Origin of the sequence: Ochrobactrum sp. Marseille-Q0166, from assembly GCF_014397025.1 — a bacterium.
Lineage (GTDB): Bacteria > Pseudomonadota > Alphaproteobacteria > Rhizobiales > Rhizobiaceae > Brucella.
The window spans coordinates 1,367,713-1,422,796 of the sequence record NZ_JACJUO010000001.1; the positions used below are offsets into that span (position 1 = coordinate 1,367,713).

Genomic DNA, 55,084 nt, shown 5'->3' on the forward strand with positions numbered 1-55,084 from the left:
TCTGTCCGATTGAAACGCCGGAAGGACCGAATATCGGTCTGATCAACTCGCTCGCAACTTTTGCCCGCGTCAACAAATACGGCTTTATCGAAAGCCCGTATCGTAAAGTTGTCGATGGCAAGGTAACGAATGACGTTGTCTATCTGTCGGCTATGGAAGAAGCAAAGCACTCGGTTGCTCAGGCAAACGTGGAGCTGGACGAGCAGGGCGGTTTTGTTGACGAATTCGTCATCTGCCGTCACGCCGGCGAAGTTATGATGGCTCCGCGTGAAAACGTGGATCTGATGGACGTTTCGCCAAAGCAGCTCGTTTCGGTTGCAGCAGCGCTTATTCCGTTCCTTGAAAATGACGATGCGAACCGCGCTCTCATGGGCTCGAACATGCAGCGTCAGGCCGTTCCTCTCGTTCGTGCGGAAGCTCCGTTCGTTGGAACAGGTATGGAAGCCGTTGTTGCGCGTGATTCCGGTGCCGCTATTGCCGCTCGTCGCGGTGGTATCGTTGATCAGGTTGACGCAACGCGTATCGTTATCCGCGCTACCGAAGACCTCGACCCGTCGAAGTCTGGCGTTGATATCTATCGTTTGCAGAAGTTCCAGCGTTCGAACCAGTCGACCTGTATCAACCAGCGTCCGCTCGTACGCGTTGGCGATCCAATCGGTAAGGGCGATATCATTGCTGATGGTCCGTCGACCGATCTTGGTGATCTGGCTCTTGGTCGTAACGTGCTCGTCGCGTTCATGCCTTGGAACGGTTACAACTACGAAGATTCGATCCTTCTCTCCGAGAAGATCGTGTCTGAAGATGTGTTCACTTCGATCCACATCGAAGAATTCGAAGTTGCTGCTCGCGATACGAAGCTTGGACCTGAGGAAATCACCCGCGATATTCCGAATGTTTCGGAAGAAGCGCTGAAGAACCTCGACGAAGCCGGTATCGTTTACATTGGTGCCGAGGTGCATCCTGGCGACATTCTTGTCGGCAAGATCACACCAAAGGGCGAAAGCCCGATGACACCGGAAGAGAAGCTCCTGCGCGCCATCTTCGGCGAAAAGGCTTCCGACGTCCGTGATACTTCGATGCGTATGCCTCCGGGAACATACGGCACGATCGTTGAAGTTCGTGTATTCAACCGCCACGGCGTTGAAAAAGACGAACGTGCAATGGCGATCGAGCGCGAAGAGATCGAACGTCTCGCCAAGGACCGTGACGACGAACAGGCTATTCTTGACCGTAACGTTTACGGCCGTCTCGTTGATATGATCGATGGTAAGGTTGCAGCTGCTGGACCGAAGGGTTTCAAGAAGGGCACAACCATTACACGTGATCTCATCACGGAGTATCCGCGTTCGCAGTGGTGGCAGTTCGCTGTCGAAGACGAAAAGCAGCAGGGCGAACTCGAAGCTCTTCGCGGCCAGTACGACGAATCCAAGAAGCTCCTCGAAGCACGCTTCATGGATAAGGTCGAGAAGGTACAGCGTGGCGACGAGATGCCTCCGGGCGTCATGAAGATGGTTAAGGTCTTTGTTGCTGTGAAGCGCAAGATCCAGCCAGGCGACAAGATGGCTGGCCGTCACGGCAACAAGGGTGTGGTTTCCCGCATTCTGCCTGTCGAAGACATGCCATTCCTCGAAGACGGTACACATGCTGATATCGTGTTGAACCCGCTTGGTGTTCCAAGCCGTATGAATGTGGGCCAGATTCTGGAAACACATCTTGGCTGGGCATGCGCAGGCATGGGTAAGAAGATCGGTGAGCTGATAGACGTTTACCGCAAAACGGCGAATATACAGCCGCTGCGCGATACTCTGGAGCACATCTATCCGGACAACGACCGCAATGAGCCTGTGCGTTCGTATGATGACGAATCCGTCCTCATGCTGGCAAATCAGGTGAAGCGCGGCGTATCGATCGCAACGCCGGTATTCGACGGTGCGGTTGAAGCTGACATCAATGCGATGTTGACAGATGCAGGCCTCGCGACCTCGGGTCAGTCGACATTGTATGATGGACGTACGGGTGAGCCGTTCGATCGTCAGGTGACCATGGGCTATATTTACATGCTCAAGCTTCATCATCTGGTCGACGACAAGATCCACGCTCGTTCTATCGGACCTTACTCGCTTGTCACCCAGCAGCCGCTCGGTGGTAAGGCGCAGTTCGGTGGTCAGCGCTTCGGTGAAATGGAGGTCTGGGCTCTGGAAGCATACGGTGCAGCTTACACGCTGCAGGAAATGCTTACAGTCAAGTCCGACGACGTTGCAGGCCGTACCAAGGTCTACGAAGCCATCGTTCGTGGCGACGATACGTTCGAAGCTGGTATTCCGGAAAGCTTCAACGTTCTTGTCAAGGAAATGCGCTCGCTCGGCCTTAATGTCGAGTTGGATGACACACGCGACGAGCAGCCGGCACTTCCGGACGCGGCGGAATAAAAAACATCAAGGCGCGCCATGGTATTGCCGTGGCGCGCCCGTAAGGTGTTTCCAGTAAACGTGTAAAGCGGTTTGCGTTAGCGAAATGCCGAACGGAATGTGCAGTTAAAACTGCTTAATACCGCGATTTCTTTTCAAGATGGCAGGGATTTTTGGCCTGTCATTGACGACACACAGGGCGGCGGATCGCCCTCAAGGAGAACGGCATGAACCAAGAGGTCATGAATCTTTTCAATCCTCAGGCTCCGGCACAGACGTTCGATTCCATCAGAATCTCGATTGCCAGCCCTGAGAAGATTCTGTCCTGGTCATACGGCGAGATCAAAAAGCCGGAGACGATCAACTATCGTACGTTCAAGCCTGAACGCGATGGTCTCTTCTGCGCACGTATCTTTGGCCCGATCAAGGATTATGAATGCTTGTGCGGCAAGTACAAGCGTATGAAATACAAAGGCATTATCTGCGAAAAGTGCGGCGTGGAAGTTACACTGTCGCGCGTTCGTCGTGAGCGCATGGGCCATATTGAGCTCGCTGCACCTGTTGCCCATATCTGGTTCCTCAAATCGCTGCCATCGCGTATCGGCACGCTTTTGGACATGACGCTCAAGGATATTGAGCGCGTTCTGTATTTTGAGAACTACATTGTTACCGAACCAGGCTTGACCTCGCTGAAAGAACATCAGCTTCTTTCAGAAGAGGAATACATGATTGCCGTCGATGAATTCGGCGAAGATCAGTTCACAGCCCTTATTGGTGCGGAAGCTATCTTTGAACTTCTGGCCTCAATGGATCTTCCGAACATTGCCGCTGACTTGCGCGTTGATCTGGCGGAAACCACTTCGGAACTGAAGACCAAGAAACTTATGAAGCGCCTCAAGATCGTTGAGAACTTCATGGAATCTGGCAACCGTCCTGAGTGGATGATCATGAAGATCGTTCCGGTTATCCCGCCGGATCTGCGTCCTCTGGTTCCACTTGATGGCGGTCGTTTTGCTACGTCCGATCTCAACGACCTCTACCGTCGCGTGATCAACCGTAACAACCGTCTGAAGCGTCTCATTGAACTGCGCGCTCCTGGCATCATTATCCGTAACGAAAAGCGTATGCTGCAGGAAGCTGTTGACGCGCTGTTCGATAACGGCCGTCGTGGTCGCGTCATTACCGGTGCTAACAAGCGTCCGCTGAAGTCGCTCTCCGACATGCTCAAGGGTAAGCAGGGTCGTTTCCGTCAGAACCTTCTCGGTAAGCGCGTCGACTATTCGGGTCGTTCGGTTATCGTGACTGGTCCTGAGCTGAAGCTTCACCAGTGCGGCCTGCCAAAGAAGATGGCGCTCGAACTGTTCAAGCCATTCATCTACGCTCGTCTTGATGCCAAGGGTTATTCCTCGACCGTTAAGCAGGCGAAGAAGCTGGTTGAAAAAGAACGTCCGGAAGTCTGGGATATTCTTGACGAAGTGATCCGTGAGCATCCGGTTCTGTTGAACCGCGCGCCTACGCTGCACCGTCTTGGTATTCAGGCATTCGAACCTACGCTGATCGAAGGCAAGGCTATTCAGCTGCATCCGCTCGTTTGTACAGCGTTCAACGCTGACTTCGACGGTGACCAGATGGCTGTTCACGTTCCACTGTCGCTTGAAGCTCAGCTTGAAGCACGTGTGTTGATGATGTCGACCAACAACATCCTGCACCCAGCGAACGGCGCACCGATTATCGTTCCTTCACAGGATATGGTTCTGGGTCTCTACTATCTGTCGATCGTGGCAGACAAGGAGCCGGGCGAGGGCATGATGTTTGCCGATATGGGCGAACTTCAACATGCGCTTGAAAATAAGGTTGTCACCCTACACACCAAGATTAAAGGCCGTTTCAAGACGGTTGACGCGGAAGGTAAGCCTGTTTCGAAGGTTTACGACACCACACCTGGCCGCTTGATCATGGGTGAACTTCTGCCGAAGCATCCAAATGTCTCTTTTGACATCTGTAACCAGGAGATGACCAAGAAGAACATCTCCAAGATGATCGACCACGTCTACCGCCATTGCGGTCAGAAAGAGACGGTTATCTTCTGCGATCGTATCATGCAGCTCGGCTTTGCCCATGCATGCCGCGCAGGTATTTCCTTCGGTAAGGATGACATGGTCATTCCTGACTCGAAGGCAAAGATCGTTGCAGAAACCGAAGCCCTGACGACCGAATACGAACAGCAGTACAATGACGGCCTGATCACTCAGGGTGAAAAGTACAACAAGGTTGTGGATGCCTGGGGTAAGGCGACTGACAAGATCACCGAAGAGATGATGGCCCGTATTAAGGCTGTTGAATTCGATCCGGTGACTGGCCGTCAGAAGCAGATGAACTCGGTTTACATGATGTCGCATTCGGGTGCCCGTGGTTCGGTCAACCAGATGCGTCAGCTGGGCGGTATGCGTGGTCTTATGGCCAAGCCGTCGGGCGAAATCATTGAAACCCCGATCATTTCGAACTTCAAGGAAGGCCTGACCGTTAACGAATACTTCAACTCGACACACGGTGCCCGTAAGGGTCTTGCCGATACTGCGTTGAAGACCGCTAACTCGGGTTATTTGACACGCCGTCTCGTGGACGTTGCACAGGATGCGATTATTTCGGAAGTCGATTGCGGCGCCGAAATCGGTCTCACCATGCAGCCAATCGTTGATGCCGGTCAGATCGTTGCTCCAATCGGTCAGCGCGTTCTGGGTCGTACCGCTCTTGATCCGATCATCAATCCGGCAACCGGCGATGTTATCGTCGAAGCCGGTCGCATGATCGAAGAAAAGGACGTTGAAGTCATCGAGAAGGTCGGCATTCAGTCGATCCGTATTCGTTCGGCGCTGACCTGTCAGACGCGCAACGGCGTTTGCGCCAAGTGCTATGGTCGTGACCTTGCACGCGGTACACCGGTTAACCAGGGTGAAGCTGTTGGCGTTATTGCGGCACAGTCGATCGGTGAGCCTGGTACTCAGTTGACGATGCGTACCTTCCACTTGGGCGGTACTGCTCAGGTTGTTGATAGTTCGTATCTTGAAGCTTCGTATGAAGGCACTGTTAAGCTGCGCAACCGCAACGTGGTTCGTAACTCCGATGGCAACCTCGTTGTCATGGGCCGTAACATGGCGGTTTTGATCGTCGATGCTACAGGTAAGGAACGTGCCGTTCACCGTGTAACTTACGGTTCGCGTCTGTTCGTCGATGAAGGTGATACAGTCAAGCGCGGTCAGCGTATTGCGGAGTGGGATCCATACACCCGTCCTATCCTGACCGAAGTTGAAGGCTATATCGAATTTGAGGACCTCGTTGATGGTCTTTCGGTTTCGGAAACAGCCGACGAGTCGACCGGTATCACGAAGCGTGTAGTCATCGACTGGCGTTCCACACCACGTGGTGCGGATCTCAAGCCGGCTATGGTCATCAAGGACAAGAGCGGCAAGATCGCGAAGTTGTCGAAGGGTGGCGAAGCTCGCTTCCTCCTTTCGGTGGAAACGATCCTTTCGTTCGAGCCGGGTGCTCATGTGAATGCCGGTGACGTTATCGCACGTCTGCCAATGGAAAGTGCGAAGACCAAGGATATTACCGGTGGTCTGCCACGCGTTGCCGAACTGTTTGAAGCTCGTCGTCCAAAGGATCACGCCATCATCGCAGAGATCGATGGTACTGTCCGTTTTGGTCGCGATTACAAGAACAAGCGTCGCATCATCATTGAACCAAACGACGATACGATTGAGCCGGTTGAGTATCTGATCCCGAAGGGCAAGCCGTTCCATCTTCAGGACGGTGACGTTATCGAAAAGGGTGAATATATTCTCGACGGCAATCCTGCACCGCACGACATTCTGGCAATCAAGGGTGTGGAAGCACTTGCTTCTTATCTCGTCAACGAAATCCAGGAAGTCTATCGTCTGCAGGGCGTTCTCATCAACGACAAGCACATCGAAGTGATTGTTCGTCAGATGCTTCAGAAGATCGAGATCACGGAGTCGGGTGATACCGGTTACCTCGTTGGTGATCATGTGGATCGTATTGAGCTTGATGAAGTCAATGATCGCTTGATCGAAGAAGGTAAGAAGCCAGGTTCGGGTAATCCGGTTCTACTCGGTATCACCAAGGCTTCGCTTCAGACTCCTTCGTTCATCTCGGCGGCGTCATTCCAGGAAACCACACGCGTTCTCACCGAAGCCGCAGTTGCTGGCAAGATGGATACGCTGCAGGGTCTCAAGGAAAACGTCATCGTCGGCCGTCTTATCCCGGCTGGTACTGGTGGCATGACCAACCAGATCCGTCGTATCGCTACCGCCCGCGATGATTTGATCATTGACGAGCGTCGCAAGTCGACCGGTTCGTCGGAAGCAAATGCTATGCTCACAGATATGACCAACAACGCCGCCGAATAGGCGAGTGTTAAGCAATAGAAAAAGGCCGCCTTTCGAGGCGGCCTTTTTGTTTAGAAAGTCAAAAGAAAAGGGCGATCTAATACCGCCCTTCTTCCTTACGACTTAGCAGCCCGAACTACTCATCATCTTCATCGCCATCGAACTCAATCAATGCAACCTCTCCAGTGAGGGCGGTCTGCCAGGCGCTTTTGTGCGGCTCTTCTTCTGGTTCTTCGGTAATCGTACCCATCTCGACCAATTCGGCTTCGTGATAACCTTCTTCAGCCAAGATAGAGAGAACAGTCTGGACGAGATCTTCGTCTTCGTTTGACTTCAGAAGAATGTGGACCTCGATAGACTCCTCCTCGCCTTCGTTCCAGACGTCGGCGATGACCAGATGAACGATAGGCGAATCGTTCTCTGTGGATGTGGTCGTGGATGACATTGAGAATCCCTTAATATTGTGTTGCGTTTCGACTCGGATGTGTTTCAATAACGATTGTTGCCTTCAAGCGCTATGCTGCCACACAAAAATGACAGTTTTGCCACGAAATAATAGCGATATGTCGTCTCAATTGGCGCAACAACCTGTCGGGCGGCGATCAAAACGCGGTTTTGCGGCCTTTTGATTAAGAAACTTGGCCTCCCGCCCTTGACGAAACGCCCACAAACACGTATCAGCAGCCCATCTGAGCCGATGTGAGGCTGGCATTTTCGGAGCGACGCGCTCTGGAGTTCGCCTCAAACAGGGTTCGTTTTACGATCGAAATGCAACTTGCCGTTCGCATGAAGCCTACGCTTCCTCTGCTTTTGTTCGGGTTGGCCGCTGATGGAGTGGCTAGTCCCGAATTTGTGCATGAGCACTCCGGTGAAACGGCCCTTATTGGGCGCCGATACGAGATTTTTTATAGAGGAAGGTTCAATGCCTACCGTAAACCAGTTGATCCGCAAGCCGCGTACTGCGCCGGTAAAGCGTAATAAGGTTCCTGCTCTGCAGGCAAACCCACAGAAGCGCGGCGTTTGCACTCGCGTTTATACAACAACCCCTAAGAAGCCTAACTCGGCTCTTCGTAAGGTTGCCAAGATCCGCCTGACCAATGGCTTTGAAGTCATTGGATATATTCCTGGTGAAGGTCACAACCTTCAGGAGCACTCCGTGGTTATGATCCGCGGCGGTCGCGTCAAGGATTTGCCGGGTGTGCGTTATCACATCATCCGCGGTGTTCTTGATACCCAGGGTGTTAAGAACCGCAAGCAGCGTCGTTCGAAGTACGGTGCGAAGCGTCCGAAGTAAGAATTTTCCGGGGATACCGGCCGCCTGAATGGCGAGTTGAGCCCGATGTAATTGAAAGTTGAGACGAAATGTCCAGACGCCATAAAGCAGAGAAGCGTGAGATTAATCCGGATCCAAAGTTCGGCGATCTCGTTATCACGAAGTTCATGAATGCAGTTATGCTTCATGGCAAGAAGTCGGTTGCTGAAAGCATCGTTTACGGTGCGCTTGAAGCAATCGAAGCCAAGGCCAAGTCAGAGCCGGTCGCGCTGTTCCATCAGGCGCTCGACAATGTTGCTCCGCACGTTGAAGTCCGTTCGCGCCGCGTTGGTGGTGCAACCTATCAGGTTCCGGTCGATGTGCGTTCAGAACGCCGCCAGGCACTTGCCATTCGCTGGCTGATCAATGCAGCTCGTGGTCGCAATGAAACGACGATGATTGATCGTCTGTCCGGCGAACTGTTGGATGCGGCTAACAACCGTGGTTCCGCTGTTAAGAAGCGTGAAGACACGCACCGCATGGCAGAAGCCAACCGCGCGTTCTCGCATTACCGCTGGTAATTCTCGAACCCTATTCAAAGAGCAAAAACATGGCCCGCGAATATAAAATCGAAGACTACCGCAATTTCGGTATTATGGCTCACATCGACGCCGGCAAGACGACGATGACCGAGCGTATTCTGTTCTACACCGGTAAGAACCACAAGATCGGTGAAACCCATGATGGTGCGTCCACCATGGACTGGATGGAGCAGGAACAGGAACGCGGTATCACCATCACGTCCGCTGCTACGACCACGTTCTGGCAGGGTCAGGATGGCAAGAAGCGTCGCTTCAACATCATCGACACCCCGGGCCACGTTGACTTCACGATTGAAGTTGAGCGTTCGCTCCGCGTTCTCGATGGCGCAATCGCTCTTCTCGATGCGAATGCTGGTGTTGAGCCGCAGACTGAAACCGTTTGGCGTCAAGCTGAGAAGTACCACGTTCCACGTATGGTCTTCGTGAACAAGATGGACAAGATCGGTGCTGACTTCTACCGTTGCGTAGAAATGGTTGGTTCGCGCCTTGGTGCCGTCGCGCTTCCTATTCAGTTGCCGATCGGCGCTGAAAACGAGTTCGAGGGCGTTATCGATCTTATCGAAATGAAGGCTCTGACTTGGGATGGCACTATCGGCGCATCTGCGACTGTAGGTGAAATCCCTGCTGACCTTAAGGACAAGGCTGAAGAATACCGCGAAAAGCTTATCGAGCTGGCCGTGGAAATCGATGAAGCTGCAATGGAAGCTTACCTTGAAGGCAACATGCCTTCGAATGAACAGCTTCGTGCATTGATCCGCAAGGGTACGATCGACGTTAAGTTCCATCCTGTGCTTTGCGGTACAGCGTTTAAGAACCGCGGTATTCAGCCGCTTCTCGATGCTGTTGTGGAATTCCTTCCTGCTCCGACAGATGTTCCAGCAATCAAGGGCATCGACGTAAAGACGGAATCGGAAACCACTCGTGAATCTTCGGATGAAGCACCCCTTTCGATGCTTGCATTCAAGATCATGAACGATCCGTTTGTTGGCTCGCTGACTTTTGCTCGCATTTATTCGGGCAAGCTTACCAAGGGCATTTCGCTCGAAAATACCGTTAAGGGCAAGCGTGAGCGTATCGGCCGTATGCTGCAGATGCACTCCAACAGCCGTGAAGACATCGAAGAAGCTTTCGCAGGCGACATCGTTGCTCTGGCTGGCCTTAAGGAAACGACGACTGGCGATACGCTTTGCGATCCGCTGAAGCCTGTTATCCTTGAACGCATGGAATTCCCAGATCCGGTTATTGAAATTGCGATCGAACCAAAGACCAAAGCTGACCAGGAAAAGATGGGCATAGCGCTTAATCGTCTTGCAGCTGAAGATCCTTCGTTCCGCGTCAAGTCCGATGAAGAATCTGGCCAGACCATCATCGCAGGCATGGGCGAACTTCACCTTGATATTCTTGTTGATCGCATGAAGCGCGAGTTCAAGGTTGAAGCTAACGTCGGTGCTCCGCAGGTTGCTTACCGTGAATCGATCACCCGTCAGGCTGAAATCGACTACACGCACAAGAAGCAGTCTGGTGGTTCGGGTCAGTTCGCTCGTGTCAAGATTATCTTCGAACCGCATGAAGGTGATGATTTCATCTTCGAATCGAAGATCGTCGGCGGCGCAGTTCCGAAGGAATACATCCCGGGCGTTCAGAAGGGTATCGAAAGCGTCATGGGTGCAGGTCCACTGGCTGGCTTCCCGATGCTCGGTGTGAAGGCAACTTTGATCGACGGTGCATATCACGACGTTGACTCCTCGGTTCTCGCCTTCGAAATCGCGTCCCGTGCAGCTTTCCGTGAAGGTGCGCAGAAGGCTGGTGCACAGCTTCTCGAGCCAATCATGAAGGTTGAAGTGGTGACGCCTGAGGATTACGTCGGTGACGTTATCGGTGACCTGAATTCGCGTCGTGGCCAGATTTCTGGCACCGAAGCACGCGGTATCGCTACGGTCGTCAACGCAAATGTTCCACTGGCCAACATGTTTGGTTATGTGAACAACCTGCGTTCGATGTCTCAGGGCCGCGCCCAGTACACGATGCAGTTTGACCATTATGAGCCGGTCCCAACTGCAGTCGCACAGGAAATCCAGAAGAAGTTCGCGTAACCTACGGGTTACGCCAAATATTAAAAAGCCTGAGCAGGCTGTAATTTTAGGAGAGCTCAGATGGCAAAGAGCAAGTTTGAACGTAACAAACCACACGTTAACATTGGCACGATTGGTCACGTTGACCACGGCAAGACCTCGCTGACTGCAGCGATCACCAAGTTCTTCGGTGACTTCAAGGCCTATGACCAGATCGACGCTGCGCCTGAAGAAAAGGCTCGTGGTATCACCATTTCGACGTCGCACGTTGAATACGAAACTGCAAACCGTCACTACGCACACGTCGACTGCCCAGGTCACGCTGACTATGTCAAGAACATGATCACCGGTGCGGCACAGATGGACGGTGCGATCCTGGTTGTTTCGGCAGCTGATGGTCCAATGCCACAGACCCGTGAGCACATCCTGCTCGCTCGTCAGGTTGGTGTTCCTGCGATCGTCGTGTTTCTGAACAAGTGCGATCAGGTTGACGATGCTGAACTTCTCGAACTCGTAGAACTTGAAGTTCGTGAACTTCTCTCGAAGTACGACTTCCCAGGTGATGAAACCCCAATCATCAAGGGTTCGGCACTTGCAGCTCTCGAAGATTCCTCGAAGGAACTCGGTGAAGACGCAATCCGCAATCTGATGGCTGCTGTTGACGATTATATCCCAACCCCAGAACGTCCGATTGACCAGCCATTCCTGATGCCAATCGAAGACGTTTTCTCGATCTCGGGTCGCGGTACGGTTGTTACCGGTCGTGTTGAACGCGGTATCGTCAAGGTTGGCGAAGAAGTCGAAATCGTTGGCATCAAGCCTACCGGCAAGACGACTGTTACCGGCGTTGAAATGTTCCGCAAGCTGCTCGATCAGGGCCAGGCTGGCGATAACATCGGTGCACTGGTTCGCGGCATTGGTCGTGAAGACGTTGAGCGTGGTCAGGTTCTCTGCAAGCCAGGTTCGGTTAAGCCACACACCAAGTTCAAGGCAGAAGCATACATTCTGACGAAGGACGAAGGTGGTCGTCATACACCATTCTTCACCAACTACCGTCCACAGTTCTACTTCCGTACGACTGACGTGACCGGTGTTGTTACCCTGCCAGAAGGCACGGAAATGGTTATGCCTGGCGACAACGTTACGGTTGACGTTACGCTGATCGTACCGATCGCAATGGAAGAGAAGCTCCGCTTCGCTATCCGTGAAGGTGGCCGTACCGTTGGTGCAGGCATCGTCGCTTCGATCATCGAGTAATTAGATTTGTGCAGGAGCGTCTCTCCGGAGACGCTCCGCGTAACAAGGAACAGATCAAATGAACGGTCAAAACATCCGCATTCGCCTCAAGGCGTTTGATCATCGGATCCTTGACGCTTCGACGCGGGAAATCGTGTCGACTGCTAAGCGTACCGGTGCCAATGTGCGCGGACCGATCCCACTTCCAACGCGGATCGAAAAGTTCACAGTAAACCGCTCGCCGCACATCGATAAGAAAAGCCGCGAACAGTTCGAGATGCGCACGCACAAGCGTCTTCTCGATATCGTTGACCCAACCCCGCAGACTGTTGACGCGCTCATGAAGCTCGATTTGTCCGCCGGTGTTGATGTCGAGATCAAGCTTTAATCGGCTTGAGGACGGAAGGAACGAACCCGATGCGTTCAGGTGTTATTGCACAAAAGCTGGGCATGACCCGCGTCTATAACGACGCTGGCGAACATGTACCAGTGACAGTTCTCCGCATGGAAGACTGCCACGTGGTAGCTCAGCGTACAGTTGAAAAGAATGGTTACACGGCTGTTCAGCTTGGCGTTGGACTTGCCAAGGTAAAGAACACAACCAAGGCTCTGCGCGGTCATTTCGCGAAGGCTGAGGTTGAGCCTAAGGCGAAAGTTGCGGAATTCCGCGTTTCCCCTGAAAACCTGCTCGAAGTCGGCGTGGAAATCACTGCCGAGCATTTCGTCGCTGGCCAGAAGGTCGATGTGACGGGTACTTCGATCGGTAAGGGCTTTGCCGGTGTTATGAAGCGTCATAACTTTGCTGGTCATCGTGCTTCGCACGGTAACTCAGTTACCCACCGCGCTCACGGTTCGACCGGTCAGCGTCAGGATCCAGGTAAAGTATTTAAAGGCAAGAAGATGGCCGGTCACATGGGTCAGACCCGTGTAACCACGCAGAATATCGAAGTCGTTTCGACCGACCTCGATCGCGGTCTTATCCTTGTTCGTGGTGCGGTTCCTGGTTCGAAGGGTGCATGGATCTATGTTCGCGATGCCGTGAAGGTTTCGCTGCCAGAGAATGCTCCCAAGCCAGCTGGTCTGCGCCAAGCCGCACAGGCCAAGGTAGAAGCTGCTGTAGTTTCTGAAACTGCAGCGACTGAGGGAGCCGAATAATGGATCTCACAATTACAACTCTTGAAGGCAAGGATGCCGGCAAGGTGAAGCTGAACGAAGAAATCTTCGGCCTCGACCCTCGCGACGACATTCTTCAGCGCGTTGTGCGCTGGCAGCTGGCTCGCCGCCAGCAGGGCTCTCACGATGCCAAGGGCCGCAGCGACATCAGCCGCACCGGTTCCAAGATGTACAAGCAGAAGGGTACGGGCCGTGCTCGTCACCATTCCGCTCGCGCGCCACAGTTCCGCGGTGGTGGTCAGGCTCACGGACCAGTTGTCCGCACCCATGACCATGATCTGCCAAAGAAGGTTCGCGCTCTTGGTCTGCGTCATGCTCTGTCGGCCAAGGCAAAGGCATCTGACCTGATCATCATCGACGATCTGGCAGCTTCGGAAGCCAAGACAAAGCAGCTTGTTTCACAGTTCGCAAAGCTCGGTCTCGAAAATGCACTCCTTATCGGTGGTGCAGAGCTCGACGTGAACTTCAAGCGCGCTGCTTCGAACATTCCGAACATCGACGTTCTGCCAGTTCAGGGCATCAATGTTTACGACATTCTGCGTCGTGGCAAGCTCGTGCTTTCCAAGGCAGCTGTCGAAGCCCTCGAGGAGCGCTTTAAATGACCGATCTTCGCCACTATGACGTGATCGTCAGCCCAGTCATCACCGAGAAGTCGACCCTTGTTTCCGAACATAATCAGGTTGTCTTCAACGTAGCTCGCAAGGCGACGAAGCCGGAAATCAAGGCTGCAATCGAAGCGCTGTTCAGCGTCAAGGTTAAGGCTGTAAACACCACTGTGCGCAAAGGCAAAGTGAAGCGGTTCCGCGGCATTGTCGGGCGCCAGAGCGATGTCAAGAAAGCGATCGTAACTTTGGCTAAAGGCCAGAGCATCGACGTTTCGACAGGTCTCTGAGAGGCCACGGAGTAAAGACAATGGCACTCAAGCACTTTAATCCGACCACGCCAGGCCAGCGTCAGCTGGTCATCGTGGACCGTTCGGAACTCTACAAGGGCAAGCCAGTCAAGTCATTGACTGAAGGTTTGTCCAAGAAGGGTGGCCGTAACAACACAGGTCGTATCACTGTTCGCTTTCAGGGCGGCGGTCACAAGCGTTCTTACCGTTTCATCGACTTCAAGCGTCGTAAGCATGATGTCGTAGCAACTGTTGAACGTCTGGAATACGATCCAAACCGCACCGCGTTTATCGCGTTGATCCGCTACGAAGACGGTGAACTGAGCTATATTCTGGCTCCACAGCGTCTGGCAGCTGGCGATAAGGTTATTGCCGGTCAGTCCGTAGACGTTAAGCCAGGCAATGCAATGCCACTTTCGTCGATGCCAGTTGGTACCATCATCCACAATGTGGAAATGAAGCCAGGCAAGGGCGGTCAGATTGCTCGTTCAGCTGGTGCATATGCACAGCTCGTCGGTCGTGATCAGGGTATGGCTATCCTGCGTCTCAACTCTGGCGAACAGCGTCTGGTATCCGGTGCATGCTTTGCAACGGTTGGTGCAGTATCCAATCCTGAGCATAGCAACATCAATGACGGTAAGGCCGGTCGTTCGGTTTGGCGCGGTAAGCGTCCACATGTTCGCGGCGTTGCTATGAACCCAGTTGACCACCCGCATGGTGGTGGTGAAGGCCGCACTTCTGGTGGTCGTCATCCGGTTACCCCTTGGGGTAAGCCTACGAAGGGCAAAAAGACCCGTTCGAACAAGGCAACCGATAAGTTCATCATGCGTTCGCGTCATCAGCGCAAGAAGTAAGAGAGGTAGTCTGAAGTGGCTCGTTCAGTTTGGAAAGGTCCGTTCGTCGATGGCTATCTTCTCAAGAAAGCTGAGAAGGTACGCGAGGGCGGTCGTAATGAAGTTATCAAGATGTGGAGCCGTCGCTCCACGATCTTGCCGCAGTTCGTTGGCCTGACCTTCGGTGTTTATAACGGCAACAAGCATGTGCCGGTATCGATTTCCGAAGAAATGGTTGGACATAAGTTCGGTGAATTCGCGCCGACACGGACCTATTACGGTCACGGCGCGGACAAGAAGTCAAAGAGGAAGTAACAGATGGGCAAGGCCAAGGCTCCCCGCCAGCTTAAGGATAACGAGGCGAAAGCCGTCGCCCGTACGCTTCGCGTCAGCCCGCAGAAGCTTAATCTTGTCGCAGCACTTATTCGCGGTAAGAAAGTCAATGCGGCACTTGCTGATCTCACTTTCTCGCGCAAGCGGATCGCTGAAACAGTGAAAAAGACGCTCGAATCGGCTATCGCCAACGCAGAGAACAATCATGATCTCGACGTTGACGCGCTGATCGTTGCTGAAGCTTATGTCGGCAAATCTATTGTCATGAAGCGTTTCCACGTTCGTGGACGTGGTAAGGCAAGCCGCATCGAAAAGCCGTTTTCGCATCTCACCATTGTTGTCCGCGAAGTTGCGGAAAAAGGGGAGGCCGCATAATGGGCCAGAAGATTAATCCGATCGGTTTCCGTCTCGGCATTAACCGCACCTGGGATTCGCGTTGGTACGCGAATACCGGTGAATACGGCAAGCTGCTGCATGAAGATGTTAAGATCCGTGAGTATCTTAAGAGCGAACTCAAGCAGGCTGCTATTGCTAAGATCGTAATCGAGCGGCCCCACAAGAAGTGCCGCGTGACCATTCACGCTGCTCGTCCGGGCATCATCATCGGCAAGAAGGGCGCGGACATCGAAAAGCTCCGCAAGAAGCTTTCCGAAATGACGAATTCCGATACGTCGCTCAACATTGTTGAAGTTCGTAAGCCGGAAATCGACGCTACGCTGATCGCTCAGTCGATTGCTCAGCAGCTCGAACGTCGTGTGGCATTCCGTCGCGCCATGAAGCGTTCCGTTCAGTCGGCAATGCGCCTTGGTGCAGAGGGTATCCGTATCAACTGCTCCGGTCGTTTGGGCGGCGCTGAAATCGCACGTATGGAATGGTACCGCGAAGGCCGCGTTCCGCTTCACACGCTGCGTGCTGATATCGACTACGGTACAGCAGAAGCACAGACCGCATACGGCATCTGCGGCGTGAAGGTTTGGGTATTCAAGGGCGAGATCCTTGAGCATGACCCAATGGCTTCTGAACGTCGTGCGGTTGAGGGTGACAATCAGGGTTCCCAGCAGAACCGCCGCCGCGAAAACGCTTAAAAAGCGGGCCGCGGGCGAGAAAATTGGAGTAGAGAACAATGATGCAGCCAAAGCGCACCAAGTTCCGTAAGCAGTTCAAGGGCCGTATTCACGGCAACTCGAAGGGCGGTACGGATCTTAATTTCGGTGCATTCGGTTTGAAGGCGGTAGAGCCTGACCGCGTCACAGCACGACAGATCGAAGCGGCTCGCCGCGCGATCACCCGTCACATGAAACGTGCGGGTCGCGTATGGATCCGGATATTCCCGGATCTGCCAGTAACATCGAAGCCTACCGAAGTCCGTATGGGTAAAGGTAAGGGTTCTGTTGACTACTGGGCAGCACGTGTTGCACCAGGTCGTATAATGTTTGAGCTTGACGGCGTACCCGAAGATGTGGCACGCGAAGCCTTAAGACTCGGCGCTGCAAAGTTGTCGGTCAAGACGCGCTTCATTCAGCGCATCGCAGAGTAAGAGGGCAGTCATGAAAGCCGCAGATGTTCGGGCGAAAAGCCTCGACCAGATTAATGATGAGTTGGGTTCCCTGAAGAAAGAGCAGTTCAACCTGCGCTTTCAGAAGGCAACTGGACAGCTCGAAAAAACCGCGCGCGTGAAGCAAGTTCGTCGTGACATTGCGCGTATTAAGACCATCGCCCGCCAGAAGGCGGCCGAAAGCAAGGCATAAGGAAAAAGTATAATGCCTAAACGCGTTCTGCAGGGCGTTGTCGTCAGCGACAAGAATGATAAGACTGTTGTAGTTAAGGTTGAGCGTCGCTATTCGCACCCGCTTCTCCAGAAAACTATTCGTCAGTCTAAGAAATACAAGGCGCATGACGAAAACAACCAGTTCAAGATTGGTGATCAGGTTTCTATCGAGGAATCCGCACCGATTTCGAAGGACAAACGCTGGGTCGTTCTCTCGAACGTAACAGCGGGCTAAATTACAAACACGCAGCTTAGGTAGGGCAGGAGCCCTTAACCAGCTGAAGGAAAAGAAGGCGGCCAGTCATGATTCAGATGCAAACAAACCTCGACGTGGCGGATAACTCCGGCGCACGTCGTGTCATGTGCATCAAGGTGCTGGGCGGTTCCAAGCGGCGTTATGCTTCCGTTGGCGACATCATTGTTGTGTCGATCAAGGAAGCTATCCCGCGCGGCCGCGTCAAAAAAGGTGACGTGATGAAGGCGGTAGTCGTTCGGACTGCCAAGGATATCCGTCGCGCAGATGGCAGCGTTATTCGTTTTGATAACAACGCAGCCGTTCTCATCGATAATAAGAAAGAGCCTATCGGCACGCGTATCTTCGGACCGGTTCCACGCGAACTTCGCGCTAAGAGCCATATGAAGATCATTTCGCTGGCTCCGGAAGTTCTGTAAGGAAGCAAGACGATGCAAAAGATTCGCAAAGGCGACAGCGTTGTCGTGCTGTCCGGTAAGGACAAGGGCCGTAAGGGCGAGGTTCTTCAGGTCATGCCAACGGACGACAAAGCAGTCGTTCGTGGCATTAATGTTGTAAAGCGTCACCAGCGTCAGACACAGACACAGGAAGCCGGCATTATTTCGAAAGAAGCGCCGATCCATTTGTCGAACCTGGCCGTTGCTGATCCGAAAGACGGCAAGCCAACGCGCGTTGGTTTCCGTATTGAAGATGGCAAGAAGGTTCGCGTTGCAAAGCGTTCGGGAGCGGTGATCTGATGTCTGAAGCTAAGGCACTTCCACGCTTTAAGAAGATTTATCAGGACACGATCCGTAAAGCTCTTCTTGAAGAATTCAAATATGACAATGAGATGCAGATTCCTCGCATCACCAAAGTTGTCTTGAACATGGGTGTAGGTGAAGCAACCGGCGATTCGAAGAAGCCATCGGTTGCAGCAGCAGATCTGGCCTTGATTGCCGGTCAAAAGCCTGTCATTACTCGCGCCCGTAATTCGATCGCAACTTTCAAGTTGCGTGAAGACATGCCAATCGGTACGAAGGTTACACTTCGTTCTGACCGCATGTACGAATTCCTTGATCGCTTGGTCACGATTGCGCTTCCGCGCGTTCGAGATTTTCGTGGTCTGAATCCGAAGAGCTTTGACGGTCGTGGCAACTTTGCCATGGGTGTTAAGGAACACATCGTGTTTCCAGAAATCAACTACGATAAAGTTGATCAGATCTGGGGCATGGACATCATCGTTTGCACGACCGCTAAGACGGATGATGAAGCCCGCGCTCTTCTGCGCGCCTTCAACTTCCCATTCCGGCAGTAACGGCAAGCGTAGCGAGGTATAATAATATGGCCAAGACTAGCGCAGTCGAAAACAATAAGCGCCGCGAAAAGTTGGTTAAGCGTCATGCTGAAAAGCGTGCACGTCTGAAGGCGATCGTTATGGATCAGAGCCTTCCGTTGGATGAGCGTTTTCGCGCTACTATCCAGCTCGCCGAACTGCCGCGCAATTCTGCAAAGGTCCGTATTCGCAATCGTTGCGAAGTGTCGGGTCGCCCGCGTGGTTATTACCGTAAACTGAAGATGTCGCGTATTGCGCTTCGCCAGTTGGGTTCGCTTGGACAGATTCCAGGCATAGTTAAGTCGAGCTGGTAAGGAGTAGCATATGTCTGTGTCAGATCCTATCGGCGATATGCTGACCCGTATCCGTAACGCAGTTGGCCGCAAGAAGACGAAGGTTTCGACCCCGGCTTCCAAGCTGCGCGCTCGCGTTCTGGATGTTCTTCAGTCTGAAGGTTACATCCGCGGATACACGCAGAGTGAATTCGTGAACGGCAAAGCCGAGATCGAAATCGAACTGAAGTATTATGAAGGCGTTCCAGTCATTCGTGAACTGACCCGCGTTTCGAAACCTGGCCGTCGCGTTTACGTATCGGTCAAGTCGATTCCGCAGGTTGCGAATGGCCTTGGCATCTCGATCCTGTCGACCCCTAAGGGTGTGATGGCTGATCATGAGGCTCGTGAACAAAACGTTGGTGGTGAGCTGCTCTGCCGCATCTTCTGATGCGGCTGACAGTGAACAGATAAAAGACAGGTATAAAAATGTCTCGTATCGGTAAGAAACCCGTGCCGGTCCCGGCGGGCGTGACCGCCAGCGTTGAAGGTCAGACCGTCAAGGCTAAGGGCGCGAAAGGCGAATTGTCTTTCGTTGTGCACGATGAAGTACTGGTTAAGCTCGAAGACGGCGCTGTAAGCGTTGATCCTCGTGATCAGTCTAAAGAAGCTCGCTCCAAGTGGGGCATGTCGCGTTCGATGATCGAAAACATCTTTGAAGGCGTCAATAAAGGCTTTGAAAAGAAGCTTGAGATTAGCGGCGTTGGTTACCGTGCTGCGATGCAGGGTAAGAATGTCCAGCTTTCTCTCGGCTTTTCTCACGAAGTAGTCTACGACGTACCAGCTGGCATTACGGTTGCTGTTCCTAAGCCGACAGAAATTGTCGTATCGGGCATCAACAAGCAGCAGGTTGGTCAAGTCGCCGCTGAGATTCGTGAATATCGCGGCCCCGAGCCTTATAAGGGCAAGGGCGTTAAGTATGCTGGCGAGAAGATCGTCCGCAAAGAAGGCAAGAAGAAGTAAGGGAAGCGCGTCATGGCATCGCCAAAAGAAACTTTGCAGCGTCGCGCTGCTCGTGTACGCCGTCAGGTCAAGGCTGTTGCAAACGGTCGTCCACGTCTCAGCGTACACCGCTCTTCCAAGAACATCTACGTTCAGGTTATCGACGACGTTCGCGGTGTTACCATCGCAGCGGCATCGACACTGGATGGCGACCTGAAAGGCAAGCTCAAGACCGGCGCCGATTCAGCAGCAGCTGCTGCTGTTGGCAAGCTGGTAGCAGAGCGTGCGAAGAAAGCAGGCGTCAGCGAAGTAGTGTTCGACCGTGGTGCATTTATTTATCACGGCCGTGTGAAGGCTCTCGCCGAAGCTGCCCGCGAAGGCGGTCTGAGCTTCTAATATTTTGTGCTTCCGGAAAAAAATAAAGGAATAGGATATGGCACAGAGAGAACGTAACCGCGAAGATCGCGGTCGTGAGGAGCGCGACAGCGAATTCGTTGACAAACTCGTTCACATTAATCGCGTCGCCAAGGTTGTTAAGGGTGGCCGTCGTTTTGGTTTCGCTGCGCTCGTCGTAGTTGGCGACCAGAAGGGCCGTGTTGGTTTCGGTCATGGTAAGGCACGTGAAGTGCCTGAAGCGATCCGCAAGGCTACTGAAGCTGCTAAGCGCGACATGATTTTCGTTCCGCTTCGTTCGGGCCGTACTCTGCATCACGATGTGCAGGGCCGTCACGGCGCCGGTAAGGTCCTCCTCCGCGCTGCTCCTGCCGGTAAGGGTATTATTGCTGGTGGTCCAATGCGTGCAGTGTTCGAAACGCTTGGCGTTCAGGACGTTGTTGCTAAGTCGCTCGGCTCCTCGAACCCTTACAACATGGTTCGTGCAACCTTTGACGCTCTGAAGCATCAGATGCATCCAAAGGACATCGCTGCACAGCGCGGTATCAAGTACTCGACCCTTCAGGCTCGCCGCCATGATGTGGTCGGTTCGGAAGAATAGCCGATAGTTTGTGCCAGTCCGGTGCGTGAAGCACCGGATACGCCATAGACAAGGGATTTGAGTGATGGCTGAGAAGAAGGGTAAGACGGTTACGGTCGAACAGATCGGAAGCCCTATCCGTCGTCCAGCCGAACAGCGTGCAACGCTGATCGGACTCGGACTTAATAAAATGCACCGCCGCCGCACACTGGAGGACACTCCTTCGGTTCGTGGCATGATCGCCAAGGTTCAGCATCTCGTCCGCGTTGTGGACGAGGCTTGATAACGCAGGGGATAGAGACATGAAACTCAACGATCTGCGTGATAAGCCAGGTTCAGTAAAGGCGCGCAAGCGCGTCGGCCGTGGTATCGGCTCCGGCACCGGCAAGACCGCTGGCCGCGGCGTCAAGGGACAGAAGTCCCGTTCTGGCGTTGCGATCAATGGCTTCGAAGGCGGTCAGATGCCAATCTACCGTCGTTTGCCAAAGCGCGGCTTCACCAACATCTTCGCGAAGAGCTTCAACGTCGTGTCGCTCGGCCGCGTTCAGGCTGCGATTGACGCAGGTAAGCTGGATGCAAACGCTGTTGTGAACCTTGATTCGCTTAAGGCCGCTGGCGTGATTCGCCGCGCTCTTGACGGTGTTCGCGTTCTTGCTGACGGTGAATTGACTGCTAAGGTCGCTTTCGACGTCGCCGGTGCTTCCAAGGCTGCGATCGAAAAGATCGAAAAGGCTGGTGGTAGCGTAAAGCTTCCAGAAGTTGCAGCTGAATAAAGCAACTACATAAAAATAAAAGCGGCGGCCTTGGTGCCGCCGCTTGCACATTTATGCCAATGCGCATATCTGGGTAAGGTCTTTTGTCCTAAGCGTTCGCGTTTGTTAATGCGTGCCGTTGGGGGTGGGGGACCGGAGACTTTTCACCGGAGAAATTTTATGGCATCGGCTGCTGAACAGCTAGTTTCCAATCTTAATTTTTCGGCTTTCTCGAAAGCTGAAGAACTCAAGAAGCGCATTTGGTTTACACTAGGCGCTCTGCTTGTGTACCGTTTTGGTACCTATATCCCGCTACCCGGCATCAATCCTGATGCGCTTGCGCAGGCTTTCCAGCAGCATAGCCAGGGTGTGCTTGGACTCTTCAATATGTTTGCCGGTGGCGCTGTTGGTCGTATGGCCATTTTTGCGCTTGGCATCATGCCTTATATTTCCGCTTCCATTATCGTGCAGTTGATGACGTCGGTCGTTCCGACGCTTGAAGCGCTGAAGAAGGAAGGCGAATCTGGTCGAAAGATCATCAACCAGTACACGCGTTATGGTACGGTGCTTCTGGCGATCGTTCAGGCCTATGCAATTTCTGTAGGTTTGCAGGCAGGTAACGGTATTGTTACGAATCCTGGCCCGATGTTCCTCGTTTCGTCAGTCATCACGCTTGTTGGCGGTACGATGTTCCTGATGTGGCTGGGTGAACAGATTACGGCTCGCGGTATCGGTAATGGTATCTCGCTTATCATCTTTGCAGGTATTGTTGCTAACCTTCCGCATGCTATTTCCGGCACCCTTGAACTCGGACGCACGGGCGCTCTTTCCACCGGTCTGATCCTCGGTGTTATCATTCTGGCAGTGGCGCTGATAGCGATTATCGTTTTCGTCGAGCGGGCACAGCGTCGTCTTCTGATCCAGTATCCGAAGCGTCAGGTTGGCAACCGGATGTTCCAGGGCGATACTTCGCACCTGCCGCTGAAGCTCAATACCGCTGGTGTTATTCCGCCCATCTTCGCGTCTTCACTTCTGCTTTTGCCTGCAACTGTTGCTGGCTTTGCCAATACGGCTGATATGCCAGCATGGGGTACCACTATTCTCAATGCGCTCGGTCATGGACAGCCACTTTACATGCTCTTCTATGCTGCGCTTATGGCATTCTTCTGCTTCTTCTATACCGCAATTGTGTTCAATCCCAAGGACACTGCAGATCAGCTGAAGAAGCACTCCGGCTTTATTCCGGGCATTCGTCCTGGTGAGCGCACAGCCGAGTACATAGACTATGTGTTAACCCGTATCACGGTTGTCGGCGCTATCTATATCGTGCTTGTTTGTCTCCTGCCGGAATTCCTGATTTCCGCGACCGGTGTGCCGTTCTATCTTGGTGGGACTTCGCTATTGATCGTGGTCAGCGTTACGCTTGATACGGTTGCGCAAATTCAGGGACATCTTGTCGCTCATCAATATGAAGGGCTGATCAAGAAATCCAAACTCAGAGGTGGGAAACGTAGTAAATGAGACTGATACTTCTTGGGCCGCCCGGAGCAGGTAAGGGGACGCAGGCTGGACTTCTTACCAAGAAGCATGGAATACCTCAGCTTTCGACTGGCGATATGTTACGTGCCGCTGTCGCTCAGCAGAGTGAAATCGGGAAACGTGCCAAGGCCGTCATGGATGCCGGCCAGCTCGTTTCTGATGAAATCGTAAACCAGATCGTTTCGGAGCGTATTGATGCTCCCGATTGCGCAAGCGGTTTCATTCTGGACGGTTACCCGCGTACAGTGCCTCAGGCTCAAGCTCTCGGCGAAATGCTGGTTGGCAAGGGTCTCAAGCTTGATGCGGTCATCGAACTCAAGGTCGATGAGAATGCATTGGTCAAGCGGATGGAAAGCCGTGTGGCCGAAACGCTTGCCAAAGGTGGTCAGGTTCGTTCCGATGACAACCCGGAAGCATTTCGTAAACGTCTCGTTGAATATCGTGAGAAGACTTCGCCTCTTTCGACTTATTATGCCGGAACTGGTGAACTTCGTGTGATCAATGGTATGGCTCCAGTCGAAGAAGTTACTGCAGAAATCGAGAGGATTCTCGTTCCTGCATGAGTGAGTTCGTTAAGGCTCATTTGAATAAATAGGAATTACGGACAGAAGGGCATTTCATGTTTTTCTGTCCGTTTATCACTTCTGAAAGTTGTTTTTGGTGGCTGTGAGGTCTCTTTGGGGACTTTACGGACAGTTAAGAGTTGACTTTTTCGGACGATTCCGTCAAAGACTGCGCCACTTCAATTGGTTTTGAATGGTCGGTTCTGGCGGAAATAGTAAAAGGCCGGTACCGGTCAAACATTGCTGTCTGGTTGATCGCATCTGCCAGATGGATTTTTATGTAACTCAAGGAGAACAGACGTGGCACGTATCGCTGGCGTCAACATCCCGACGAACAAGCGCGTTATCATTGCGCTTCAGTACATTCACGGGATTGGACCAAAATTTGCTCGTCAGATCGTAACGAAAGTCGGTATTTCCGACGATCGTCGCGTGAACCAGCTTTCGGATGCTGAAGTACTTCAGATCCGTGAAGCAATCGATGCTGATTACCGCGTAGAAGGTGATCTTCGTCGTGAAGTTTCCATGAACATCAAGCGTCTGATGGATCTGGGCTGCTATCGCGGTCTTCGTCATCGTCGTTCGCTGCCTGTTCGCGGTCAGCGCACGCATACCAATGCACGCACCCGTAAGGGTCCTGCAAAGGCTATCGCAGGTAAGAAGAAGTAATTTTCGGCAGAACCATTCGTTCTGCCGGGCTTGCCCGATAATCGGGTGGGTTCGGTGCTGGTCCTTATCAAAGGGCCGGTGGAGCCGCTGGAACTACGGCGGTGTCGAGATCGAGTTTTGAGAGGACTATCATGGCTAAGGAAGCCCAGCGTATTCGCCGTCGCGAGCGCAAAAACATCTCGTCGGGCGTTGCCCACGTAAATTCGACGTTCAACAACACCATGATCACCATTACGGATGCACAGGGCAATGCGATTGCTTGGTCGTCTGCGGGTGCTCAGGGTTTCAAGGGTTCACGTAAGTCGACCCCGTTTGCCGCACAGATCGCTGCTGAAGATTGCGCCAAGAAGGCTCAGGAACATGGCATGCGCTCCCTCGAAGTCGAGGTTTGCGGACCGGGTTCTGGCCGTGAATCTGCGCTACGCGCCCTTCAGGCTGCTGGCTTTGTGATCACGTCGATCCGCGATGTTACGCCGATCCCGCACAACGGTTGCCGTCCACGCAAGAAGCGCCGGGTCTAATTTCTTTTATACGCTGCATGAACCCCGAAGTTGTCTTCGGGGTTCCTCTGCGGTTCTACACAGGATCGCTACGATTGGATAGTAGCGGCAGTTGATAGAGGAAAAATACATGATCCAGAAAAACTGGCAGGAACTCATTAAGCCGAATAAGGTGGATTTCATCACCAACGGCTCCCGTACGCGTGCAACGGTTGTTGCCGAGCCGCTGGAACGCGGTTTTGGTCTGACACTCGGTAACGCTCTGCGTCGCGTGCTTCTGTCGTCGCTTCGTGGAGCAGCGGTTACTGCTGTTCAGATTGATGGCGTTCTGCACGAGTTCTCTTCTATTCCGGGTGTCCGTGAAGATACCACGGATATTGTTCTGAACGTCAAGGAAATCGCTATCCGTATGGAGGGCGAAGGCCCTAAGCGCATGGTTGTCCGCAAGGAAGGCCCGGGCGTTGTTACGGCTGGTGATATTCAGACTGTTGGCGATGTCGAGATCCTTAACCCTGATCACGTCATCTGCACGCTGGATGAAGGCGCTGAAATCCGCATGGAATTCACCGTTAACACCGGCAAGGGCTATGTGCCTGCCGACCGTAATCGCGCGGAAGACGCTCCAATCGGCCTTATTCCGGTTGACAGCCTCTATTCGCCGATCCGCAAAGTATCGTACAAGATTGAGAACACCCGTGAAGGTCAGGTTCTCGATTATGACAAGCTGACGCTCAACATCGAAACCAATGGTTCCGTGAGCGGTGAAGATGCAGTTGCTTATGCAGCACGCATTCTTCAGGACCAGCTGGCAGTCTTCGTTAACTTCGAAGAGCCACAGAAGGAAGCTCCGCAGGAACAGGTTGCGGAACTCGCTTTCAACCCGGCTCTGCTCAAGAAAGTTGACGAACTCGAATTGTCGGTACGTTCGGCAAACTGCCTGAAGAACGACAACATCGTCTATATCGGCGATCTGATCCAGAAGACGGAAGCCGAGATGCTGCGGACTCCGAATTTCGGCCGCAAGTCGCTCAACGAGATCAAGGAAGTTCTGGCGTCGATGGGGCTCCATCTTGGTATGGAAATTCCAGCCTGGCCGCCTGAAAACATCGAAGATCTCGCCAAGCGCTACGAAGACCAATATTAAGACCGGAAAATTCCGGCTGAACTGAATTAAAGGAGAAGGCCATGCGCCACGGTAATGGACAGCGTAAGCTGAACCGCACTGCCTCGCATCGCAAGGCAATGTTCGCCAACATGGCGGCTTCGCTCATCGAGCACGAACAGATTGTGACCACCCTTCCTAAAGCTAAGGAAATTCGTCCAATCGTAGAAAAGCTTGTCACCCTCGGCAAGCGCGGTGACCTGCATGCACGTCGTCAGGCGATTTCTGCCATCCGCGACGTCAAGCTGGTTGCTAAGCTGTTCGACACGCTGGCTGCACGTTATGCAACCCGCAACGGTGGCTACATCCGCATCATGAAGGCAGGCTTCCGTACCGGTGATAATGCACCGCTCGCAGTTGTCGAATTCGTTGAGCGCGATGTTGATGCAAAGGGCAAGGCTGATCGCGCTCGCGTTGAAGCTGAAGCCGCTGCAGAAGCCGCCGCAGCGTAATTTTACGCTTCGCATGACAAAATAGGGTCGCCTTGTGCGGCCCTTTTTTGGTTTTTGGGCTTTGTCCGCAACAAGCGTTACAAAGCTGTAATGCTGTTTGCCACAATACAGCCCTTTATCCTTGGCGTTGTGCGTCCCATATTGTTTCAGCCTGGTGAATCGGGTTTTGGAAAGAAGACTGGAGTTAGCGGATGAATTTGCGGCGTTTTGGAAGCACAGGTGTCGTTCTTGCTTGTCTGAGCATGGTTGCATTGCCAACATTGGCTCAGGATAATCCTGCTCAGGTTAAGGGTAGGCTGATTCCTTTAAGTCGTGCTGATATGCAGCTTTCCTTTGCCCCGCTTGTAAAGGAAACAGCGCCTGCTGTCGTTAACGTCTACGCGGCGCGACAAGTACAGCAGCGTCCATCCCCCTTTGCCGGCGACCCATTCTTTGAACAGTTCTTCGGCGATCAGGTCAATCGTGGACGCCCACGTACTGAACAGTCGCTGGGTTCCGGTGTGATTGTCGATTCTTCCGGTATCGTTGTGACCAACAATCACGTCATCAAAGACGCGGACGAAATCAAGGTTGCGCTTTCTGATGGGCGGCAGCTTGAAAGCAAGGTTCTGCTGCGTGACGAGACTACAGATCTCGCCGTCCTCAAAATTGAAGCAAAAGAGAAATTTCCAACGATCTCGCTTGGTAATTCCGATGATGTTGAAGTCGGCGACCTCGTCCTCGCTATTGGTAATCCATTCGCAGTCGGGCAGACTGTCACGAGCGGTATCGTGTCAGCGCAGTCACGCACCCAAGTTGGCGTATCCGACTTTGACTTCTTCATTCAGACGGACGCTGCAATCAACCCTGGTAACTCCGGTGGTGGTCTGATTGACATGCGGGGCCGACTTATCGGCATCAATACAGCTATTTACTCCCGCTCAGGCGGCTCCGTGGGTATTGGTTTTGCAATCCCGTCCAACATGGTTCGTGCGGTCGTTGACGCAGCATTGAGCGGAAGCACGAGTTTTGAGCGCCCTTTCATCGGTGCGACTTTTCAGAATATTACGCCTGATGTTGCTGAAGGTCTCGGCATGGACCGTTCGTTTGGCGTACTGGTCACGGCTGTTACCAAGGGTGGACCGGCAGAGCAGGCGGGCCTGAAAGTGGGAGACGTTGTTCTTTCAGTACAGGATATTCGCGTGGATAATATCGACGTACTCGGTTACCGCCTTTCGACAGCAGGCATTGGTAATACAGTGACGCTCGATATCATGCGAAGTGGCAAGGAAAGCAAAATGCCGGTGAAACTGGCAAAAGAGCCGGAAGCGAAGCCACAACAAAGGCAGACAATTCGGGGAGACAATCCATTCGAGGGGGCCGTGGTTGAGGAAATTACTCCTGCAATGGCGTCCAAGATGAGGCTGCGAGAGGGATCTCGCGGGGTGATTGTGACGGATGTGATCGTTAATTCGCAGGCCGCACAACTTGGCTTACGTCAGCGTGACATTATCCGTGGTATTAACGGCAATCCCATCCGCACAATCAGCGATTTGACGACGGCGCTTAATGGCGGACGTGGCCTGGCATGGCGCCTTGAAGTTGAGCGCAACGGTGCATTAATTCGCCAGTTCGTACGCTGATCCACTTGCTGAGTATTTAAAGTTGCATGTCGTTTCGGGCAGGACTATGCCTGAAACGACATCTGTTTTTCTGGCATTGAGCGAAGCGAAATGAGTGATCTATTTTCCACTGCGGCTGATCCCAACGCCGACCGTAACAGGCCGCTTGCTGACCGCCTTCGCCCGCGTCATCTTGCTGAAGTAACCGGACAGGAGCATCTTACGGGACCGGAGGGCGTGCTCACGCGGATGATCGCGTCTGGTTCACTTGGCTCGATGATTTTCTGGGGACCACCTGGTACGGGTAAGACAACGGTTGCCAGACTTCTCGCGGGAGAAACTGAACTTGCATTTGAGCAGATTTCTGCAATTTTTTCCGGTGTAGCTGATCTCAAGAAAGTATTTGAATCTGCGCGATTGCGCCGCATCTCGGGCCGTCAAACGCTGTTGTTTGTGGACGAAATTCATCGGTTTAACCGTGCGCAGCAGGATAGTTTTCTTCCTGTGATGGAAGATGGTACTGTTATTCTCATCGGGGCAACGACCGAAAACCCGTCCTTTGAACTCAACGCCGCTTTGCTTTCACGGGCACGGGTGCTGACTTTCCATCCGCATGACACGCTTAGTATTGCAACTCTCCTGATGCGTGCGGAAGAGCAGGAAAATCGTCCTTTACCGCTGGATGATGAAGCGCGAGCAAGCCTTATCCGCATGGCGGATGGCGATGGCCGCGCATCTTTAACACTCGCAGAAGAAGTATGGCGGGCAGCTCGGCCTGGTGAAATATTTAATGCTGATAAGTTGCAGGAAGTCGTTCAGCGTCGTGCTCCGGTTTATGACAAGGGGCAAGATGGCCATTACAATCTCATTTCAGCCCTGCATAAATCAGTGCGGGGCTCTGATCCAGATGCCGCGCTGTATTATCTTTGCCGGATGTTTGATGCCGGGGAACATCCGCTTTATATTGGTAGGCGACTTGTTCGCATGGCGGTTGAAGATATAGGCCTTGCTGATCCGCAGGCGCTGGCTATCTGTAATGCCGCCAAGGATGCTTATGATTATCTTGGCTCACCGGAGGGTGAGTTGGCTCTTGCGCAGGCTTGCGTTTATCTGGCGACAGCACCTAAATCCAATGCCGTTTATATGGCCTACAAGTCCGCCATGCGGGCTGCTAAGGAAAATGGCTCTTTGTTGCCACCAAAGCATATTCTTAATGCGCCAACCAAGCTCATGAAGAATGAGGGCTATGGCGACGGCTACGCCTATGATCATGACCAACCCGACGCTTTTTCCGGACAGGACTATTTCCCCGAAGCGATGGGTCGGAAGGTCTTCTACGATCCCCCAGAGCGTGGTTTTGAGCGGGAAATTCGCAAGCGGTTGGATTATTGGTCACGTTTACGCACGGAACGTCAGGGCAGGCGGTGACTTACTGTCGCCTACACCGTTTCTAACCAACCCCTTCGCAAGCATTTTAGGTCACAATTCAGCCTTCATCTCACAGCTATTACGCTAGAGAAATACAACCAAGGGTTTCGCTTTCTATCATTGGCGGTTTAAAATACTTCAATCATTACAAAGAGGAAGCAACCTAAAGCGGTATGCGTAAATGATCTGATAACCATTAAAGATCAAGCACTTAGTTTAAGGCGTACTTAATGTTTAAAATTAATCAAATTTTTTAATTCCTACGAGGTTCGTTCATGACGCGCGTCTTGTTTATCGTTGCGCTCGTTATTCTAAGTGGTTGTGCGACTGCTCCTCGGCAGATTAGCAACGTTTGCGCTGTTTTTGATCAACGCGATGGTTGGATAAATAATTGGCAATCGGATGCGACGCGTGTTTCGCGCGAGTTTGGTGTGCCGGTTCACGTGCTGATGGCAACGATCTACACTGAATCAGGTTTCCGTCCCTATGCACGGCCACCACGTACAAAATTATTCGGTTTTATTCCATGGAAACGCGCTTCCAGTGCTTATGGATACTCGCAGGCACTGAATGGAACATGGGATCGTTATAAGCGTGAAACCGGCCGCTGGACAGCGTCGCGTAGCAATTTTGGTGACGCCATCCATTTCATTGGGTGGTATCACAATGAGAGCAGCCGGAGAAATGGCATTAATCGTACCGATGCCTATAATCTCTATTTGGCTTATTACTCTGGTCATGGTGGCTATTCACGAGGCGTATGGCGTAATAACTCTACGGCTTTGAATGGTGCTAAACGTGCCCAGAACATGGCCAACCGCTATGCGACGCAACTGCGTTCTTGCGGACGAGTGGGCTAAAATTGGTGAGAGGGGATTTAAAGTCACCATCCAGCCGCAATCGAAGTTATCATTCGCGGCGAATCGAACATTGAGGATGACGTTTTTTATGTTGAAGAAACTCGGGATTGTATTTATCGGGGCCACATTTTTGGCGGGCTGCACTTCTACTGACCCATATACAGGCCAGGAGAAAATGTCGAACACTGCGGGCGGTGCGGCGATCGGCGCTGCGGTCGGTGCATTGGGCGGCCTCATGGTTGGTGGCTCGAGCCGCGCACAGCGTAATGCCGTGCTGATTGGTGCGGGTATCGGCGCGCTTGGCGGTGGGGCTATCGGTAATTACATGGACCGTCAGGAATCCGAGTTGCGCAATCAGTTGCAAGGCACAGGTGTCTCCGTCACCCGTAATGGTGATCAGATTATTCTGAATATGCCTTCGGCAATTACTTTTGACACTGATCAGGATCAGGTGAAGAGCCAGTTCTATCCAACACTGAATTCTGTCGCGATCGTGTTGCGTAAATTCAATCAGACACTGGTTGATGTTTATGGCTTTACCGACTCGACCGGCAGTGCAAGCTACAATCAGGGCCTGTCACAGCGTCGCGCTGCATCTGTTGCGAGTTATCTTGGTTCACAGGGCATTGACCCGCGTCGCTTTGCCGTCATTGGTTATGGCGCAAGTCAGCCGGTGGCTTCGAATGCAACGCCGGAAGGCCGTGCGCTGAACCGTCGTGTCGAGATTCAGATTTCTCCACTACGCGGTGTACAGCAGTAAAATCGAGTTCTGAGTTTAAGCAGTTTGGCGCAGCCCATCGAACGATGGGCTGCGTTTCTATATTTCCTGCTTGCGAATCGAATGCTTTGTTGACGGCAATTTTGTAAATAAAGCGTGGACTGTTTATATATTATTGTTTTCTGATATTTAGAACAATAAATGAACAAAATTTTATTATAGTTATAAAACAATGCCTTAACCTTATTGCCAAATGAGAACAAAAGGGATACAAATAGATATTGGTGATAAGCCCCATGGGCTTCTAGCGAGACAAGAGGATGGTGTAAGATGTCTCAGAAATCATTGCGACTCGTTGAGGATAATTCAGTGGACAAGACTAAGGCACTCGATGCGGCGCTGTCGCAAATTGAACGTGCGTTCGGCAAGGGCTCGATCATGCGGCTCGGCCAGAACGAGGTCGTTGATATTGAGACGGTGCCAACCGGCTCGCTTTCTCTCGATATCGCATTGGGCGTCGGCGGTTTGCCCAAGGGACGTATCGTAGAAATCTATGGTCCGGAAAGCTCGGGTAAAACCACTCTCGCACTGCATACAATTGCAGAAGCGCAGAAAAAGGGTGGCATCTGCGCGTTTGTGGATGCAGAACACGCGCTTGATCCGGTCTATGCCCGCAAGCTTGGTGTTGACCTTGAAAACCTTCTGATTTCGCAGCCTGATACGGGTGAGCAGGCGCTCGAGATTACAGATACACTTGTGCGCTCAGGTGCTATCGATGTTCTGGTCGTCGACTCGGTTGCAGCTCTTACGCCGCGGGCTGAAATTGAAGGCGAAATGGGTGATTCTCTGCCGGGCCTTCAGGCGCGTCTGATGAGCCAGGCTCTGCGCAAGCTCACTGCATCGATTTCGCGCTCGAACTGCATGGTGATCTTTATCAATCAGATCCGCATGAAAATCGGCGTCATGTTCGGTTCTCCTGAAACAACGACTGGCGGGAATGCGCTGAAGTTTTACGCTTCGGTACGTCTGGATATTCGCCGCATCGGTTCCATCAAGGAGCGTGATGAAGTTGTTGGCAACCAGACCCGTGTAAAGGTTGTCAAAAACAAGCTTGCGCCTCCATTCAAGCAGGTCGAATTCGACATTATGTACGGCGCAGGTGTTTCCAAGACCGGCGAACTGGTTGACCTTGGCGTTAAGGCTGGTGTTGTCGAAAAGTCTGGCGCGTGGTTCTCCTATAATTCCCAGCGTCTGGGGCAGGGCCGTGAAAATGCCAAGCAGTACCTCAAGGATAATCCCGAAGTCGCTCGGGAAATTGAGACCACGCTTCGTCAGAATGCCGGACTGATTGCCGAGCAGTTTCTTGAAGATGGTGGTCCAGAAGCCGATGATGGTCCGGATGCGGCAGAAGCGTAAGCTTTGTATTGAATTCAAAATAGGACAAAAGCCCTGCATGAGAGTGCGGGGTTTTTGTTTTTAGGCTCATACTGTTGCATAGTTGCCTTTTTCCGCGATTGCGGCAGAAATTGCTTTTATACCGCACACTGCTTATCTGGACAGAAAAGCAGCACGTCGCTAAAAGCGGACAACCGAAATTCCACCTCAAGGACTATCCATTCTCGGGCAGTCGAAACGTGGCGGCAACGTGAGCCGTATACCGCCGCAATCCTGCGGGTGGAGATTATATAATTGATGTGTACTGGATTGCGCATCTCATGCAGGGCAGAGAATGTCCAAGGGTGAATTATGGCTGGCGTCAACGAGATAAGGTCCACATTCCTCGACTATTTCCGCAAAAACGGACATGAAGTCGTTTCATCAAGCCCGCTCGTTCCTCGTAACGACCCGACGCTGATGTTTACCAATGCGGGTATGGTTCAGTTCAAGAATGTTTTTACAGGTCTTGAGCAGCGCCCTTACAGCCGCGCGACCACTTCGCAGAAATGCGTGCGCGCTGGCGGCAAGCATAATGATCTGGATAATGTGGGCTACACGGCACGCCACCACACTTTCTTTGAAATGCTCGGCAATTTCTCGTTTGGTGATTACTTCAAGGAGGAAGCGATCAGCCATGCGTGGAATCTGATCACCAAGGAATTTGGCCTCAACAAGGACAAGCTGCTCGTCACGGTCTATCATACCGACGATGATGCTGCGAATTTCTGGAAAAAGATCGCCGGCCTTTCGGATGATCGTATCATCCGCATTGCAACGAATGATAACTTCTGGGCGATGGGCGATACTGGTCCTTGTGGCCCATGTTCAGAAATTTTCTACGATCACGGCGATCATATCTGGGGTGGACCTCCCGGATCAGCTGATGAAGACGGCGACCGTTTCATTGAAATCTGGAACCTCGTTTTCATGCAGTTCGAACAGGTTACACCTGATCAGCGCATTGATCTTCCACGCCCGTCGATTGATACTGGCATGGGTCTTGAGCGCGTTGCAGCTGTGCTTCAGGGTGTGCATGACAATTACGATATCGATCTGTTTAAGGCGCTTATCCGTGCTTCTGAAGAAGCAACAGGCGTCAAGGCCGAAGGCGATTTCCGCGCCAGCCATCGCGTAATCGCCGATCATCTGCGGGCATCAAGCTTCCTGATCGCCGACGGTGTCCTGCCGTCCAATGAAGGCCGCGGTTATGTTTTGCGTCGTATCATGCGTCGTGCAATGCGCCACGCACAATTGCTTGGTGCGAGCCAGCCATTGATGTGGCGTTTGCTGCCAGCGCTCATTCGCGAAATGGGGCAGGCTTATCCGGAACTCATCCGCGCAGAAGCGCTGATTTCCGAAACGCTCAAGCTGGAGGAAACCCGCTTCCGTAAGACGTTGGAACGCGGCCTCGGCCTGCTTTCCGATGCTTCCGAAAATCTGGTTGAAGGTGATCGTCTTGATGGCGAAACCGCGTTCAAGCTTTACGATACTTATGGTTTTCCGCTCGATCTGACGCAGGACGCTCTGCGTCAGCGTGGCGTGACGGTCGATACTGATGGCTTCAATGTTGCCATGGAACGCCAGAAGGCCGAAGCTCGTGCCAACTGGACCGGTTCGGGCGAAGCTGCAACCGAAACCATCTGGTTCGGCATCAAGGATAAGGTCGGCGCGACCGAGTTCCTCGGCTATGAAACCGAAAGCGCAGAAGGCGTTATTACCGCACTTGTGCATGACGGTGCAGAAGTGGCATCGGCTGCCGAAGGCGAAACGGTGTCCGTCGTTGTCAACCAGACACCATTCTATGGCGAATCCGGTGGTCAGCAGGGCGATACTGGAACAATCTCCGGTGACGGTTTTGTCATCACAATCAAGGACACGCAGAAGAAGGGCGAAGGCGTCTTCGTTCACACTGGCGAAGTTACCAAGGGTTCCGCAAAGATTGGTGATGCGGTTGAGCTGAAGGTGGATAGCGAGCGTCGCACGCGCATCCGTTCCAACCACTCGGCAACTCACCTCTTGCATGAAGCTCTGCGCGAAACGTTGGGGTCCCACGTTGCACAGAAGGGCTCGCTCGTCGCGCCTGATCGTCTTCGCTTCGACTTCTCGCATCCGAAGCCGATTTCGGCTGAGGAACTGACAGCTGTTGAAAATCTCGCCAACGAGATAATTCTGCAGAATGCGCAAGTCACTACGCGCTTGATGGCTGTGGATGATGCGATTGCCGAAGGTGCGATGGCGCTGTTTGGCGAAAAATACGGCGATGAAGTTCGCGTGGTTTCGATGGGCACGGCGAAGCACGGCGAAAAGGCTGGCAAGGCTTATTCGGTTGAACTTTGCGGCGGTACGCATGTGCGCCAGACCGGTGATATCGGCCTCGTACGCATTCTTTCTGACAGTGGTGTCGCTGCCGGTGTTCGTCGTATGGAAGCTCTGACGGGTGAGGCGGCTCGCCTTTATCTCGAAGAACAGGACGAGCGCGTCAAGGCAATCGCTGGCGTGCTGAAAACGACGCCATCGGAAGCACTGGAGCGCGTCAATGCTCTGGTTGATGAGCGCAAGAAACTCGAACGCGAACTTACCGAAGCACGCAGACAGCTTGCGTTGAGCGGTGGTTCTTCGGATGGTGGCAACGCTGTGGAAACCGTCAACGGCATCAATTTCCTAGGCAAGGTTGTGACAGGTGTTTCGCCGCGGGATCTCAAGCCGCTTGCTGACGAAGGTAAAAAGCAGGTTGGCTCTGGTGTTGTTCTCTTCATCGGTGTTGGTGAAGATGGCAAGGCAAGCGCTGTTGCTGCGGTGACTGAAGATCTGGTTGGTCGTTTTAGTGCAGTTGATCTGGTTCGCGCTGCTTCTGGTGCACTTGGTGGCGCCGGTGGCGGCGGTCGTGCCGATATGGCTCAGGCCGGTGGTCCCGATGGCACCAAGGCAAATGATGCAATCACAGCGGTTAAAGCGCTGATCGTCTGATAAATTGATTTGAGAATTTAAAGGCCGGGATTTTCCCGGCCTTTTTTTTAAGCTGCGTGAATCTTGCAGCTATCGTCAGGAGCTCCTTCGCGCTGATCAAGTCCGTAATCGCGAGCGACATTCGCAACACGTAGACGATAGTTTTCAAATACACCGCCGCGTCCCTTCGTCTGTGCTATCCGATGGGTTGGCAAATTGCGCCAATGTTTTACGGCCTCTTCGTCACGCCAAAAGGAGAGAGACAGCAGCTTTTCTGGCTCAACCAGGCTTTGAAAGCGTTCAATGGATATGAAGCCATCAATTGCTGCCAGATCGGCGCGCAGGCTTGCGGCAATATCGAGATACTGCGCGCGCCTTTCATCATCTGCTGGCCAGACTTCAAAGATCACCGCGATCATGGTTTGATAAACTCCGCATGCGGGGCTGATTGAAGCTTAAGAAATATACGCTCCTCAGACCGGATAAACTGCTCGCGTTTTGCAAATTCATAATTTGCCCGTCCGATTGGGTCTGCGGCCAGACGTGCGCGAAACTGTTCATAGGCAGCAAGGTCTTCGACTGAGTAAACGCCATAAGCAGTTGTTGTGGAGCCCTCATGCGGACCGAAATAGCCAATCAGCTTCGCGCCACAACGCGGGCTTGCCTGTCCCCAATTGCTTGCATATTCCGCAAAAGCATCGGCTTTGTACGGGTCGATTTGATAGCGGATGAAGCAGGTAATCATTCTTATCTCCTGAAATTGGCTGATTTACTGGAGACGTTTTAGCATATTGAACTTTGCCCATGCTTCGGTTAGCATCGAAGTATGAAGGACGGACCGATCATAGCCTCTGTTGCAGCCCTTTTGGGTGATCCCGCGCGCGCAAATATGCTGACCGCGCTGATGGACGGACGTGCTTTGACGGTGAGCGAACTTGCCGCCGCCGCAGGTGTGACACTTCAGACAGCCAGCGGGCATCTTTCCAAGCTTGATGCTGCCAATTTGCTGGTGGCTGAGAAGCAGGGCAGGCATCGTTATTTCAGGCTATCAGGTACGGATGTGGCGCAGGTGCTCGAAGGGTTGATGGGTCTTGCACAGCGAACGGGCGCCGTGCGTGTTCGCACTGGCCCGAAAGATCATGCGCTGCGTAAAGCGCGGATTTGTTACGATCATCTGGCGGGCGAGCGCGGCGTGGAAATGCTTGATGCATCCTATAAACTCGGCCTGATCAATGATGCCAGCGAGCTACGACTTTCAGATGAAGGAAAGTCATTCTTCTCTTGCATGGGCATAGATATTGACACCCTGCAAAAGGGCAAACGGCCACTCTGCCGTCATTGTCTAGATTGGAGTGAGAGACGCAACCACTTGGGCGGTGCGCTCGGTGCAGCGCTTCTGAAAAACTTCATCGATAAAGGTTGGGTGCGTCGGGAGCAGGGCCGTGTAATTGCCTTCTCTCCTCATGGTGAGCAGGCCTTTGCTAAAGCTTTTCAGCTTTTTGATTATAACTTAACGTGAAAGCGGCAACAGGCTTTTTTCAAAGCGCCTTGCGGTACTGAATGAAGCCGGACGCCTGCGCGATGCTGTCATATAGGCGGCGTGCAGTTGCATTGCTTTCATGCGTGAGCCAGTAGAGACGGCCTGCGCCTTCTTCGCGGGCAAGATCAGCGACTGCTTCGATGAGTGCTGCACCTGTGCCTTTTCCACGCTGGCTGTTCTCGACATAGAGATCCTGCAGATAACAGGTCCATTTTGGCAGCCAGCAGGAGCGGTGAAAGATCACATGTACGATGCCGACAAGATGCCCGCTGTCATCAAATGCGCCCAGTGCGTGCATCGGTTCTGATGAATCGTGAAAGCGATGCCATGTAATGTCGGTCGTCTCTGCCGGTATTTCGACTTCGTAAAAGACCTGATAGGCTCTCCATAATGGCTCCCATGCAGTGCGGTCTTTTGGCGTTAAAGCCCGAATACTCGACATATCAGTTCTCCCTGCTTTGTTGGAGAAAGACTACCGATGAGTATGCTTGCTTGCGAGTGCTAAAATGTGAACGGCAAATAAAAAACGGCGGGAGAACCCCGCCGTTTCTGTGTGTATTAGGCAGGGCTTAAGCAGCCATCGCCTTCTGAAGGTTTTCATCGATCTTATCGAGGAAGCCAGTGGTCGAGAGCCAAGGCTGATCTGGGCCGATAAGCAGGGCCAGATCCTTGGTCATGTAGCCGCTCTCGACAGTATCGACACAGACCTTTTCCAGGGTATCAGCAAAGCGCTTCAGCTCGGCATTGTTGTCGAGCTTTGCACGATGTGCGAGGCCGCGGGTCCATGCGAAGATCGAAGCGATCGAGTTGGTCGAGGTTTCTTCGCCCTTCTGATGCTGGCGATAGTGGCGGGTCACGGTGCCGTGTGCAGCTTCTGCTTCAACAGTCTTGCCATCTGGCGTCATCAGAACCGAGGTCATCAGGCCGAGTGAACCGAAGCCCTGTGCCACGATGTCGGACTGAACGTCGCCATCGTAGTTCTTACAAGCCCAGACATAACCGCCCGACCACTTAAGGGCCGAAGCAACCATATCGTCGATCAGACGATGTTCGTACCAGATCTTCGCTTCCTTGAATTTGTCGGCGAATTCAGTCTGGTAGACTTCTTCAAAAATGTCCTTGAAGCGACCGTCATAGGCTTTGAGGATAGTGTTCTTGGTCGATAGATAGACCGGATAGTTGCGCTGCAGGCCGTAGTTCAGCGAAGCACGTGCGAATTCACGGATCGATTCGTCGAGGTTGTACATGGCCATTGCCACGCCAGCGCTCGGTGCCTGATAGACTTCGTGCTCGATGGTTTCACCATCTTCACCGACGAACTTGATCGACAGCGTGCCCTTGCCCGGGAACTTGAAGTCGGTCGCACGGTACTGGTCACCAAAAGCGTGACGGCCAACGATGATTGGCTGAGTCCAGCCTGGAACCAGGCGAGGAACGTTTTTGCAGATGATTGGTTCGCGGAAGATAACACCACCGAGGATGTTGCGGATGGTGCCGTTGGGCGACTTCCACATCTTCTTGAGCTTGAATTCTTCAACGCGAGCTTCATCCGGCGTGATAGTTGCGCACTTTACGCCAACGCCGTGTTCCTTGATGGCGTTTGCAGCATCAATGGTGACCTGGTCATTGGTAGCATCACGGTGTTCAACCGACAGATCGTAATATTTCAGATCGATGTCGAGATATGGATGGATCAGCTTGTCCTTGATGAACTGCCAGATGATGCGGGTCATCTCATCGCCGTCGAGTTCAACGACCGGGTTTGCAACCTTGATTTTTGCCATTGATAATGCCTCTCATTGAATGCGTCGCGCTCGTATAGCATCGCAGAACGCGAAGGCAAAGCGTCAGAGGCTTATTCTTTGCGCTATAGGCACATTTTCAGGCGGCGCGATGGGCAGATTTTCGCCATTCTGGGCGCCGATCACGATAAGTTTTCTGCTCTCGCAGCAATATAGCTTCTGCGTCCAGCGTTGAGATCGCCGTTGATTTGTCTGCTGGTATGAGACCATCGACCTGAAGTGCCAGATAGCGCCCGCAGCAAACCCGCAGAAAAGATGCGAAATTGTCGAGGTCGTGGCCTTCCGCGCGCGATTCCTCGTTGAGTTTACCCAAGAGGCGACTGACCGACATCTCGTCGCGTTCAGCAATCTCTTCCAGTGCCGACCAAAAGAAGTTTTCAAGTCGAACGCTGGTTACGACACCATCAATGCGCAGAGAGCGCGTCACACTTTGCCAGAGTTCGGTATCCGCTCCGATGAACAATCTGCACATATGTTCCTCCCGAAATATCTCCAAGAGCAATGTCGCGCAGTTTTGTGTGACCTGCAACTTACTTCATGGTATCAACACTATAAGTGATGCTTCCGGCGGTTGCTTCATCGATGTTGAATTTGAGGTCACGAATTTCGACTGTGCGCTGGTGAGCGGGAAATTCTACCGGCTGACCTGTTGCAGGAAACTCCAGGCTATCAATCGAATAGCCTCTAACTTCAAATTGCATTTTACCGGATTCTAAACCAACGTACAGGATATCATAGATGCGTCCACTTTCATTGGACGCATAGTCATTTTTCGATGGAAGCATGGTTCCCTTGGCATAATCGCGTGGAGGCACGAGCGGGTTTCCGGACAAGACAAACTGCGTCTGGCCAAAGGTTTCCGATGAAGGTGCCGGATATTGCTCTGAAATGACTGCCACCTCTCCGCCCACCGCTTCTTGAGCATGGGCGAGGTTTGATGTGCTTATTAGAATAGCGCACATGCTAACGGCAAACGACAGAGTTAAAATTTTATCGTTTTTCATCTCATACTCCATCCAAGCGAAAAGAGCCTTTCCGACAGTTTTGCCGGAAAGTCTCTGATTTTGCACTTCTATCGAAATGCTATGCACGATGAAAGTCGCGGCTTAAGTCTTTGTTCAGTCATGCATGATTTTTGTGCCGAGAACGGCGAGGAATTGTGACAGCCATGCTGGATGCGCAGGCCACGCAGGTGCAGTCACCAGATTGCCGTCGATGACGGCCTGATCTACCGGAATATCAGCATAGGTACCACCAGCCAGCTCCACCTCAGGTCGGCAGGCGGGATAGGCGGAACAGGTGCGACCTTCCAGAACGCGCGCAGCCGCGAGCAGCTGTGCGCCATGACACACGGCGGCGACTGGTTTACCTTTTTCAAAAAAATGCTTGATAATAGCGATGACCTTTTCATCAAGGCGCAGATATTCGGGACCGCGCCCGCCGGGAATGACAAGAGCATCATAGTTTTCTGCTTCGACATCGGCAAATGCGGCATTGAGCGTGAAATTATGCCCGGGCTTTTCGGTATAGGTTTGATGGCCTTCAAAATCGTGAATGGCAGTCGCGATTGCGTCGCCAGCTTTTTTTCCGGGGCACACGGCATGGACTTTGTGGCCCACTGCAAGCAGCGTCTGGAACGGCACCATTGTTTCGTAGTCCTCGCAGAAGTCGCCGCAGATCATGAGAATTTTTTTGCCGGACATGTTTTTCCTCCCTGTAAACATCAATGTCGGTGTTCGCAGTTTGACATGGATGAGAAGAGGACTGGTGTTATTTCGCTACTACACGCGATTTTCGATGCCAAATGTAAGGGGAATCTTTGCGATTATCTGTCATTTATGGCAGGGAAGCGCCGTGTTGATACAGCAATGACGGAAATTATCATGGCAGGAACAGACAAACAACGCACCTTGATCACCGAAGGACCGGCGATCATTCTGGTGAACCCGCAACTGCCGGAAAATATCGGCATGGTGGCGCGTGCCATGGCGAATTTTGGTCTTGCTGAATTGCGGCTGGTTGAGCCACGCGAAGAATTTCCGAGCGATAAGGCGCGTGCAGCAGCCAGCAAGGCGGATCATATCATCGACAATGCGGTCGTTTATGATGATCTTCCATCAGCAATTGCTGATCTCAACTTCGTTTATGCCACGACAGCGCGGGAACGCGACGGTTTCAAGCAGGTGCGCAGCCCTGTGGAAGCGAATGGTGAATTGCGCCGTCGCTTTACGGCGGGTGAGAAGACTGGCATTCTTTTCGGACGCGAGCGTTTTGGTCTCAGCAATGAGGAAGTCGGGCTTGCTGATGAGCTCGTGACATTCCCGGTTAATCCGGCGTTTGCTTCGCTCAATATTGCGCAAGCTGTGCTGTTGATGTCCTATGAATGGATGAAATCCGGCCTTGCAACCGAAACGGACACGGTTTTCCGTGGACCGGAAATGGAAGCGGCACCGAAGATGGAATTACAGAGTCTTTTCAATCATCTGGAAGAAGCTCTTGATGTCCGTGGTTATTTCCGTCCTGAAGCGAAGAAAGAAATAATGGTCAATAATCTGCGCTCAGTACTAACTCGCGCAGGTTTTGCATCAGCAGAACTCAAGCTTCTTCGTGGTGTCATCACTTCGCTTGATGCTTTCACGCCAAAAAAGCCGCGTGGTTCCGGCGCACCGGAAGGGCGCGCACGTAAGCCTGCAACAGAGGACAAGGCTGAATGAAATACGCGCCCGCAGCAGACGGTTCTGACAAAACGCTGGTGACAAATGAAAGGCCTGTTCTGGTCTTTGATAGCGGTATTGGCGGATTGACGGTTTTGCGAGAGGCGCGGGTTTTGATACCGGATCGGCGATTTGTCTATATCGCCGACGACGCCGGTTTTCCGTATGGCGATTGGGAAGAGGACGCGCTGCGTGCACGTATTGTCGATCTCTTCGGAAAGTTTATTGCCGAGTATGATCCTGAAATCGTCGTTATCGCGTGCAATACGGCCTCGACACTGGTGCTTGATGATCTGCGTCGCGCTTATCCGGCTGTACCATTCGTTGGTACCGTACCTGCGATAAAGCCTGCCGCTGAACGTACGTCGTCGGGGCTTGTTTCCGTTTTGGCAACACCAGGCACGGTCAAGCGTGCTTATACACGTGATCTAATCCAGTCTTTCGCCAGCCAATGCCATGTGCGCCTGGTAGGAGCAGATAGGCTTGCAGGTATTGCGGAAGCCCATATTCGCGGTGAAAAGATTGATGAGGCGCTGGTTGTTGAGCAGATTGCGCTATGTTTTGTAGAGAAAGATGGTGAACGGACGGATATCGTTGTGCTGGCCTGTACGCACTATCCTTTCCTCGCCAATGTTTTTCGCCGGCTTGCGCCATGGCCGGTGGATTGGCTTGACCCGGCAGAAGCTATTGCAAGGCGAACTGTATCGCTGTTGCAACCACGGCGAATTGATGAGCAACTGCATCATCACGACGATCTTGCAGTGTTTACATCACAAAGGCCTGATTATGCCATTCGACGACTTATGCAGGGATTCGGCTTGCATTTTTCAAAATGAAACTTTCACAAGTTTATAAAGTATCTTTTTAATAAATTAATTCAACATACTCTTTTTTATGGAAAATCACCCGAAAATTAACTGATTTCCGGGTGATGATTTAAAGGGGCTTAGCCTGCTGCTTCCTGTCTGGAATCTCGCTTTGCCTGCGCGACACTGGCGGCCTTTTTTAAGCGACCGCGTTCACTGGGTCGAATAAGACTATCCACTTTTTCATTAGGGATATTGCGCATTCCATGACGCGCGTGGCGCGTATTGAAGCTGTTGTCGGGTTTCTCATTGGCTTTCTTCGTGGCCAAAGCTTTCTGAGCATTTGCGATAAGCGCATTGCTTGCTGACATACTGCGGCGGCGATCAACTTCCGCATTGATGCGCCGCATTGCCATTGCCAGCACAGACACTTTCAGATGCGAACCTTCGTCTGCCTTGGACGCTTGAGCACCTCTGGCGGCAGACTTTCCGCGCATCTCACGGCGACGCTGGTGGGCCAGATCGCGCGCTTTGCTACGTCGATCGCGCAAAAGTTTCGCCAATTGCGAAAGCTCGGAATCTGAAACTTCCTGAAGCAGTGGGTGGTGGGATTTTTCGACCAGTTCCCTCTCTTCAGCATTGAGGGCGCGGGCTTCTTCCTTTCGTGTGATGGCCATAAGACGTCCTTTCTGGTTTTATTAATTGGTCTGTTTTCTTGATATAGGCGTCATAGACCGCAGGAAAAGGCGATTATCTTATTTTTAAAGGGAACGTTCAGGCGAAGTTTCCGTTTTTACGAGAGGTAAATGCGGAGGTGAGAATTATGGAAATTGTAGAAACACGTATCAGTTCTGTTGGTGGTTTTGCGACTTATATGGTCGAGTTTATAACTGAGAGCGAAGAGCGGATTACCGTCAAGGTTGAGAATGATACAGGTGCCGAGCTTTCACGCGATGCGGTCATACGCAAAGCGGCACTCAAGCTCGGTGAAGCACTAAGCGTGGCCTGCATTGAATGTGGTATTGAACCCGCGAGCCAGATTACGATTCCAAGTGCGCGCCGCGCCGGTGATCGCACAGAGCTTGAACGACAGCTCGATGAGGGGCTGGAAGACACTTTTCCGGCCAGCGATCCCGTTTCCGTGACAAGTTCAGCCATTGCCGGTTTTGCGGGACCGAAGAACTGACCGGCTTTTAAATCTGGTATAAAATATTGAGAAGCCGCATATTTTATCCGGCTTCTCAAATACCTCATAAAGTGAGTCACATATTAACCGTATCGTTTTGATATTATTGTAGATTGCGTCGCTTTCCTTCCATAAGGTCGAGCACCGCTCGCGCGCAATCAAGAACATTGCTACCGGGGCCGAATACTGCCGATACACCGCGGTCGAAAAGGTATTGGTAATCCTGACGTGGGACAACACCGCCGCACACGACAATGATATTTTCAGCACCTTTTTTGCGCAGCGTTTCAACGAGCTGTGGCAGCAGCGTCTTGTGTCCGGCCGCGAGTGACGACACACCAAGTACATGCACCTTGGCCTTGATTGCCATATCTGCGGCTTCGTCTGGCGTTTGAAACAACGGGCCAGCCAGCACTTCAAAGCCGATATCCCCAAAGGCAGACGCGATGATTTTAGCTCCACGATCATGGCCGTCTTGACCAAGTTTGGCCACCATAACTTTTGGTGTCTCACCAATCTGCTTTGAAAAGTCTTGCAGACGATCAACCAGTGTCTGATATTCCGGTTCGTCCTTATAGGCTGCGCCGTAGACCTTTTTTACGACCTTCGGCACTGCTGCATGATCACCGAATGCACTACGCATGGCATCGGATATTTCACCAACTGTTGCGCGTGCACGTGAAGCTTCGACCGCCGCAGCCAGAATATTACCTTCTCCAGTTTTCGAGACTTTTTCCAGTTCAAAGAGCGCTGCTTCGACCTTGGCCTTGTTGCGGGTTTCCTTGATCCGGTTGAGGCGAGCGATCTGAGAATTGCGGACGGCGGTATTATCGATTTCAAGAATGTCGATATTGTCTTCCTGTTCAAGACGGAACTTATTGACACCGACTATAACTTCCTCACCTTTGTCAACTGCTGCCTGTCGACGTGTGGCGGCTTCTTCGATCAGGCGCTTGGGAAGGCCGCTTTCAACGGCTTTTGTCATGCCGCCAAGATCTTCAACCTCTTCGATCAAAGCCCACGCTTTCTCTGCCAATTCATTCGTCAGGCTTTCGATGTAATAGGAGCCTGCCAGCGGGTCGACAACCTTGGTTACACCGGTTTCATTTTGCAGAATGAGCTGCGTGTTGCGGGCGATGCGAGCGGAAAATTCCGTTGGCAAAGCAATGGCTTCATCGAAAGAATTGGTGTGCAGTGACTGTGTTCCGCCAAGAGCTGCCGACATCGCTTCAAAAGCTGTGCGTACGATGTTGTTATAAGGGTCCTGTTCCTGCAACGACACGCCCGATGTCTGGCAATGGGTGCGCAACATCAGTGAGCCGGGCTTCTTCGGGTTGAATTCCTTCATGATACGCGACCAGAGCAAGCGGGCTGCGCGCAGCTTGGCGATTTCCATAAAGAAGTTCATGCCAATGGCGAAGAAGAACGACAGACGCCCTGCAAACTCATCAACATTGAGGCCTTTGTTGAGCGCTGCACGTACATATTCGCGACCATCGGCCAGCGTGAAAGCCAGCTCTTGCACCAGTGTCGCGCCGGCTTCCTGCATGTGATAGCCTGAAATGGAAATCGAATTGAATTTCGGCATTTCTGTCGCCGTATAGGCGATGATGTCCGCAATGATCCGCATCGATGGCTCTGGCGGATAAATATAGGTGTTTCGGACCATGAATTCTTTGAGAATATCGTTTTGAATGGTCCCGGAAAGAAGATCGCGTGAAACGCCCTGTTCTTCACCAGCGACGATGAAATTGGCAAGGATTGGGATGACTGCGCCATTCATGGTCATGGAGACAGAAATTTTCTCAAGTGGGATGCCGTCGAACAGAATTTTCATATCCTCGACGGAGTCAATCGCCACGCCCGCCTTGCCGACGTCGCCTTCAACGCGTGGATGATCACTGTCGTAACCGCGATGGGTGGCAAGATCAAAGGCCACCGATACGCCCTGCTGACCAGCCGCCAGTGCCTTGCGGTAAAAGTTGTTGGACTCTTCGGCTGTCGAAAAACCCGCATATTGGCGAATGGTCCACGGACGCCCCGCATACATGGTTGCACGCGGCCCTCGCAGGAACGGCTCGAAGCCGGGCAGGGTGCCAAGGTGGCCAACCTGGTCGAGATCGTCAGCGGTATAGAGCGGCTTCACATCGATGCCTTCGGGCGTGTGCCAGATGAGGCTGTCGGCGGGACGCTTCAGCTCCTTCTCGGCCAACGCCTCCCAATCCGCGAGGGTTTTCTGCGTCATTGGCTTATTCTCCATCCCACCAAATCTTTATTCGAATTCCATGATGATCTCATCGACGGCAAGGCTTGCGCCTGCTTCGACAGCAATTCGTTTGATGGTTGCGCGACGTTCAGCGCGTAGCACATTTTCCATTTTCATGGCTTCAACCGTAGCCAGTGGCTGACCAGCCTCGACGGTATCGCCATCGTGCACCATAACCGAAGTGATTACGCCCGGCATCGGGCAGAGCAGCATCTTCGATGTATCAGGAGGTTGCTTGACTGGCATCAGTTTTGCCAGTTCCGCCACGCGTGGCTTGCGGACATGGGCGACCGCATCAATGCCGCGCCAGCGCAGACGCCAGCCTGATCCGGAGCGCAGAACCTTGACCGCTATTGATTTTCCGCCAACCGTGAACGCGCCGAGTTGTTTTCCCGGATGCCAGTCGCTGGCAACGGGAAGGCTTTTTCCGTTAGCGAAGTTGATGATCGTTCCGCCTTCGCCCTCAGCAATTCTGATAGGTAAATTGAAGCCCCCGAAGGTGACGACCCAATCGATTGCAACGGATTGAGCCTGTGAAGAGATACGCCCCGAGATCAGGCCATTGCGCTGTTCAATAGCCATGTTGATCTGTGCTGAAACTGCTGCCAGCACATATGCGTCTTCTTCTGACACGCTAACGCCTGAAAATCCGTCGGGATATTCCTCAGCTATGAAGGCTGTGGTCAGCGCGCCAGCACGAAAACGCGGATGTTCCATAACGGCAGAAAGGAATGGTAGATTGTGACCGATGCCTTCCACTTCAAATGCATCCAATGCGTCGCCCATGGCTTCAACTGCGCTGGCCCGATCCGGTCCCCAGCTGCAAAGTTTTGCAATCATGGGATCATAATACATCGAGATTTCACCACCCTCAAAGACGCCGGTGTCGTTGCGGATAATAGAGCCATTATCGCGCCGACCTTCAACCGGTGGACGATAGCGGGTCAACCTGCCAATTGAGGGTAGAAAGCTGCGATAGGGGTCTTCTGCATAAAGACGGCTTTCGATGGCCCAGCCGTTGAGCTTTACGTCGTTTTGGGTGATGCGTAGCTTTTCGCCAGATGCAACGCGGATCATTTCCTCAACCAGATCAATACCGGTGATGAGTTCAGTGACCGGATGTTCGACCTGTAAGCGCGTGTTCATTTCAAGGAAGTAGAAATTGCGGTCTCCATCGACGATAAATTCGACAGTGCCAGCGGAATAATAGCCGACAGCCTTGGCAAGAGCGACGGCCTGTTCGCCCATCGCCTTGCGGGTTGCCTCATCCAGAAAAGGTGAGGGTGCTTCTTCAATCACCTTCTGATTGCGGCGCTGAATAGAACATTCGCGTTCGCCCAGATAAATGACGTTTCCGTGCTGGTCACCGAGCACCTGAATTTCGATATGGCGGGGCTGGGTAACGAATTTCTCGATGAAGATGCGATCATCACCAAAAGAAGCTTTTGCTTCATTGCGTGAAAGCTGGAACCCCTCGCGGGCTTCATCATCATTCCATGCAATACGCATTCCCTTGCCACCGCCGCCTGCAGAAGCCTTGATCATCACCGGATAGCCGATGGATGTCGAAATACGAACAGCTTCCTCTGCATCCTCAATCAGCCCCATATGGCCAGGAACGGTAGAGACACCAGCTTCGTTCGCAAGCTTCTTTGAAGTGATCTTGTCGCCCATCGCCTCGATAGCATTCACTGGCGGGCCGATGAAAGTGACATTGGCTGCTTTCAGTGCTTCGGCAAAACGCGGGTTTTCAGAGAGGAAGCCGTAACCCGGGTGCACGGCATCAGCGCCAGTCTCTTTGATCGCCGCCAGAATTCTATCAATAACGATATAGGACTGGTTTGAGGGCGCTGGTCCAATATGCACAGCCTCGTCGGCCATTTTGACATGCAGCGCATTACGGTCTGCGTCGGAATAAACGGCAACAGTCGCAATGCCCATTTTTTGGGCGGTTTTGATAACCCGACAAGCGATTTCACCGCGATTGTCAATGAGGATTTTTTTGATCATCTGTATCGTATCCGTGGCTATCAGAGCGGAATAGTGTCGTGTTTCTTCCATGGCGTGTTCTGGCTCTTGTTACGAAGCGCAGAAAACGCACGGGCGATACGGCGGCGGGAGGAATGCGGCATGATCACTTCGTCGATGAAGCCGCGCTCAGCAGCAACGAACGGATTGGCGAAACGCTCTTCGTATTCCTTGGTGCGGGCGGCGATCTTTTCCGGGTCGTCAAGCTCTGAACGGTAGAGAATCTCGGTCGCACCCTTGGCACCCATCACGGCAATTTCGGCAGTCGGCCATGCATAATTGATGTCGGCTCCGATATGCTTCGAGGCCATCACATCATAAGCGCCGCCATAGGCTTTGCGGGTAATCAGCGTGACCATTGGCACTGTGGCTTGTGAATATGCGAATAGAAGCTTTGCTCCGTGCTTAATGACGCCGCCATATTCCTGGCTCGTGCCGGGAAGAAAGCCCGGAACATCGACCAGAGTCAGGATCGGAATGCTAAAAGCATCGCAGAATCGCACGAAACGTGCAGCCTTGCGCGATGAATCAATGTCGAGACAGCCCGCCAGAACCATAGGTTGATTAGCGACTACGCCAATTGTCTGACCATCCATACGGATAAAGCCGGTTATGATGTTTTTGGCGAAGGCCTCCTGAATTTCAAAGAAGTCGCCTTCATCTGCCAGCGCGAGGATTAGCTCCTTCATGTCGTAGGGCTTGTTGGCGCTATCCGGGATCAATGTATCAAGCCGCATTTCAAGACGGGATGGATCATCAAAGACGGGGCGAACGGGTGGCTTTTCGCGATTGTTTAGTGGCAGGAAGTCGAACAGGATGCGCACCTGTTCCAATGCTTCAATGTCGTTTTCAAATGCGCCATCGGCAACGGAAGATTTCTTCGTGTGGGTCGAAGCGCCGCCGAGTTCTTCTGCTGTGACAATTTCGTTGGTGACTGTTTTGACCACATCAGGGCCGGTCACGAACATGTAGGAACTGTCGCGCACCATGAAGATGAAGTCTGTCATGGCGGGCGAATAGACTGCGCCACCGGCGCATGGCCCCATGATCACAGAAATCTGCGGAATGACACCCGATGCGTCGGCATTGCGTTTGAAAACCTCGGCATAGCCTGCCAGCGAAGCGACGCCTTCCTGAATGCGTGCACCGCCAGAATCGTTGAGCCCGATCACAGGAGCGCCGTTCTGCATGGCCATATCCATGATCTTGCAGATTTTCTGAGCGTGGGTTTCAGAAAGGGAGCCGCCAAGCACGGTAAAATCCTGACTGAAGACATAGACTTGACGGCCATTGATCGTGCCCCAGCCAGTCACGACGCCGTCGCCCGCGACTTTCTGCTTTTCCATGCCGAAGTCGGTACAGCGATGCGTGACATACATATCGAACTCTTCGAACGAACCTTCGTCGAGAAGCACTTCGATTCTTTCGCGGGCGGTGAGCTTGCCTTTGCCATGTTGCGCATCGATACGCTTTTGTCCGCCGCCAAGACGGGCTTCGGCTCGACGGGCTTCAAGCTGTTCGAGAAGTTCCTGCATTCGCTATAACCTTGAAAGCTATGAATTTGAGTAACTGCTTAGAGCTAGTATGCCGCATTCTGAAAGCTTGAAAAGGTGTGCCTGTGTAATTTATAAATTTGCAAATAGCGAAATGCGAATTTGCAAAATGGCACCAAAAAAACTCTATGTCGGCAGGAAGATCCGCGAAATACGTGAACAGCATAAGGCGACCCAATCGGGTTTTGCTGAACGCCTAGGTATTTCAACGAGTTATCTGAACCAGATTGAGAACAATCAGCGTCCAGTTTCAGCGGCTGTGCTGCTAGCTTTGGCCGAAAGTTATCAGATTGACATCGGTGCAATTTCACTGGGCGATGATGACAGGCTGCTATCGGCGGTATCTGAGGCATTGGCCGATCCGGTATTCGATAACTACAAGCCGAATTTACAGGAGCTGAAACTTATAACGCAGAATGCACCCGGTTTGGCTCATGCGCTGATAGCATGTCATCAGGCATATCGGCGCAACAGCGAGCAACTTGCGAGTCTTGATAACCAACTTGGGCGCGCGCCATCTATTGCCGAGCCAGCGCCCTATGAAGAAGTGCGCGACTTCTTTCATTTTATCGATAACTATGTTCATGAGCTTGATATCGCAGCGGAAAAGCTGGCCGATGAGCTGAAGATACCATCACGCGATATCGGCATTGCACTCCCGCAATACATGGAGGAGCGTTATCGTGTTCGCGTTGCACGCGCTGATCCAAGTGAAGCTATTCTGCGCCGCTTTGATCCGGTTGCTCGCGTCCTTTATCTTAATCCCTATTCACCAGCTTCGACCCGTAATTTCCAGATAGCGTTTCAGATTGCAGAACTGGAGATGGAGGAACTTGTGACCGCGATCGCAAAACGCGCCGATTTCCGCTCGCCAGAAGCTGTTGAAATTTGCAAAATCGGTCTGCGTAATTATTTCGCTGGTGCGCTGATCTTACCCTATCAGACGTTTCTTTCGGCGGCAAAAGAGCTGCGGCATGATCTTGAGTTGCTTGCCTCGCGCTTTGGGGCAAGTCTGGAGCAGATCGCGCATCGTCTCAGCACATTACAGCGTTCTGGCCAGCGTGGAGTGCCGGTGTTTTTTGCGAGAATTGACCGCGCCGGAAATATCACCAAGAGGCATAGTGCGGCCAAGCTGCAATTTGCGCGCTATGGCGCGGCTTGTCCGTTGTGGAACGTGCATCAGGCTTTCGAGACGCCGGGACGAATTATTCGCCAGTTGGCAGAAACGCCTGACGGTGCGCGTTACCTCTGCGTCGCGACTGAACTTACCAAAAGCGAGGGTGGGTTTCATGCGCCACAGCGCCGTTATGCTATCGCGTTGGGGTGTGAAGTCACACACGCACAAGATTTTGTCTATGCGGATGGGCTGGATATTGCGACACGCTCGGCATTTGATCCGATTGGTGTTTCCTGCCGTATTTGTGATCGTTCCGAATGTGTACAGCGTGCCGTACCGCCACTTAAAAGCAGACTGGCGGTCGATCACGACCGCCGTGGTATTTTGCCTTACAAACTGTTGTAAGTTTAAAAACCTGCATGTTCATTGAGGAATTCGGCTTCTTCAGGTGTTGTTTTACGTTGAAGAACCTTGTTACGGTGCGGGAAACGACCAAAACGCTCGATAATATCGTGATGCTGTCGGGCAAATCCCAAGGAAAACTCATCCCCCAATTTTTCATAAAGATCGACACAGCGTTTCTGATCGCTGAGATGCTCGCTATGCATGAAGGGTAGATAGAAAAACTGCCGTTGCTCAGCTGACAGTTTGCGGTCGAAGTCGTGATCGAGCGCTTGTGCTGCCACGTCACGGGCAAGGCCATCACTTTCAAATGAGCGTGGAGAGCCGCGGAACATGTTACGCGGGAACTGGTCAAACAAAATGGTCAGTGCGAGGGCGCTTTCCGGCTGCTGTTTCCAGTCTTCGAGCTTATCAGCGCGAGCATCTTTATAGGCTGCCAGAAATTTTTCTCGAATTTCCGCGTCGATGTCATCACTTTTGCTGAACCAGTTTTCGCGCATCTTTGCAGAAAACCAGAAATCGAGGATATCTTGGGGTGGAATGGACATTACTGCCTCTTTTCAGGTTAGAGCATTTCCAGCAAGAGCTTGAAGCGATTTCGCCTAGGACAATACAATATAATGAACATTTAGAGTGTCTCCTTTATTTCATTTAAAATCGGAAACACTTTAAGGGTTCGGTTTGTCGGGCTGCGGGCAGGGTGTCTCGCCCTTTATGTTGCGAGACATGCAACCGAACCGATCAAAGCCTTTGCCAGCATCCATTGCTGCCTTTCCGGCACCACAGCCGGAAAGGCTTGCCAAAGCGATCAATAGAATAAGGTTTCTCATTTCCAGCCCCTCCGGTTCACGTGGTGATGTTAATTAACGTTCAAACATTGATATAGAGAATTGTGATCAACCGCGACCACGATAATTGGGTACAGACTGTTCAGGAATCCAGACATTCTTTGGTGTCTCGCCGGTCTGATAAAACACGTCAATCGGGATGCCGCCACGCGGGTACCAATAACCGCCAATACGTAGCCATTCCGGTTCCAAAAGCTCTACAAGCCGCTTGCCGATTGTAATCGTGCAATCCTCATGGAAGGCACCATGATTGCGAAATGAGAACAGGAAAAGCTTAAGCGACTTGCTTTCCACCAGCCATTTGCCTGGAACGTAATCGATCATCAGGTGAGCAAAGTCAGGCTGTCCAGTCATGGGACACAGAGAGGTGAATTCTGGTGCTGTGAAGCGAACGCAGTAAGGCGTTCCTTCTTGGGGGTTCGCGACCTTCTCCAATACGGCCTCTTCAGGCGATTTTGGGACAGTCGTGTTTGATCCGAGTTGTTTAAGATCAGAATAGATCGTCTTTTCAGACATTTGCGTGCCTTTGTAAAAGCCACGGTGCAGTCTTCACGCTTGCATATCAAGCGCTTGTCCTTGTTTTGACCGGGTAGGCTGCGACCGGTGGCAGATTGCCAATGGCCTCGAGTAGCAGTCTTGCCCGAGGAGGTAAAGTCCATAGAAAAACCCGCGCTGGGAGGGCGCGGGTTTATCATGAATTCGATTATGGTTATCGACGGTCTGACAGTAAACAGCCGATTGCAACGCCAATAGCGATACCGATAAGGCCGGCGGTGCCGAAAAGCGTCGTGGCTGTGCCGGGATTTTCTTTGACAGTTTCTGCAACTGCCTGCCCACGCTCACGAACAACCTGCGCCGCATGCCGGAAGCGGCCGGATGCATCATCAAAAGCATCTTCAGCACTATCGCGAAGATCACTTGAGCGTGAAGCCAAAGACTTAGACAGACGCTTCAGTTCACCACGCAAATCAGCAACCTGCTGTTCCAAAGCCTGCTGAATGTCATTAGCTGTCTTGTTATCGGCCATTTCGAACCTCCATTGGAATTGATATCTACATAACGATCATACAACCAGTTGGTTCCTTTGGAGGAAAGAGAATTTATCTCGATTCTTCCGAAAAGAATGGGAGTAAACTTAAGCCCCGCCCGATACAAACGCCAGCCATAGCGCCGACAGCTTTAAACACGAAATCTGGAAACTCGCCGTGTCTTCCAGGAGCAAGGCGTTGCAAGAGTTCGAAGATACCTGCACAGCCGATTGTGAGTAGCAATACCGCTATCCAGTGACGTGGATAGGCCAATGCAAACAAAAATCCCACCAGAAAGAAAGCTGAAAAGCGTTCCAGATCAGCCGATTGGCTGGCGATGGGACGGAACTGAATCGGACTTATCGTCACGACAAGAATGGAGATCAGTACCAGCCATGCGGCAAGGCGCAAAAAGTGTTTCATTAACTATGGCCTTTTATTCTGTCGTAAAATTGCCGACAGGTTCGTCCTGACTGGGGTCGCCACAACGAGAATACATTTTATCAGTGATCGTTTTTTTCAATCCATTGCCAAATGGCAACTCATAATTAGCGATTACATCGACGCCCATACACCATTTTACATTGTCTGGAGACAGGCCATAGTTGGTTTCTAAAAAGCCAATGACATAGGTAATTCCGTCGGCGCAATCATCTGTTTTACAGAAATTGCCGTCTTTTGCGAGCTGGCGGATCGAGCCTTCGCCAATTTTTTGAACAATCGGCTCAATGACAAAAGGCGCTGCGCCGCCAAGCCCAATGATGACCAGTCCGATGAGTGTGTATTTAATAGAACGCCGCATGAATCGCTGTCAGTTGTTGATCCGCTAATCATTGCATAACGCATGAGCGGCATTAAAATGGCAAGAAGCAGGATAAATATGGTGCCTACTTATAGCCAATATGACCAATTGTAATGGTTTAATATTGACTTTTACGTAAATGCGGTTGCACAACATTTGTCTGCATATTGCAAGACTAGGATGGTGTAGTGCGCGAATATTATACGATCACAGAGCTGACACGAGAATTCGGGATATCGACCCGGACACTCCGTTTCTATGAAGATGAAGGATTGATTGCGCCTGTGAGGAGAGGCCGAACACGCTTGTTCAGGCCTTCTGATCGGCATCTCCTCAAGCAGATCATGCGTGGAAAGCGTCTCGGTTTTTCTATCGCCGAAATTCATGAAATTGTGCAGATGTATCGCGAACCGCCGGGCGAAACAGGTCAGCTGAAACTTCTGATGAAGCGCGTTGAAGAGAAACGCGCTGACCTTCGCCAGAAACGTAAGGATATTGACGAAACGCTCACCGAACTTGATCAGGTTGAAGAAGCCTGCATCGAACGATTGGCAGAGCTTGGCGTCTCCACCTGATCTTTATTGCTGATTGTCTGGAACAGGTGAGCACATTTGAACGATCTGCTGAACTGTGCTGTTATTATTCTGATTGGCTTTGCCGCCAAAGACATCATCGAACAGTTTTGCTTTATCAAGCTCACTGACAACGCATCCGCAAAACTGTTGACATAAAGCTTCACTGCCATTTGGCAGACATGATGTAACACAGGATTGTGTAAATACTGGGCGCTGGTCAGGTGGCGAGATAAGCGAGAAACAGTAGACAAGCGCGATCAGCACGGGCTGATGGATCAGATAAAATGCAAGGCTATGGCGACCGATAAAGGTTAACGGCTTTTGCACAAACGCAGGTTTAACACCGCCGGATAGTATTGGAAGCCAGTTCAAACGCTCGAAGATACGCGCCGTAGCTATACCAATCAGCACAGCGCCGAACCATGGGAATAGCGGCACGTAATCGTTGGAGCGAGGCGGGATTGTAGAAAGCCCGATCCATGCAAGCCATATCTGGTTGAAAATTTCTGACTGCACATAAAACGGAGCGGTGATGACCAAGGCTGCCACGATCAACGTTAAAACTGGCGGCAGGCGCAAAAACAGCAGGCCCAGCACACTTGCCAACGCGATCTGATGCAGGATTCCGAAGAATATGAAGTTATCGGGTGACATATAATATGTCACAGCAGAAATGGCTGCCGCGGCCGCTATGATCTGCAATAGGCGCTTTCCCATCGCTTCCCAGCGTATTGCTCTGCCATGCGCAAGAACGAGGCTGAAGCCAACCAGAAACAGGAAACTCGAGGCGATGCAGCGTGCAAAGAGCTTCCACCCGCCATGTGCAGTCGTTGCCGGTGCCACATAACCGAAGAATTCGAGATCCCAGCCGAAATGATAAATCGCCATGGCAATCAGCGCTGCGCCGCGCGCGATGTCGATGCGCTCGAGACGTGGGCGGCTTGGTGGCGTCTGAATAATTTTGGCAGTGCTCGGCATTATGCGATGCGTTCCGGGTTTT

General features: G+C 52.3%; 64 protein-coding genes (1 of these 64 cut by a window edge). 45 read left to right on the forward strand and 19 right to left on the reverse strand.

All coding sequences use genetic code 11. From position 1 onward, the window contains the following. Positions 1-2,429, forward strand: partial view of a DNA-directed RNA polymerase subunit beta gene (gene rpoB / locus H5024_RS06500; protein ID WP_187544577.1) — the 3' portion only. 1,702 nt of this gene lie to the left of the window's left edge; the window shows 2,429 of its 4,131 coding nt (coding positions 1,703-4,131); its start codon lies off the left edge, out of view; the stop codon is at positions 2,427-2,429. A 206-nt stretch (positions 2,430-2,635) separates the two neighbouring features. After that, the gene (gene rpoC / locus H5024_RS06505; RefSeq protein WP_187544579.1) at positions 2,636-6,838 is read left to right on the forward strand and encodes a DNA-directed RNA polymerase subunit beta'; all 4,203 of its coding nucleotides are present in this window, start codon (positions 2,636-2,638) and stop codon (positions 6,836-6,838) included. 115 nt (positions 6,839-6,953) lie between these two features. On the opposite strand, the gene H5024_RS06510 is transcribed toward rpoC, so the two are convergent. Next, complete coding sequence (locus tag H5024_RS06510; RefSeq protein WP_187544581.1) at positions 6,954-7,262, reverse strand: hypothetical protein; 309 nt, start codon at positions 7,260-7,262, stop codon at positions 6,954-6,956. A 477-nt stretch (positions 7,263-7,739) separates the two neighbouring features. Between H5024_RS06510 and rpsL the strand changes: the two genes are divergently transcribed. The 37 genes from rpsL (at position 7,740) to alaS (ending at position 35,438) form a co-directional block, all read left to right on the forward strand. After that, on the forward strand, positions 7,740-8,111 hold the full coding sequence (gene rpsL, locus H5024_RS06515; RefSeq protein ID WP_006168377.1) for a 30S ribosomal protein S12: 372 nt from the start codon (positions 7,740-7,742) through the stop codon (positions 8,109-8,111). Positions 8,112-8,179: 68 nt separating this feature from the next. Next, positions 8,180-8,650 (forward strand): 30S ribosomal protein S7, encoded by a 471-nt coding sequence (gene rpsG / locus H5024_RS06520; RefSeq protein ID WP_094539765.1) that lies wholly within the window; start codon positions 8,180-8,182, stop codon positions 8,648-8,650. Positions 8,651-8,679: 29 nt separating this feature from the next. Continuing rightward, positions 8,680-10,764, forward strand: coding sequence for an elongation factor G (fusA, locus tag H5024_RS06525; RefSeq protein WP_187544583.1), 2,085 nt, complete (start codon positions 8,680-8,682; stop codon positions 10,762-10,764). Between the two features lie 60 nt (positions 10,765-10,824). Next, entirely contained in the window at positions 10,825-12,000 is a 1,176-nt protein-coding gene (tuf, locus tag H5024_RS06530; protein WP_187544566.1) for an elongation factor Tu, read from the forward strand. A 58-nt stretch (positions 12,001-12,058) separates the two neighbouring features. Beyond that, positions 12,059-12,367, forward strand: a complete 309-nt coding sequence (gene rpsJ, locus H5024_RS06535) for a 30S ribosomal protein S10 (RefSeq protein ID WP_002964363.1) — start codon at positions 12,059-12,061, stop codon at positions 12,365-12,367. A gap of 29 nt (positions 12,368-12,396) precedes the next feature. Then, the gene (gene rplC, locus H5024_RS06540; RefSeq protein WP_024897010.1) at positions 12,397-13,134 is read left to right on the forward strand and encodes a 50S ribosomal protein L3; all 738 of its coding nucleotides are present in this window, start codon (positions 12,397-12,399) and stop codon (positions 13,132-13,134) included. Next, positions 13,134-13,754 carry a 50S ribosomal protein L4 gene (rplD, locus tag H5024_RS06545; RefSeq protein WP_187544585.1) on the forward strand — a complete coding sequence of 207 codons (621 nt, stop codon included), beginning with the start codon at positions 13,134-13,136 and terminating at the stop codon, positions 13,752-13,754. Before rplC ends, rplD begins: the two co-directional genes overlap by 1 nt. Next, positions 13,751-14,044: a 50S ribosomal protein L23 gene (locus tag H5024_RS06550; protein WP_187544587.1), complete on the forward strand. Its 294-nt coding sequence runs from the start codon at positions 13,751-13,753 to the stop codon at positions 14,042-14,044. The genes rplD and H5024_RS06550 overlap by 4 nt, the downstream gene beginning before the upstream one ends. Positions 14,045-14,064: 20 nt before the next feature. After that, positions 14,065-14,898 carry a 50S ribosomal protein L2 gene (gene rplB, locus H5024_RS06555; protein ID WP_187544590.1) on the forward strand — a complete coding sequence of 278 codons (834 nt, stop codon included), beginning with the start codon at positions 14,065-14,067 and terminating at the stop codon, positions 14,896-14,898. Positions 14,899-14,913: 15 nt separating this feature from the next. After that, complete coding sequence (gene rpsS, locus H5024_RS06560; RefSeq protein ID WP_140904458.1) at positions 14,914-15,192, forward strand: 30S ribosomal protein S19; 279 nt, start codon at positions 14,914-14,916, stop codon at positions 15,190-15,192. Between the two features lie 3 nt (positions 15,193-15,195). Continuing rightward, positions 15,196-15,585 (forward strand): 50S ribosomal protein L22, encoded by a 390-nt coding sequence (rplV, locus tag H5024_RS06565; protein WP_007875336.1) that lies wholly within the window; start codon positions 15,196-15,198, stop codon positions 15,583-15,585. Beyond that, entirely contained in the window at positions 15,585-16,295 is a 711-nt protein-coding gene (gene rpsC / locus H5024_RS06570; protein WP_187544592.1) for a 30S ribosomal protein S3, read from the forward strand. The genes rplV and rpsC overlap by 1 nt, the downstream gene beginning before the upstream one ends. Before the next feature lie 38 nt (positions 16,296-16,333). Then, positions 16,334-16,747: a 50S ribosomal protein L16 gene (gene rplP / locus H5024_RS06575; RefSeq protein WP_024897015.1), complete on the forward strand. Its 414-nt coding sequence runs from the start codon at positions 16,334-16,336 to the stop codon at positions 16,745-16,747. 10 nt (positions 16,748-16,757) lie between these two features. Next, on the forward strand, positions 16,758-16,958 hold the full coding sequence (gene rpmC, locus H5024_RS06580; protein WP_187544594.1) for a 50S ribosomal protein L29: 201 nt from the start codon (positions 16,758-16,760) through the stop codon (positions 16,956-16,958). A 12-nt stretch (positions 16,959-16,970) separates the two neighbouring features. Beyond that, positions 16,971-17,213 carry a 30S ribosomal protein S17 gene (rpsQ, locus tag H5024_RS06585; RefSeq protein ID WP_187544596.1) on the forward strand — a complete coding sequence of 81 codons (243 nt, stop codon included), beginning with the start codon at positions 16,971-16,973 and terminating at the stop codon, positions 17,211-17,213. 68 nt (positions 17,214-17,281) lie between these two features. Further along, complete coding sequence (rplN, locus tag H5024_RS06590) at positions 17,282-17,650, forward strand: 50S ribosomal protein L14 (RefSeq protein ID WP_007875329.1); 369 nt, start codon at positions 17,282-17,284, stop codon at positions 17,648-17,650. Positions 17,651-17,662: 12 nt separating this feature from the next. Continuing rightward, a complete protein-coding gene (rplX, locus tag H5024_RS06595) occupies positions 17,663-17,968 on the forward strand; it encodes a 50S ribosomal protein L24 (RefSeq protein ID WP_187544598.1) in 306 nt (101 codons plus the stop codon). Continuing rightward, complete coding sequence (rplE, locus tag H5024_RS06600) at positions 17,968-18,525, forward strand: 50S ribosomal protein L5 (protein ID WP_187544601.1); 558 nt, start codon at positions 17,968-17,970, stop codon at positions 18,523-18,525. The genes rplX and rplE overlap by 1 nt, the downstream gene beginning before the upstream one ends. Positions 18,526-18,551: 26 nt before the next feature. Beyond that, on the forward strand, positions 18,552-18,857 hold the full coding sequence (gene rpsN, locus H5024_RS06605) for a 30S ribosomal protein S14 (protein WP_007875326.1): 306 nt from the start codon (positions 18,552-18,554) through the stop codon (positions 18,855-18,857). Between the two features lie 10 nt (positions 18,858-18,867). Then, positions 18,868-19,266, forward strand: a complete 399-nt coding sequence (rpsH, locus tag H5024_RS06610; RefSeq protein WP_007875325.1) for a 30S ribosomal protein S8 — start codon at positions 18,868-18,870, stop codon at positions 19,264-19,266. Positions 19,267-19,304: 38 nt separating this feature from the next. Beyond that, entirely contained in the window at positions 19,305-19,838 is a 534-nt protein-coding gene (gene rplF, locus H5024_RS06615; protein ID WP_187544603.1) for a 50S ribosomal protein L6, read from the forward strand. 12 nt (positions 19,839-19,850) lie between these two features. Beyond that, complete coding sequence (rplR, locus tag H5024_RS06620) at positions 19,851-20,213, forward strand: 50S ribosomal protein L18 (protein WP_064320721.1); 363 nt, start codon at positions 19,851-19,853, stop codon at positions 20,211-20,213. 37 nt (positions 20,214-20,250) lie between these two features. Beyond that, on the forward strand, positions 20,251-20,811 hold the full coding sequence (gene rpsE, locus H5024_RS06625; RefSeq protein WP_024897023.1) for a 30S ribosomal protein S5: 561 nt from the start codon (positions 20,251-20,253) through the stop codon (positions 20,809-20,811). A gap of 64 nt (positions 20,812-20,875) precedes the next feature. After that, positions 20,876-21,073, forward strand: a complete 198-nt coding sequence (rpmD, locus tag H5024_RS06630) for a 50S ribosomal protein L30 (RefSeq protein WP_007875314.1) — start codon at positions 20,876-20,878, stop codon at positions 21,071-21,073. 19 nt (positions 21,074-21,092) lie between these two features. Continuing rightward, positions 21,093-21,563, forward strand: a complete 471-nt coding sequence (rplO, locus tag H5024_RS06635) for a 50S ribosomal protein L15 (protein ID WP_187544605.1) — start codon at positions 21,093-21,095, stop codon at positions 21,561-21,563. A 159-nt stretch (positions 21,564-21,722) separates the two neighbouring features. Next, positions 21,723-23,063, forward strand: coding sequence for a preprotein translocase subunit SecY (gene secY / locus H5024_RS06640; protein ID WP_187544608.1), 1,341 nt, complete (start codon positions 21,723-21,725; stop codon positions 23,061-23,063). After that, positions 23,060-23,644, forward strand: a complete 585-nt coding sequence (locus H5024_RS06645; RefSeq protein WP_187544610.1) for an adenylate kinase — start codon at positions 23,060-23,062, stop codon at positions 23,642-23,644. The genes secY and H5024_RS06645 overlap by 4 nt, the downstream gene beginning before the upstream one ends. A 300-nt stretch (positions 23,645-23,944) precedes the next feature. Beyond that, entirely contained in the window at positions 23,945-24,313 is a 369-nt protein-coding gene (gene rpsM / locus H5024_RS06650) for a 30S ribosomal protein S13 (RefSeq protein ID WP_187544612.1), read from the forward strand. 131 nt (positions 24,314-24,444) lie between these two features. Further along, the gene (gene rpsK, locus H5024_RS06655; RefSeq protein WP_024897028.1) at positions 24,445-24,834 is read left to right on the forward strand and encodes a 30S ribosomal protein S11; all 390 of its coding nucleotides are present in this window, start codon (positions 24,445-24,447) and stop codon (positions 24,832-24,834) included. Positions 24,835-24,943: 109 nt separating this feature from the next. Continuing rightward, entirely contained in the window at positions 24,944-25,957 is a 1,014-nt protein-coding gene (locus tag H5024_RS06660) for a DNA-directed RNA polymerase subunit alpha (protein ID WP_187544615.1), read from the forward strand. A 41-nt stretch (positions 25,958-25,998) separates the two neighbouring features. Then, entirely contained in the window at positions 25,999-26,427 is a 429-nt protein-coding gene (gene rplQ, locus H5024_RS06665; protein ID WP_187544616.1) for a 50S ribosomal protein L17, read from the forward strand. Positions 26,428-26,618: 191 nt separating this feature from the next. Then, a complete protein-coding gene (locus H5024_RS06670; RefSeq protein ID WP_187544618.1) occupies positions 26,619-28,049 on the forward strand; it encodes a DegQ family serine endoprotease in 1,431 nt (476 codons plus the stop codon). Positions 28,050-28,139: 90 nt separating this feature from the next. After that, positions 28,140-29,456, forward strand: coding sequence for a replication-associated recombination protein A (locus H5024_RS06675; RefSeq protein ID WP_187544620.1), 1,317 nt, complete (start codon positions 28,140-28,142; stop codon positions 29,454-29,456). A gap of 275 nt (positions 29,457-29,731) precedes the next feature. Next, positions 29,732-30,316 carry a hypothetical protein gene (locus H5024_RS06680; RefSeq protein ID WP_187544622.1) on the forward strand — a complete coding sequence of 195 codons (585 nt, stop codon included), beginning with the start codon at positions 29,732-29,734 and terminating at the stop codon, positions 30,314-30,316. Positions 30,317-30,404: 88 nt separating this feature from the next. Beyond that, positions 30,405-31,076, forward strand: coding sequence for an OmpA family protein (locus tag H5024_RS06685; protein WP_187544624.1), 672 nt, complete (start codon positions 30,405-30,407; stop codon positions 31,074-31,076). Positions 31,077-31,364: 288 nt separating this feature from the next. Further along, positions 31,365-32,450 (forward strand): recombinase RecA, encoded by a 1,086-nt coding sequence (gene recA, locus H5024_RS06690; RefSeq protein WP_187544627.1) that lies wholly within the window; start codon positions 31,365-31,367, stop codon positions 32,448-32,450. Between the two features lie 330 nt (positions 32,451-32,780). Beyond that, a complete protein-coding gene (alaS, locus tag H5024_RS06695; RefSeq protein WP_187544629.1) occupies positions 32,781-35,438 on the forward strand; it encodes an alanine--tRNA ligase in 2,658 nt (885 codons plus the stop codon). Positions 35,439-35,485: 47 nt separating this feature from the next. On the opposite strand, the gene H5024_RS06700 is transcribed toward alaS, so the two are convergent. Next, the gene (locus H5024_RS06700; RefSeq protein WP_187544632.1) at positions 35,486-35,836 is read right to left on the reverse strand and encodes an antibiotic biosynthesis monooxygenase; all 351 of its coding nucleotides are present in this window, start codon (positions 35,834-35,836) and stop codon (positions 35,486-35,488) included. Continuing rightward, a complete protein-coding gene (locus tag H5024_RS06705; protein WP_187544634.1) occupies positions 35,833-36,162 on the reverse strand; it encodes an NIPSNAP family protein in 330 nt (109 codons plus the stop codon). The genes H5024_RS06700 and H5024_RS06705 overlap by 4 nt, the downstream gene beginning before the upstream one ends. A gap of 81 nt (positions 36,163-36,243) precedes the next feature. Here H5024_RS06705 and H5024_RS06710 point away from each other — a divergent pair, with 81 nt between their 5' ends. Next, a complete protein-coding gene (locus tag H5024_RS06710) occupies positions 36,244-36,936 on the forward strand; it encodes a winged helix-turn-helix domain-containing protein (protein WP_187544636.1) in 693 nt (230 codons plus the stop codon). 19 nt (positions 36,937-36,955) lie between these two features. Here the strand turns inward: H5024_RS06710 and H5024_RS06715 are convergent, their stop codons facing one another. The 5 genes from H5024_RS06715 to H5024_RS06735 form a co-directional block, all read right to left on the reverse strand. Beyond that, entirely contained in the window at positions 36,956-37,399 is a 444-nt protein-coding gene (locus H5024_RS06715) for a GNAT family N-acetyltransferase (RefSeq protein ID WP_187544638.1), read from the reverse strand. A 127-nt stretch (positions 37,400-37,526) separates the two neighbouring features. Then, positions 37,527-38,741 carry an NADP-dependent isocitrate dehydrogenase gene (locus tag H5024_RS06720; protein WP_187544640.1) on the reverse strand — a complete coding sequence of 405 codons (1,215 nt, stop codon included), beginning with the start codon at positions 38,739-38,741 and terminating at the stop codon, positions 37,527-37,529. Between the two features lie 97 nt (positions 38,742-38,838). Further along, the gene (locus H5024_RS06725) at positions 38,839-39,231 is read right to left on the reverse strand and encodes a ribbon-helix-helix domain-containing protein (RefSeq protein ID WP_187544642.1); all 393 of its coding nucleotides are present in this window, start codon (positions 39,229-39,231) and stop codon (positions 38,839-38,841) included. A gap of 58 nt (positions 39,232-39,289) precedes the next feature. Continuing rightward, entirely contained in the window at positions 39,290-39,763 is a 474-nt protein-coding gene (locus H5024_RS06730; protein WP_187544644.1) for a hypothetical protein, read from the reverse strand. Positions 39,764-39,877: 114 nt separating this feature from the next. Beyond that, complete coding sequence (locus tag H5024_RS06735) at positions 39,878-40,462, reverse strand: DJ-1/PfpI family protein (protein WP_187544647.1); 585 nt, start codon at positions 40,460-40,462, stop codon at positions 39,878-39,880. A gap of 180 nt (positions 40,463-40,642) precedes the next feature. Here H5024_RS06735 and H5024_RS06740 point away from each other — a divergent pair, with 180 nt between their 5' ends. Then, positions 40,643-41,473 (forward strand): RNA methyltransferase, encoded by an 831-nt coding sequence (locus H5024_RS06740; RefSeq protein WP_187544649.1) that lies wholly within the window; start codon positions 40,643-40,645, stop codon positions 41,471-41,473. Next, positions 41,470-42,309 carry a glutamate racemase gene (gene murI / locus H5024_RS06745; RefSeq protein ID WP_187544651.1) on the forward strand — a complete coding sequence of 280 codons (840 nt, stop codon included), beginning with the start codon at positions 41,470-41,472 and terminating at the stop codon, positions 42,307-42,309. Before H5024_RS06740 ends, murI begins: the two co-directional genes overlap by 4 nt. Positions 42,310-42,419: 110 nt before the next feature. Here the strand turns inward: murI and H5024_RS06750 are convergent, their stop codons facing one another. Next, positions 42,420-42,956, reverse strand: coding sequence for a hypothetical protein (locus H5024_RS06750; RefSeq protein ID WP_187544653.1), 537 nt, complete (start codon positions 42,954-42,956; stop codon positions 42,420-42,422). A 146-nt stretch (positions 42,957-43,102) separates the two neighbouring features. On the opposite strand from H5024_RS06750, the gene H5024_RS06755 reads away from it, so the two are divergent. Further along, positions 43,103-43,465, forward strand: a complete 363-nt coding sequence (locus H5024_RS06755; RefSeq protein WP_187544655.1) for a hypothetical protein — start codon at positions 43,103-43,105, stop codon at positions 43,463-43,465. A gap of 103 nt (positions 43,466-43,568) precedes the next feature. Here H5024_RS06755 and scpA read toward each other — a convergent pair whose 3' ends face one another. From scpA to H5024_RS06770, 3 genes are read right to left on the reverse strand one after another with little or no spacing between them, the layout of a single operon-like run. After that, the gene (scpA, locus tag H5024_RS06760; RefSeq protein WP_187544657.1) at positions 43,569-45,710 is read right to left on the reverse strand and encodes a methylmalonyl-CoA mutase; all 2,142 of its coding nucleotides are present in this window, start codon (positions 45,708-45,710) and stop codon (positions 43,569-43,571) included. A gap of 27 nt (positions 45,711-45,737) precedes the next feature. Beyond that, positions 45,738-47,741, reverse strand: a complete 2,004-nt coding sequence (locus H5024_RS06765) for an acetyl/propionyl/methylcrotonyl-CoA carboxylase subunit alpha (RefSeq protein ID WP_187544659.1) — start codon at positions 47,739-47,741, stop codon at positions 45,738-45,740. A 20-nt stretch (positions 47,742-47,761) separates the two neighbouring features. Then, positions 47,762-49,294, reverse strand: a complete 1,533-nt coding sequence (locus tag H5024_RS06770) for an acyl-CoA carboxylase subunit beta (protein ID WP_187544661.1) — start codon at positions 49,292-49,294, stop codon at positions 47,762-47,764. 127 nt (positions 49,295-49,421) lie between these two features. On the opposite strand from H5024_RS06770, the gene H5024_RS06775 reads away from it, so the two are divergent. Then, positions 49,422-50,834 carry an XRE family transcriptional regulator gene (locus H5024_RS06775; RefSeq protein ID WP_187544664.1) on the forward strand — a complete coding sequence of 471 codons (1,413 nt, stop codon included), beginning with the start codon at positions 49,422-49,424 and terminating at the stop codon, positions 50,832-50,834. 2 nt (positions 50,835-50,836) lie between these two features. Here the strand turns inward: H5024_RS06775 and H5024_RS06780 are convergent, their stop codons facing one another. The 6 genes from H5024_RS06780 to H5024_RS06805 all read right to left on the reverse strand — a co-directional run bounded on the left by H5024_RS06780 (position 50,837) and on the right by H5024_RS06805 (position 53,509). Then, positions 50,837-51,379, reverse strand: a complete 543-nt coding sequence (locus tag H5024_RS06780) for a DUF924 family protein (RefSeq protein ID WP_187544666.1) — start codon at positions 51,377-51,379, stop codon at positions 50,837-50,839. Positions 51,380-51,499: 120 nt separating this feature from the next. Then, a complete protein-coding gene (locus H5024_RS06785) occupies positions 51,500-51,661 on the reverse strand; it encodes a hypothetical protein (protein WP_187544668.1) in 162 nt (53 codons plus the stop codon). A 66-nt stretch (positions 51,662-51,727) separates the two neighbouring features. Further along, the gene (gene queF, locus H5024_RS06790) at positions 51,728-52,195 is read right to left on the reverse strand and encodes a preQ(1) synthase (RefSeq protein WP_187544670.1); all 468 of its coding nucleotides are present in this window, start codon (positions 52,193-52,195) and stop codon (positions 51,728-51,730) included. Positions 52,196-52,388: 193 nt separating this feature from the next. Beyond that, entirely contained in the window at positions 52,389-52,706 is a 318-nt protein-coding gene (locus H5024_RS06795; RefSeq protein ID WP_187544673.1) for a hypothetical protein, read from the reverse strand. A 73-nt stretch (positions 52,707-52,779) separates the two neighbouring features. Next, entirely contained in the window at positions 52,780-53,130 is a 351-nt protein-coding gene (locus H5024_RS06800; RefSeq protein WP_187544675.1) for a VanZ family protein, read from the reverse strand. Between the two features lie 13 nt (positions 53,131-53,143). After that, a complete protein-coding gene (locus tag H5024_RS06805) occupies positions 53,144-53,509 on the reverse strand; it encodes a hypothetical protein (RefSeq protein WP_187544678.1) in 366 nt (121 codons plus the stop codon). Between the two features lie 188 nt (positions 53,510-53,697). On the opposite strand from H5024_RS06805, the gene H5024_RS06810 reads away from it, so the two are divergent. Next, positions 53,698-54,084 (forward strand): MerR family DNA-binding transcriptional regulator, encoded by a 387-nt coding sequence (locus H5024_RS06810; RefSeq protein ID WP_187544680.1) that lies wholly within the window; start codon positions 53,698-53,700, stop codon positions 54,082-54,084. Between the two features lie 3 nt (positions 54,085-54,087). On the opposite strand, the gene H5024_RS06815 is transcribed toward H5024_RS06810, so the two are convergent. Continuing rightward, positions 54,088-55,062, reverse strand: coding sequence for a DUF1624 domain-containing protein (locus H5024_RS06815; RefSeq protein WP_187544682.1), 975 nt, complete (start codon positions 55,060-55,062; stop codon positions 54,088-54,090). Positions 55,063-55,084: the final 22 nt, after the last annotated feature.

What these genes read in the sequence shown, in the direction of transcription:
- rpoC (WP_187544579.1), top strand. Translation starts at nt 2,636, where the DNA reads ATGAACCAAGAGGTCATGAATCTTTTCAATCCTCAGGCTCCGGCACAG.
- H5024_RS06510 (WP_187544581.1), bottom strand. Translation starts at nt 7,262, where the DNA reads ATGTCATCCACGACCACATCCACAGAGAACGATTCGCCTATCGTTCAT.
- rpsL (WP_006168377.1), top strand. Translation starts at nt 7,740, where the DNA reads ATGCCTACCGTAAACCAGTTGATCCGCAAGCCGCGTACTGCGCCGGTA.
- rpsG (WP_094539765.1), top strand. Translation starts at nt 8,180, where the DNA reads ATGTCCAGACGCCATAAAGCAGAGAAGCGTGAGATTAATCCGGATCCA.
- fusA (WP_187544583.1), top strand. Translation starts at nt 8,680, where the DNA reads ATGGCCCGCGAATATAAAATCGAAGACTACCGCAATTTCGGTATTATG.
- tuf (WP_187544566.1), top strand. Translation starts at nt 10,825, where the DNA reads ATGGCAAAGAGCAAGTTTGAACGTAACAAACCACACGTTAACATTGGC.
- rpsJ (WP_002964363.1), top strand. Translation starts at nt 12,059, where the DNA reads ATGAACGGTCAAAACATCCGCATTCGCCTCAAGGCGTTTGATCATCGG.
- rplC (WP_024897010.1), top strand. Translation starts at nt 12,397, where the DNA reads ATGCGTTCAGGTGTTATTGCACAAAAGCTGGGCATGACCCGCGTCTAT.
- rplD (WP_187544585.1), top strand. Translation starts at nt 13,134, where the DNA reads ATGGATCTCACAATTACAACTCTTGAAGGCAAGGATGCCGGCAAGGTG.
- H5024_RS06550 (WP_187544587.1), top strand. Translation starts at nt 13,751, where the DNA reads ATGACCGATCTTCGCCACTATGACGTGATCGTCAGCCCAGTCATCACC.
- rplB (WP_187544590.1), top strand. Translation starts at nt 14,065, where the DNA reads ATGGCACTCAAGCACTTTAATCCGACCACGCCAGGCCAGCGTCAGCTG.
- rplV (WP_007875336.1), top strand. Translation starts at nt 15,196, where the DNA reads ATGGGCAAGGCCAAGGCTCCCCGCCAGCTTAAGGATAACGAGGCGAAA.
- rpsC (WP_187544592.1), top strand. Translation starts at nt 15,585, where the DNA reads ATGGGCCAGAAGATTAATCCGATCGGTTTCCGTCTCGGCATTAACCGC.
- rplP (WP_024897015.1), top strand. Translation starts at nt 16,334, where the DNA reads ATGATGCAGCCAAAGCGCACCAAGTTCCGTAAGCAGTTCAAGGGCCGT.
- rpmC (WP_187544594.1), top strand. Translation starts at nt 16,758, where the DNA reads ATGAAAGCCGCAGATGTTCGGGCGAAAAGCCTCGACCAGATTAATGAT.
- rpsQ (WP_187544596.1), top strand. Translation starts at nt 16,971, where the DNA reads ATGCCTAAACGCGTTCTGCAGGGCGTTGTCGTCAGCGACAAGAATGAT.
- rplN (WP_007875329.1), top strand. Translation starts at nt 17,282, where the DNA reads ATGATTCAGATGCAAACAAACCTCGACGTGGCGGATAACTCCGGCGCA.
- rplX (WP_187544598.1), top strand. Translation starts at nt 17,663, where the DNA reads ATGCAAAAGATTCGCAAAGGCGACAGCGTTGTCGTGCTGTCCGGTAAG.
- rplE (WP_187544601.1), top strand. Translation starts at nt 17,968, where the DNA reads ATGTCTGAAGCTAAGGCACTTCCACGCTTTAAGAAGATTTATCAGGAC.
- rpsN (WP_007875326.1), top strand. Translation starts at nt 18,552, where the DNA reads ATGGCCAAGACTAGCGCAGTCGAAAACAATAAGCGCCGCGAAAAGTTG.
- rpsH (WP_007875325.1), top strand. Translation starts at nt 18,868, where the DNA reads ATGTCTGTGTCAGATCCTATCGGCGATATGCTGACCCGTATCCGTAAC.
- rplF (WP_187544603.1), top strand. Translation starts at nt 19,305, where the DNA reads ATGTCTCGTATCGGTAAGAAACCCGTGCCGGTCCCGGCGGGCGTGACC.
- rplR (WP_064320721.1), top strand. Translation starts at nt 19,851, where the DNA reads ATGGCATCGCCAAAAGAAACTTTGCAGCGTCGCGCTGCTCGTGTACGC.
- rpsE (WP_024897023.1), top strand. Translation starts at nt 20,251, where the DNA reads ATGGCACAGAGAGAACGTAACCGCGAAGATCGCGGTCGTGAGGAGCGC.
- rpmD (WP_007875314.1), top strand. Translation starts at nt 20,876, where the DNA reads ATGGCTGAGAAGAAGGGTAAGACGGTTACGGTCGAACAGATCGGAAGC.
- rplO (WP_187544605.1), top strand. Translation starts at nt 21,093, where the DNA reads ATGAAACTCAACGATCTGCGTGATAAGCCAGGTTCAGTAAAGGCGCGC.
- secY (WP_187544608.1), top strand. Translation starts at nt 21,723, where the DNA reads ATGGCATCGGCTGCTGAACAGCTAGTTTCCAATCTTAATTTTTCGGCT.
- H5024_RS06645 (WP_187544610.1), top strand. Translation starts at nt 23,060, where the DNA reads ATGAGACTGATACTTCTTGGGCCGCCCGGAGCAGGTAAGGGGACGCAG.
- rpsK (WP_024897028.1), top strand. Translation starts at nt 24,445, where the DNA reads ATGGCTAAGGAAGCCCAGCGTATTCGCCGTCGCGAGCGCAAAAACATC.
- H5024_RS06660 (WP_187544615.1), top strand. Translation starts at nt 24,944, where the DNA reads ATGATCCAGAAAAACTGGCAGGAACTCATTAAGCCGAATAAGGTGGAT.
- rplQ (WP_187544616.1), top strand. Translation starts at nt 25,999, where the DNA reads ATGCGCCACGGTAATGGACAGCGTAAGCTGAACCGCACTGCCTCGCAT.
- H5024_RS06670 (WP_187544618.1), top strand. Translation starts at nt 26,619, where the DNA reads ATGAATTTGCGGCGTTTTGGAAGCACAGGTGTCGTTCTTGCTTGTCTG.
- H5024_RS06675 (WP_187544620.1), top strand. Translation starts at nt 28,140, where the DNA reads ATGAGTGATCTATTTTCCACTGCGGCTGATCCCAACGCCGACCGTAAC.
- H5024_RS06680 (WP_187544622.1), top strand. Translation starts at nt 29,732, where the DNA reads ATGACGCGCGTCTTGTTTATCGTTGCGCTCGTTATTCTAAGTGGTTGT.
- H5024_RS06685 (WP_187544624.1), top strand. Translation starts at nt 30,405, where the DNA reads ATGTTGAAGAAACTCGGGATTGTATTTATCGGGGCCACATTTTTGGCG.
- recA (WP_187544627.1), top strand. Translation starts at nt 31,365, where the DNA reads ATGTCTCAGAAATCATTGCGACTCGTTGAGGATAATTCAGTGGACAAG.
- alaS (WP_187544629.1), top strand. Translation starts at nt 32,781, where the DNA reads ATGGCTGGCGTCAACGAGATAAGGTCCACATTCCTCGACTATTTCCGC.
- H5024_RS06700 (WP_187544632.1), bottom strand. Translation starts at nt 35,836, where the DNA reads ATGATCGCGGTGATCTTTGAAGTCTGGCCAGCAGATGATGAAAGGCGC.
- H5024_RS06705 (WP_187544634.1), bottom strand. Translation starts at nt 36,162, where the DNA reads ATGATTACCTGCTTCATCCGCTATCAAATCGACCCGTACAAAGCCGAT.
- H5024_RS06710 (WP_187544636.1), top strand. Translation starts at nt 36,244, where the DNA reads ATGAAGGACGGACCGATCATAGCCTCTGTTGCAGCCCTTTTGGGTGAT.
- H5024_RS06715 (WP_187544638.1), bottom strand. Translation starts at nt 37,399, where the DNA reads ATGTCGAGTATTCGGGCTTTAACGCCAAAAGACCGCACTGCATGGGAG.
- H5024_RS06720 (WP_187544640.1), bottom strand. Translation starts at nt 38,741, where the DNA reads ATGGCAAAAATCAAGGTTGCAAACCCGGTCGTTGAACTCGACGGCGAT.
- H5024_RS06725 (WP_187544642.1), bottom strand. Translation starts at nt 39,231, where the DNA reads ATGTGCAGATTGTTCATCGGAGCGGATACCGAACTCTGGCAAAGTGTG.
- H5024_RS06730 (WP_187544644.1), bottom strand. Translation starts at nt 39,763, where the DNA reads ATGAAAAACGATAAAATTTTAACTCTGTCGTTTGCCGTTAGCATGTGC.
- H5024_RS06735 (WP_187544647.1), bottom strand. Translation starts at nt 40,462, where the DNA reads ATGTCCGGCAAAAAAATTCTCATGATCTGCGGCGACTTCTGCGAGGAC.
- H5024_RS06740 (WP_187544649.1), top strand. Translation starts at nt 40,643, where the DNA reads ATGGCAGGAACAGACAAACAACGCACCTTGATCACCGAAGGACCGGCG.
- murI (WP_187544651.1), top strand. Translation starts at nt 41,470, where the DNA reads ATGAAATACGCGCCCGCAGCAGACGGTTCTGACAAAACGCTGGTGACA.
- H5024_RS06750 (WP_187544653.1), bottom strand. Translation starts at nt 42,956, where the DNA reads ATGGCCATCACACGAAAGGAAGAAGCCCGCGCCCTCAATGCTGAAGAG.
- H5024_RS06755 (WP_187544655.1), top strand. Translation starts at nt 43,103, where the DNA reads ATGGAAATTGTAGAAACACGTATCAGTTCTGTTGGTGGTTTTGCGACT.
- scpA (WP_187544657.1), bottom strand. Translation starts at nt 45,710, where the DNA reads ATGACGCAGAAAACCCTCGCGGATTGGGAGGCGTTGGCCGAGAAGGAG.
- H5024_RS06765 (WP_187544659.1), bottom strand. Translation starts at nt 47,741, where the DNA reads ATGATCAAAAAAATCCTCATTGACAATCGCGGTGAAATCGCTTGTCGG.
- H5024_RS06770 (WP_187544661.1), bottom strand. Translation starts at nt 49,294, where the DNA reads ATGCAGGAACTTCTCGAACAGCTTGAAGCCCGTCGAGCCGAAGCCCGT.
- H5024_RS06775 (WP_187544664.1), top strand. Translation starts at nt 49,422, where the DNA reads ATGGCACCAAAAAAACTCTATGTCGGCAGGAAGATCCGCGAAATACGT.
- H5024_RS06780 (WP_187544666.1), bottom strand. Translation starts at nt 51,379, where the DNA reads ATGTCCATTCCACCCCAAGATATCCTCGATTTCTGGTTTTCTGCAAAG.
- H5024_RS06785 (WP_187544668.1), bottom strand. Translation starts at nt 51,661, where the DNA reads ATGAGAAACCTTATTCTATTGATCGCTTTGGCAAGCCTTTCCGGCTGT.
- queF (WP_187544670.1), bottom strand. Translation starts at nt 52,195, where the DNA reads ATGTCTGAAAAGACGATCTATTCTGATCTTAAACAACTCGGATCAAAC.
- H5024_RS06795 (WP_187544673.1), bottom strand. Translation starts at nt 52,706, where the DNA reads ATGGCCGATAACAAGACAGCTAATGACATTCAGCAGGCTTTGGAACAG.
- H5024_RS06800 (WP_187544675.1), bottom strand. Translation starts at nt 53,130, where the DNA reads ATGAAACACTTTTTGCGCCTTGCCGCATGGCTGGTACTGATCTCCATT.
- H5024_RS06805 (WP_187544678.1), bottom strand. Translation starts at nt 53,509, where the DNA reads ATGCGGCGTTCTATTAAATACACACTCATCGGACTGGTCATCATTGGG.
- H5024_RS06815 (WP_187544682.1), bottom strand. Translation starts at nt 55,062, where the DNA reads ATGCCGAGCACTGCCAAAATTATTCAGACGCCACCAAGCCGCCCACGT.